The 57,671-nt window shown below is 70.1% G+C and carries 50 protein-coding genes (2 of these 50 running past the window's edge); 17 read left to right on the top strand and 33 right to left on the bottom strand.

What is annotated here, in order from left to right:
* The 10 genes from AAEP80_RS05950 to dnaK all read right to left on the bottom strand — a co-directional run.
* On the bottom strand, window positions 1-287 hold the beginning of the coding sequence (locus AAEP80_RS05950) for a lipopolysaccharide biosynthesis protein (RefSeq protein WP_420366329.1). It extends 952 nt beyond the left edge of the window; only the first 287 of its 1,239 coding nucleotides appear in the window; the start codon lies at window positions 285-287; its stop codon lies beyond the left edge, outside the window.
* 39 nt (window positions 288-326) lie between these two features.
* Window positions 327-1,544 carry a glycosyltransferase family protein gene (locus tag AAEP80_RS05945; protein ID WP_420366328.1) on the bottom strand — a complete coding sequence of 406 codons (1,218 nt, stop codon included), beginning with the start codon at window positions 1,542-1,544 and terminating at the stop codon, window positions 327-329.
* 58 nt (window positions 1,545-1,602) lie between these two features.
* Window positions 1,603-2,916 carry a nucleotide sugar dehydrogenase gene (locus AAEP80_RS05940; RefSeq protein ID WP_420366327.1) on the bottom strand — a complete coding sequence of 438 codons (1,314 nt, stop codon included), beginning with the start codon at window positions 2,914-2,916 and terminating at the stop codon, window positions 1,603-1,605.
* Window positions 2,913-3,908: a Gfo/Idh/MocA family protein gene (locus AAEP80_RS05935; RefSeq protein WP_420366326.1), complete on the bottom strand. Its 996-nt coding sequence runs from the start codon at window positions 3,906-3,908 to the stop codon at window positions 2,913-2,915. Before AAEP80_RS05935 ends, AAEP80_RS05940 begins: the two co-directional genes overlap by 4 nt.
* Window positions 3,905-5,023 carry a DegT/DnrJ/EryC1/StrS family aminotransferase gene (locus AAEP80_RS05930; protein WP_420366325.1) on the bottom strand — a complete coding sequence of 373 codons (1,119 nt, stop codon included), beginning with the start codon at window positions 5,021-5,023 and terminating at the stop codon, window positions 3,905-3,907. The genes AAEP80_RS05935 and AAEP80_RS05930 overlap by 4 nt, the downstream gene beginning before the upstream one ends.
* Window positions 5,020-5,631, bottom strand: a complete 612-nt coding sequence (locus AAEP80_RS05925; protein WP_420366324.1) for an acyltransferase — start codon at window positions 5,629-5,631, stop codon at window positions 5,020-5,022. The genes AAEP80_RS05930 and AAEP80_RS05925 overlap by 4 nt, the downstream gene beginning before the upstream one ends.
* A gap of 153 nt (window positions 5,632-5,784) precedes the next feature.
* Window positions 5,785-6,195: a heat shock protein transcriptional repressor HspR gene (locus AAEP80_RS05920; RefSeq protein WP_420366850.1), complete on the bottom strand. Its 411-nt coding sequence runs from the start codon at window positions 6,193-6,195 to the stop codon at window positions 5,785-5,787.
* A gap of 183 nt (window positions 6,196-6,378) precedes the next feature.
* Window positions 6,379-7,383, bottom strand: a complete 1,005-nt coding sequence (locus AAEP80_RS05915) for a DnaJ C-terminal domain-containing protein (RefSeq protein WP_420366323.1) — start codon at window positions 7,381-7,383, stop codon at window positions 6,379-6,381.
* A 23-nt stretch (window positions 7,384-7,406) separates the two neighbouring features.
* Window positions 7,407-8,042: a nucleotide exchange factor GrpE gene (locus AAEP80_RS05910; RefSeq protein ID WP_420366322.1), complete on the bottom strand. Its 636-nt coding sequence runs from the start codon at window positions 8,040-8,042 to the stop codon at window positions 7,407-7,409.
* A gap of 3 nt (window positions 8,043-8,045) precedes the next feature.
* The gene (dnaK, locus tag AAEP80_RS05905; protein ID WP_281266771.1) at window positions 8,046-9,905 is read right to left on the bottom strand and encodes a molecular chaperone DnaK; all 1,860 of its coding nucleotides are present in this window, start codon (window positions 9,903-9,905) and stop codon (window positions 8,046-8,048) included.
* Window positions 9,906-10,098: 193 nt separating this feature from the next.
* On the opposite strand from dnaK, the gene AAEP80_RS05900 reads away from it, so the two are divergent.
* The 3 genes from AAEP80_RS05900 to AAEP80_RS05890 all read left to right on the top strand — a co-directional run bounded on the left by AAEP80_RS05900 (window position 10,099) and on the right by AAEP80_RS05890 (window position 13,114).
* Window positions 10,099-10,521 (top strand): DUF3060 domain-containing protein, encoded by a 423-nt coding sequence (locus tag AAEP80_RS05900; protein ID WP_420366321.1) that lies wholly within the window; start codon window positions 10,099-10,101, stop codon window positions 10,519-10,521.
* Window positions 10,522-10,895: 374 nt separating this feature from the next.
* The gene (locus AAEP80_RS05895; RefSeq protein WP_420366320.1) at window positions 10,896-12,068 is read left to right on the top strand and encodes an ankyrin repeat domain-containing protein; all 1,173 of its coding nucleotides are present in this window, start codon (window positions 10,896-10,898) and stop codon (window positions 12,066-12,068) included.
* A gap of 71 nt (window positions 12,069-12,139) precedes the next feature.
* Window positions 12,140-13,114, top strand: a complete 975-nt coding sequence (locus tag AAEP80_RS05890) for a hypothetical protein (protein ID WP_420366319.1) — start codon at window positions 12,140-12,142, stop codon at window positions 13,112-13,114.
* A 15-nt stretch (window positions 13,115-13,129) separates the two neighbouring features.
* Here the strand turns inward: AAEP80_RS05890 and AAEP80_RS05885 are convergent, their stop codons facing one another.
* The 7 genes from AAEP80_RS05885 to AAEP80_RS05855 form a co-directional block, all read right to left on the bottom strand.
* Window positions 13,130-14,317, bottom strand: a complete 1,188-nt coding sequence (locus AAEP80_RS05885) for a glycoside hydrolase family 1 protein (RefSeq protein WP_420366849.1) — start codon at window positions 14,315-14,317, stop codon at window positions 13,130-13,132.
* A gap of 9 nt (window positions 14,318-14,326) precedes the next feature.
* Window positions 14,327-15,196, bottom strand: coding sequence for an alpha/beta fold hydrolase (locus tag AAEP80_RS05880; protein ID WP_420366318.1), 870 nt, complete (start codon window positions 15,194-15,196; stop codon window positions 14,327-14,329).
* Window positions 15,193-16,941, bottom strand: a complete 1,749-nt coding sequence (locus tag AAEP80_RS05875; RefSeq protein WP_420366317.1) for an ABC transporter ATP-binding protein — start codon at window positions 16,939-16,941, stop codon at window positions 15,193-15,195. Before AAEP80_RS05875 ends, AAEP80_RS05880 begins: the two co-directional genes overlap by 4 nt.
* Complete coding sequence (locus AAEP80_RS05870; protein ID WP_420366316.1) at window positions 16,938-17,864, bottom strand: ABC transporter permease; 927 nt, start codon at window positions 17,862-17,864, stop codon at window positions 16,938-16,940. Before AAEP80_RS05870 ends, AAEP80_RS05875 begins: the two co-directional genes overlap by 4 nt.
* Window positions 17,861-18,841 (bottom strand): ABC transporter permease, encoded by a 981-nt coding sequence (locus tag AAEP80_RS05865; RefSeq protein WP_413602975.1) that lies wholly within the window; start codon window positions 18,839-18,841, stop codon window positions 17,861-17,863. Before AAEP80_RS05865 ends, AAEP80_RS05870 begins: the two co-directional genes overlap by 4 nt.
* Entirely contained in the window at window positions 18,838-20,547 is a 1,710-nt protein-coding gene (locus tag AAEP80_RS05860) for an ABC transporter substrate-binding protein (protein ID WP_420366315.1), read from the bottom strand. Before AAEP80_RS05860 ends, AAEP80_RS05865 begins: the two co-directional genes overlap by 4 nt.
* A 482-nt stretch (window positions 20,548-21,029) precedes the next feature.
* Complete coding sequence (locus tag AAEP80_RS05855) at window positions 21,030-22,130, bottom strand: LacI family DNA-binding transcriptional regulator (protein ID WP_413602977.1); 1,101 nt, start codon at window positions 22,128-22,130, stop codon at window positions 21,030-21,032.
* Window positions 22,131-22,364: 234 nt separating this feature from the next.
* Here AAEP80_RS05855 and AAEP80_RS05850 point away from each other — a divergent pair, with 234 nt between their 5' ends.
* Window positions 22,365-22,505, top strand: coding sequence for a hypothetical protein (locus AAEP80_RS05850; protein WP_413602978.1), 141 nt, complete (start codon window positions 22,365-22,367; stop codon window positions 22,503-22,505).
* Window positions 22,506-22,650: 145 nt separating this feature from the next.
* On the opposite strand, the gene AAEP80_RS05845 is transcribed toward AAEP80_RS05850, so the two are convergent.
* The gene (locus tag AAEP80_RS05845; RefSeq protein ID WP_413602979.1) at window positions 22,651-23,352 is read right to left on the bottom strand and encodes a GntR family transcriptional regulator; all 702 of its coding nucleotides are present in this window, start codon (window positions 23,350-23,352) and stop codon (window positions 22,651-22,653) included.
* Between the two features lie 84 nt (window positions 23,353-23,436).
* Between AAEP80_RS05845 and AAEP80_RS05840 the strand changes: the two genes are divergently transcribed.
* Window positions 23,437-24,642, top strand: a complete 1,206-nt coding sequence (locus AAEP80_RS05840; RefSeq protein WP_420366314.1) for an MFS transporter — start codon at window positions 23,437-23,439, stop codon at window positions 24,640-24,642.
* 140 nt (window positions 24,643-24,782) lie between these two features.
* On the opposite strand, the gene AAEP80_RS05835 is transcribed toward AAEP80_RS05840, so the two are convergent.
* Complete coding sequence (locus AAEP80_RS05835; protein ID WP_420366313.1) at window positions 24,783-25,931, bottom strand: Vms1/Ankzf1 family peptidyl-tRNA hydrolase; 1,149 nt, start codon at window positions 25,929-25,931, stop codon at window positions 24,783-24,785.
* A 214-nt stretch (window positions 25,932-26,145) separates the two neighbouring features.
* Here AAEP80_RS05835 and AAEP80_RS05830 point away from each other — a divergent pair, with 214 nt between their 5' ends.
* From AAEP80_RS05830 to AAEP80_RS05815, 4 genes are read left to right on the top strand one after another with little or no spacing between them, the layout of a single operon-like run.
* Window positions 26,146-27,507, top strand: a complete 1,362-nt coding sequence (locus AAEP80_RS05830; protein WP_420366312.1) for an ABC transporter substrate-binding protein — start codon at window positions 26,146-26,148, stop codon at window positions 27,505-27,507.
* Window positions 27,504-28,583, top strand: coding sequence for a carbohydrate ABC transporter permease (locus AAEP80_RS05825; RefSeq protein ID WP_420366311.1), 1,080 nt, complete (start codon window positions 27,504-27,506; stop codon window positions 28,581-28,583). Before AAEP80_RS05830 ends, AAEP80_RS05825 begins: the two co-directional genes overlap by 4 nt.
* Window positions 28,580-29,515, top strand: coding sequence for a carbohydrate ABC transporter permease (locus AAEP80_RS05820; RefSeq protein WP_420366310.1), 936 nt, complete (start codon window positions 28,580-28,582; stop codon window positions 29,513-29,515). Before AAEP80_RS05825 ends, AAEP80_RS05820 begins: the two co-directional genes overlap by 4 nt.
* Complete coding sequence (locus AAEP80_RS05815; RefSeq protein WP_420366309.1) at window positions 29,512-32,532, top strand: glycoside hydrolase family 2 TIM barrel-domain containing protein; 3,021 nt, start codon at window positions 29,512-29,514, stop codon at window positions 32,530-32,532. The genes AAEP80_RS05820 and AAEP80_RS05815 overlap by 4 nt, the downstream gene beginning before the upstream one ends.
* Window positions 32,533-32,664: 132 nt before the next feature.
* On the opposite strand, the gene AAEP80_RS05810 is transcribed toward AAEP80_RS05815, so the two are convergent.
* A complete protein-coding gene (locus tag AAEP80_RS05810) occupies window positions 32,665-33,084 on the bottom strand; it encodes a DUF3151 domain-containing protein (protein ID WP_402727977.1) in 420 nt (139 codons plus the stop codon).
* Between the two features lie 284 nt (window positions 33,085-33,368).
* Here AAEP80_RS05810 and AAEP80_RS05805 point away from each other — a divergent pair, with 284 nt between their 5' ends.
* Window positions 33,369-34,940 (top strand): ABC-F family ATP-binding cassette domain-containing protein, encoded by a 1,572-nt coding sequence (locus AAEP80_RS05805; protein ID WP_420366308.1) that lies wholly within the window; start codon window positions 33,369-33,371, stop codon window positions 34,938-34,940.
* 37 nt (window positions 34,941-34,977) lie between these two features.
* Here AAEP80_RS05805 and AAEP80_RS05800 read toward each other — a convergent pair whose 3' ends face one another.
* The 12 genes from AAEP80_RS05800 to AAEP80_RS05745 form a co-directional block, all read right to left on the bottom strand.
* Entirely contained in the window at window positions 34,978-39,189 is a 4,212-nt protein-coding gene (locus AAEP80_RS05800) for a DUF7507 domain-containing protein (RefSeq protein ID WP_420366307.1), read from the bottom strand.
* Between the two features lie 59 nt (window positions 39,190-39,248).
* A complete protein-coding gene (locus AAEP80_RS05795; protein WP_420366306.1) occupies window positions 39,249-39,944 on the bottom strand; it encodes an SDR family oxidoreductase in 696 nt (231 codons plus the stop codon).
* Between the two features lie 10 nt (window positions 39,945-39,954).
* Window positions 39,955-40,446, bottom strand: a complete 492-nt coding sequence (locus AAEP80_RS05790) for a DedA family protein (protein ID WP_420366305.1) — start codon at window positions 40,444-40,446, stop codon at window positions 39,955-39,957.
* A 30-nt stretch (window positions 40,447-40,476) separates the two neighbouring features.
* Window positions 40,477-41,502: a YihY/virulence factor BrkB family protein gene (locus AAEP80_RS05785; RefSeq protein ID WP_420366304.1), complete on the bottom strand. Its 1,026-nt coding sequence runs from the start codon at window positions 41,500-41,502 to the stop codon at window positions 40,477-40,479.
* 2 nt (window positions 41,503-41,504) lie between these two features.
* On the bottom strand, window positions 41,505-41,969 hold the full coding sequence (locus AAEP80_RS05780) for a hypothetical protein (protein WP_420366303.1): 465 nt from the start codon (window positions 41,967-41,969) through the stop codon (window positions 41,505-41,507).
* A gap of 128 nt (window positions 41,970-42,097) precedes the next feature.
* Window positions 42,098-43,162, bottom strand: a complete 1,065-nt coding sequence (locus AAEP80_RS05775) for a Gfo/Idh/MocA family protein (protein WP_420366302.1) — start codon at window positions 43,160-43,162, stop codon at window positions 42,098-42,100.
* Between the two features lie 182 nt (window positions 43,163-43,344).
* Entirely contained in the window at window positions 43,345-44,238 is an 894-nt protein-coding gene (locus tag AAEP80_RS05770) for a prenyltransferase (protein WP_420366301.1), read from the bottom strand.
* Entirely contained in the window at window positions 44,235-44,633 is a 399-nt protein-coding gene (locus AAEP80_RS05765) for a lycopene cyclase domain-containing protein (protein ID WP_420366300.1), read from the bottom strand. The genes AAEP80_RS05770 and AAEP80_RS05765 overlap by 4 nt, the downstream gene beginning before the upstream one ends.
* Window positions 44,630-44,965, bottom strand: a complete 336-nt coding sequence (locus AAEP80_RS05760; RefSeq protein WP_281266744.1) for a lycopene cyclase domain-containing protein — start codon at window positions 44,963-44,965, stop codon at window positions 44,630-44,632. The genes AAEP80_RS05765 and AAEP80_RS05760 overlap by 4 nt, the downstream gene beginning before the upstream one ends.
* Entirely contained in the window at window positions 44,965-46,671 is a 1,707-nt protein-coding gene (gene crtI, locus AAEP80_RS05755; protein WP_420366299.1) for a phytoene desaturase family protein, read from the bottom strand. Before crtI ends, AAEP80_RS05760 begins: the two co-directional genes overlap by 1 nt.
* Complete coding sequence (locus AAEP80_RS05750) at window positions 46,668-47,603, bottom strand: phytoene/squalene synthase family protein (protein ID WP_420366298.1); 936 nt, start codon at window positions 47,601-47,603, stop codon at window positions 46,668-46,670. Before AAEP80_RS05750 ends, crtI begins: the two co-directional genes overlap by 4 nt.
* The gene (locus AAEP80_RS05745) at window positions 47,600-48,658 is read right to left on the bottom strand and encodes a polyprenyl synthetase family protein (protein ID WP_413602997.1); all 1,059 of its coding nucleotides are present in this window, start codon (window positions 48,656-48,658) and stop codon (window positions 47,600-47,602) included. Before AAEP80_RS05745 ends, AAEP80_RS05750 begins: the two co-directional genes overlap by 4 nt.
* A 21-nt stretch (window positions 48,659-48,679) precedes the next feature.
* Between AAEP80_RS05745 and idi the strand changes: the two genes are divergently transcribed.
* Window positions 48,680-49,213 (top strand): isopentenyl-diphosphate Delta-isomerase, encoded by a 534-nt coding sequence (gene idi, locus AAEP80_RS05740; RefSeq protein ID WP_420366297.1) that lies wholly within the window; start codon window positions 48,680-48,682, stop codon window positions 49,211-49,213.
* 68 nt (window positions 49,214-49,281) lie between these two features.
* Here idi and AAEP80_RS05735 read toward each other — a convergent pair whose 3' ends face one another.
* Complete coding sequence (locus AAEP80_RS05735) at window positions 49,282-50,142, bottom strand: hypothetical protein (protein WP_420366296.1); 861 nt, start codon at window positions 50,140-50,142, stop codon at window positions 49,282-49,284.
* On the opposite strand from AAEP80_RS05735, the gene AAEP80_RS05730 reads away from it, so the two are divergent.
* The 6 genes from AAEP80_RS05730 to AAEP80_RS05705 all read left to right on the top strand — a co-directional run.
* Window positions 50,120-50,809 carry a glycerol-3-phosphate responsive antiterminator gene (locus AAEP80_RS05730; RefSeq protein ID WP_420366295.1) on the top strand — a complete coding sequence of 230 codons (690 nt, stop codon included), beginning with the start codon at window positions 50,120-50,122 and terminating at the stop codon, window positions 50,807-50,809. The genes AAEP80_RS05735 and AAEP80_RS05730 overlap by 23 nt on opposite strands.
* 124 nt (window positions 50,810-50,933) lie before the next feature.
* The gene (locus AAEP80_RS05725) at window positions 50,934-51,989 is read left to right on the top strand and encodes a magnesium and cobalt transport protein CorA (RefSeq protein ID WP_420366294.1); all 1,056 of its coding nucleotides are present in this window, start codon (window positions 50,934-50,936) and stop codon (window positions 51,987-51,989) included.
* A 148-nt stretch (window positions 51,990-52,137) separates the two neighbouring features.
* Window positions 52,138-53,160, top strand: coding sequence for a LacI family DNA-binding transcriptional regulator (locus AAEP80_RS05720; protein WP_281266737.1), 1,023 nt, complete (start codon window positions 52,138-52,140; stop codon window positions 53,158-53,160).
* Window positions 53,161-53,715: 555 nt separating this feature from the next.
* A complete protein-coding gene (gene mmsA, locus AAEP80_RS05715) occupies window positions 53,716-55,239 on the top strand; it encodes a multiple monosaccharide ABC transporter ATP-binding protein (protein ID WP_413603046.1) in 1,524 nt (507 codons plus the stop codon).
* Window positions 55,236-56,528 carry a multiple monosaccharide ABC transporter permease gene (mmsB, locus tag AAEP80_RS05710; RefSeq protein ID WP_413603000.1) on the top strand — a complete coding sequence of 431 codons (1,293 nt, stop codon included), beginning with the start codon at window positions 55,236-55,238 and terminating at the stop codon, window positions 56,526-56,528. The genes mmsA and mmsB overlap by 4 nt, the downstream gene beginning before the upstream one ends.
* A gap of 63 nt (window positions 56,529-56,591) precedes the next feature.
* Window positions 56,592-57,671 carry the 5' portion of a substrate-binding domain-containing protein gene (locus tag AAEP80_RS05705; RefSeq protein WP_420366293.1) on the top strand. The gene runs 27 nt beyond the window's last position, so the window shows 1,080 of its 1,107 coding nt (coding positions 1-1,080); the start codon lies at window positions 56,592-56,594; its stop codon lies off the right edge, out of view.

Genomic DNA, 57,671 nt, shown 5'->3' with positions numbered 1-57,671 from the left:
GCCACTGCCGTCGCACCACTGACGAACGCCGTCGAGACGATGCCGATCAGCACGAGCGCGCGCATCGTGGCGTCCTGCGCCACGGGGAGCGCGCGATCGGTCCCCATGGTCGCTCCCGCGCCGAGCACGGAAGCGATCGCGGTGACGACGGCGAGCACGCCGAAGTCCGCCGGGGCGTACAGCCGGGTCAACAGCGGCGAGACGGCGACGACCAGGCCCTGGCCGAGCAGCGTCCCGAACAGGATCGTGAGGATCGCACGCGTGGGTCGAGGTCGGGGTCGGCGCACGGTACCCGCCGTTCGTGAGGTGCGAGGGGCAGTGGGGGTTCACCTGGATACTACATTCCAGTCGGCGTCCGACGAACGGGGAAGGTACCCGTCGAACGGCGCAGCACCGCAGAGCCGTCGGTAGACCCGGAGCAGCTCGGGCGCTTCGTGGTCCCACCGGAAGCGCGCGTCGACCAGCGCACGGCCGGCGCGCCCGTGTGCGTCGAGCAGATCGGGATCGGCGGCGTACCGCTGCAGCGCCCGGACCACGGCGTCCGGATCTCCCGCGGGCACCCAGGTCACGCACTCGATGTCGTCCAGGAGTTCCCGCCAGTACGGGACGTCCGTTGCGATCACCGCGAGGCCGGCAGCCAGGTACTCGAAGAGCTTGGTGGGGATGGACGACGCGTAGGCGACGGTCGGCAGCAGGGGCAGCAGTCCGACCCGCGCGGTCTGCAGCAGGTCCCGTGCCCGTTCCGGCGGGAGCACACCGCGGTGGTCGATCCGACCGGTGCCGCAGAGGGCATCGAACGCGCGGCGATCCACCGCCCCGTCGATGGGCCCAGCCGTGCGCACTCGCCACCCCGACGGCAGCGCCGGCGACCCGGCGACACCGCTGACGACGCCGATGCCGCGGTCATGACTCAGTGCCCCGAGGTACACCGCGATCGGCGGACGTCCGGACGCATCAGCCAGGGTGGCGTCCGACGCCCGGAGCACCGGCAGGTTCTGCACGACCGTCGTGCGGGCAGCCGGGAACCGCAACGCGATGGTCGGGGTCGCGGCGACGACGGCGTCCGCTTGGGCGGCCAACCCGACGACGCCACGGGCGATCGGGACGGCGACCCTGCGGATCCGCCCGAGGTACTCCTTGCCGGCGACCTGCGCCGGCAGGTCCTCGTGCGCGTCGTACACGACGCGGCGCCGCGCGAGGCGGAGGAGCGGGACGGCCCACGCCAGCTCCGGATCGTGCAGGTGGACGACGTGTGCCCGGGACGACAACGCGACGAGCACCGCCTGGACGGTCGAGACGACCAGGCGTCTGAGCCGCCCGCGCCGCGGAATGCGTCGGACCCACACGCCGCTCCGCTCGTCTGGGCGATCCCAGTCGGCCGGAGCCCGCTCGGCGCTTCCTCCGCCGGTGTCGACCGCCACGAGCGCGGTCCGGTACCCGGCGTGTGCCGCGGTCGTGGCCGCCCGGGTGTGGATCCGGTTGTCGGTCCAGGGGTGTGCGCTCGAGACGTGGACGATGTCGAACGGGCGAGGGCGGGAGTACATGCTGCGACGCTAGGTGCCTCCGCGCGCAGATCACCAGTTCTTCACATGTCGCATTCCATCATGGGCGGTGCGCGGGCCGAACCGGAGGAGCGCCGATCGACCCGACCGTCGTCGACGGCCAGCGCGCCGTGTCGATGACCCGCCGCCCGTCCAGCAGCGTGCGCACGCCGGGGAACGAGTCCTCGCCGAGCGTCGCGTACTCCGCGTGGTCCGCCTGCACGATCGCCGCCTCAACCGGCGCGCCCGCGCGGTGCGGGACCAGCCCGAGGCCGACCAGCTCGGCGTCCGTGTACAGCGGGTCGGACACGGACGCGAGGGCACCCCGCGCGCGCAGGGCCGCGACCGTGCCGAACACCCCCGAGAAGGCCGTCTCCTGCACACCCCCGCGGTACGACGCCCCCAGCACGACCACCCGTTCACCGGCGAGGTCACCGTGCAACCGTTCCAGCACCGCGACGGCGTGCTCGGGCATCGCCGCGTTGCGCCGACGAGCGGTCGACACCACCGAGGCATCCGGGTCGTTCCAGAGGTAGAGCTGCGGGTACACCGGGATGCAGTGCCCACCGACCGCGATGCCGGGTCGGTGCAGATGGCTGTACGGCTGCGAGTTGCACGCGTCGATCACGACGTCGACGTCGATGCCGTTCCGTCCCGCGAACACCGCGAACTCGTTCGCCAGGGCGATGTTGACGTCGCGGTACGTGGTCTCCGCGAGCTTGGCGAGCTCGGCCGCCTCTGCGGTCCCGAGGTCCCAGACGCCGTTCGGACGCCCGAGGTCCGGCCGGTCGTCGAACTGCAGCACGCGCTCGTAGAACGCCCGAGCCCGGTCCGCGCCGCGCGCCGACAGCCCGCCGACGAGTTTCGGGTACCGGCGGAGGTCTGCGAACACCCGGCCGGTCAGGACCCGTTCCGGCGAGAAGACGACGTCGAAGTCGTCCCCCTGCACCAGCCCGGACGCGGCCTCGAGGCGAGGCACCCACCGCTGACGCGTCGTGCCGACCGGCAGTGTGGTCTCGTAGGCGACGAGGGCCCCCGGCGCGAGTGCGCGGCCGACCGACTCGGTCGCCGCGTCCATCGCCCGGAAGTCCGGCTCGCCGTCCCCCGTGACGACGAGCGGGACGACCACCACCACGACCTCGGCGTCCTCGACCGCGAACGCCGGGTCACACGTCGCACGCAACGCCCCCGCCTCGACCACGGCCGTCAGGGCTTCGCCGAGACCGTGCTCGCCCGGGAACGGCTCGCGCCCCGCGTTCACGGCACCGACGACCCGCTGGTCGACGTCCAGGCCGGTCACCCGCACTCCTGAGGACGCGTACTGCACCGCCAGCGGCAGGCCGATCTTGCCGAGCCCGACCACGGCGACCCTCATGCCGCCACCTCGACGGTCGTGCGGGTCCGGGCGGACTCGAGCACCGCTTCGGCGATCCGGACGATCCCGAGCCCCTCGCGGAGCGACACGATGTCCGTCGGCTTCCCGAGCACGGCGTCACGGAACGCCTCGTGCTCGACGACGAGCGGCTCGCGCTTCTGGATCGCGAACCGCGTGCTCGGCCCCTCAGCGACACCGCGGAAGGCAGCAACCTGGTCCCACCCGGTCGTGACGGTGCCGTTCTCGTGGAAGGTCAGGTCAGCACTCACCGTGTCCGCGACGAACGTGCCGTGCTCACCGGTGACCACGACGACGCGCTCCTTGAACGGCGTCAGCCAGTTCACCAGGTGGGTCGTCAGCGTGCCGTCCTCCAGCTCGCCCGTCACCGTGACCAGGTCCTCGTGGGGACGCCCGCTCCTGCGGCACGCCAACGCGGCGAGCCGGGCGAAGGCCGACCGCGCGAGCCACGTCGTGACGTCGATGTCGTGCGTCGCGAGGTCCTTGACCACGCCCACGTCCGCGATGCGTGCCGGGAACGGGCCCTGCCGTCGCGTCGCGATCTGGTAGACCTCGCCGAGCTGCCCGTCGTCGAGCCGCCTCCGCAGCTCCTGCAGTGCGGGGTTGTAGCGCTCGACGTGACCGACAGCGCCGACGAGTCCCGCGCTCGCGAACGCGGCGACCAGTCGGGCCGCGCCGGCGGCGGACGAGGCGACCGGCTTCTCGATCAGCGCGTGCACGCCCGCTTCCGCGAGCCGGATGGCAACGGGTTCGTGGGCGGCGGTCGGCACCGCGACGACCGCGGCATCCAGCCCGAGGTCGAGCAACTGCGCCACGGAGGCGACGACCGGCGCCCCGCCAGCGGCTCCGTGCACGTCACCGAGCGCGTCGGCCGCGCCCACGAGCTCGACACCGTCGAGGTCGCGCAGGACCCTGGCGTGGTGCCGACCCATCATGCCGAGGCCGACGACGCCGACGCGCAGCGACCGCGTCACCGGGAGCCCCCGGCCGCGGCGAGCGCGTTCACGGCGGCCACGATCCGGTCGAGCTCACGGAGGGTGAGCGTCGGGTAGACCGGCAGGGCGATCACCTCTGCGGCGGCACGTTCGGTCTCGTGCAGGTCGGATCCGCACACCGCGGCGTCGGCGAACGACGGCAGACGGTGCACCGGTGTCGGGTAGTAGACCCCCGCACCGATCCCGTACTCGTCGCGGAGCGCGTCCACGAAGCCGTCGCGGTCGTCCGGCACCCGGACGACGTACTGGTGGAACACGTGCTCCGCCTCGGCGTGCACGATCGGCGTGACGACGCCGCGGAGTTCTCCGTCGAGGTACGCCGCGTTCGCCTGCCGCTGCGCGGTCCAGGCGCGCACCTTGCGCGCCTGCACCCTGCCGATCGCTGCGTGTAGGTCGGACATCCGTGCGTTGAACCCGACGATCTCGTTCGCGTACCGCTCGGCCATCCCCTGGTTGCGGAGCAGCCGGAGCACGCGCTCCGACGACGGTGACGCGGTCGCGACCATGCCGCCTTCCGCCGCCGTCATGTTCTTGGTCGGGTAGAGGCTGAACGCCCCGGTATCCCCGAAAGTCCCGACACGCCGGCCGACCCACCGTGCGCCGTGCGCCTGCGCGGCGTCCTCGACCACCAGCAGGTCGTGCTCCCTGGCGACGGCGACGATCGCCGTCATGTCAGCGGGGTGGCCGTAGAGGTGGACGGGGACGATCGCCCGCGTCCGCGCGGTCACCGCACGCTGCATCGCCGTCGGCGCGATGCAGAACGAGTCCGGATCGACGTCCACGAAGACGGGTGTCGCGCCGACGAGCCGGACCGCGTTGGCCGTGGCCGCGAACGTGAACGACGGCACGAGGACCTCGTCCCCCCGTCCGACGCCGAGCGCGATGAGGCCCAGGTGCAGTGCAGCAGTGCCGCTGTTCACCGCGACCACCGGCCGACCGTCGAGGAGCGTGGCGCTGAACTCCCGCTCGAACGCCGCGACCTCGGGGCCCTGGGTCAGATGACCGCTCGCGAGGACGGCGTCGACGGCACGGCGCTCCTCGACGCCGATGAGCGGACGTGCGGCCGGGATCACGTCGACCGTCTCGACGCTCATCGCAGCAGTCCGACCACGTCACCGTCGACCGTGTACCGCTCGCCGGTTCGCGGGCACACCAGGGCGTCTGTGCCCTCGACCAACCGGACGCCGCTGCGGCCGACCCAACCGATCCGACGCGCGGGCACCCCTGCGACCAGTGCGTGGTCCGGGACGTCCCTCGTGACCACGGCGCCGGCTGCGACCATCGCCCATCGCCCGATCCGGACCGGGGCGACGCACACCGCCCCCGCGCCGATCGACGCACCGTCGTCGATCACGACCGCGGACGCCTGCCAGTCCTCTCCCGACTTGACCGAGCCGTCGGGGAGGACCGCTCGCGGCACCGTGTCGTTCGTCAACACCACGCCGGGTCCGACGAACACCCCGTCGCCGAGGGCCGCAGGACCGTAGACCAGTGCTGCGTTCTGGATCTTGCACCTGCTGCCGACGCGGACGCCGCGGCCGATCGTGACTCCCCGACCGACGATGGTATCCGCGCCGACGACCGCCTTGGCCTCGACGTGGCTGCCGTCCCAGACCCGGACGTCCGGGCCGAGCGACGCGGTCGGCGCGATCTCTGCGGCTCGCGCCACCGTCGCACGCTGTCCCGGTTCGTGTTCGCCCATGTGTGTACCCCGCTCCCCGACGACACCGTGCCGTCGAGGGAAGCGTATCGAGATTGGGTACTGCAGTACCAGATATGTGTATTTTACATACAGCCTGCCTCGGACAGCGCAGCAGCCCGGGGCGTTCGTCGAGGTCAGACGCGCGGATCCCCGTCAGCGCGGACCGCGGTAGAGCACGATTTGGGTGTTGCGCTGCGGCCGTGCACCGGCGCGCAGGGAGACCGCGGCTCCCGTCGTGGTGGCCGCGAACACCCGGGCGCCCGGCCTGTTGATGAGCTGGTCGGCCAGGGCCGTCTCGAGCTCACGCACCCGGTCACGCAGTTCCTTGTTCTCGTTCTCGAGCTCGAGCACCCGCCGGATCCCCTCCAGCGACACCCCCTCGGAACCGAGTCGCGCGATCTCGCGCAGCTGCGCGATGTCGCGCATCGAGTACCGGCGGGACCCGCCTCGGGTCCGCCCCGGCACGACCAGGCCGAGTCGGTCGTACTGCCGCAGCGTCTGCGGGTGCATCTCCGCCAGTTCCGCCGCGACCGCGATCGCGAAGACGGGCGAGTCCTCGTCCATGTCGGTCATCGAGTGCTCCTTCCGTCGTCCGCGTGGTCTGGAGACAGCCTGAAGGCTCGGCGAGCGTCCGTCAGGAAGCCGCGCCGAGCCTCTCCCCACCGGCACGGCCGGCCCGCCGCTTCGCGACGGGCCGGTACCGGCGGCGTGGGCCCAGGCTGGGTCTCGTGCATTTCCGGCGGGCAGCTAGCTGCGCGCCTTGGCGAGGAGGTCCTCGCGGGGGTCCTCGTCCGGCAGGGCAGCCGCGAGTGCCTCGACGGCTTCCTTCGCCTTGTCCGACAGGTGCGACGGCACCGCCACCTGGACGGTGGCGAGCAGGTCACCCGTCCCGTTCTTGGTCGCGACGCCTCGCCCCTTGACGCGCAGGACACGACCGGAGGGTGTGCCTGGTGCGACCCGGAGCTTGACGGGGTCGCCGCCGAGGGTGGGCACCTGGATGGTCGCGCCGAGCGCTGCCTCCACGAACGTCACGGGGACGTCCAGGCGCAGGTTCTGCCCGTCGCGCTCGAACACCGGGTGCTTGCGGACGTGCACGGTCACCACCAGGTCACCGGACTCGCCGCCGTCGGGCGAGGGTTCACCGCGGCCGCGGAGCCGGATCTTCTGGCCGTCCGCGACCCCAGCTGGGATCCGGACGTTGACCGGACGGCCGTTGCCCTGCGACAGCTTGACGGTGTCGCCGGCGATGGCCGTCGTGAAGTCGAGGGTCGTCGTCGCGGTGACGTCGCGCCCCTTCGTCGGACCACCGAAGCCGCGGTAGCCGCCGGAGGGCTGGCCGAAGCCACCCCCGGCACCGCCGCCGAACATGCCGCCGAGGATGTCCTCGAAGCCGCCACCGCCGCCCTGGCCGAAGCGGACACGCTGTCCGCCACCGCCCTGCTGTCCGAACATGCCTCCGAAGACGTCCTCGAAGCCGCCACTCTGGCCTCCGCCGCCCGCCGTGAAGCGAGCGCCGGAGCCCATGGCGCGGACCTGGTCGTACTCGGCACGCTGCTCCTTGTCGGAGAGCACCGAGTACGCCTCGCTGATCTCCTTGAAGCGGTTCTCGGCCGCGGTGTCACCCGGGTTGGAGTCCGGGTGGAACTGCCGCGCGAGCTTCCGGTAGGTCTTCTTCAATTCGGCTTCGGACGCGTCCTTGGACACGCCGAGGACCTTGTAGAAGTCCTTGTCGAACCAGTCCTGACTGGCCACGGATACCTACCTTCCTGCCCGGATCAGGCCGGGACCGCCACCGCGACCTTGGCCGCACGGAGGACCCGCTCACCGAGCTTGTAGCCCGGCTCGACGACGTCCGCCACGGTCTGGCCGGTGGCGCCCGGTGTCGGGAGCTGCACGATCGCCTCGTGGATGTTCGGGTCGAAGGCTTCGCCCTTCTCACCGATCTGCTCCAGCTTGAACTTGCCGAAGCCGCCACGGATCTTCTGTGCGATGACCAGCATCGGACCGTCGGCGAGGTCGCCGTGCGCCTCGGCGCGGGTCAGGTCGTCGAGCGCCGGCAGGAGTGCGCGCACCACCTCGGCGATCGCGACCTCTCGGTTGGCCTCTCGGTCGCGCTCGACGCGCTTCCGGAAGTTCACGAGCTCGGCCTGCGCACGGAGCATGTCCGCCCGCATCTCGGCGACGAGGTCGCGGTCGGCCGTGGACAGCTTGTCCTCGGCCATGCCGCGGGCCGCGTCGGCGAGCAGCGCCTCGTCCTCGGGGCTGAGGTCGTTGGCCGCGTCGGTCGACACCTCGACATCGGGGCCTTCGGCCTCGATCAGGTCCTCTGGTTCCGCCGCGTTCGTGGCGTCGCCCTCGACCTGGGGCTCCTCGTTGTTCTCGACGTTGTCGTCGTTCGTGGAGTCCGTCATCGGCTACTTCTTGTCGTTCTCGTCGTCGTCCACGACCTCGGCGTCGACGATGTCCTCGTCGTCGGCCGGCTGCTCGTCCGTGGGCTGGTCGCCACCGGCGGCCGCGCCCGCGTCCTGCTGCGCGTAGATCGCCTGGCCGAGCTTGCCCTGCGACTCGTTGAGCTTGTCGAAGGCGGTCTTGACGGCGTCGTCGTCCTCACCAGCAAGGGCGGACTTCAGGGCGTCGACGTCGGCCTGCACCTCGGACTTGACGTCGGCGGGCAGCTTCTCGTCGTTCTCCTTGATGAGCTTCTCGATCGAGTAGACGAGCTGCTCGGCCTGGTTGCGACGCTCGTTGGCCTCGCGACGGGCCTTGTCCTCGGCCGCGTGCTCCTCGGCTTCGCGGACCATGCGCTCGATGTCCTCCTTCGGCAGCGAGGAGCCGCCGGAGATGACCATCGACTGCTCCTTGCCGGTGCCCTTGTCCTTCGCGGACACGTGCACGATGCCGTTGGCGTCGATGTCGAAGGTGACCTCAACCTGCGGGACGCCACGGGGAGCCGGCGCGATGCCGGTGAGCTCGAACGTGCCGAGCGGCTTGTTGTCGCGGGTGAACTCGCGCTCGCCCTGGAAGACCTGGATCGCGACCGACGGCTGGTTGTCGTCAGCGGTCGTGAAGGTCTCGCTCCGCTTGGTCGGGATCGCGGTGTTGCGGTCGATGAGCTTCGTCATCAGGCCGCCCTTGGTCTCGATGCCGAGCGACAGCGGGGTGACGTCGATGAGCAGGACGTCCTTGCGCTCGCCCTTCAGCACGCCGGCCTGCAGTGCGGCGCCGACGGCGACGACCTCGTCCGGGTTGACGCCCTGGTTCGGCGACTTCCCACCGGTCAGCGACTTGACGACCTCGGCCACGGCGGGCATGCGGGTCGAGCCGCCGACGAGGACCACGTGCGCGATGTCGTTGACCGACACGCCCGCTTCCTTGATGACGTCGTTGAACGGCTTCTTGGTGCGGTCGAGCAGGTCGGAGGTCATCTGCTCGAACTGGGCGCGCGAGATGGTCTCGTCCAGGTTCAGCGGGCCGTCGGCCGTCAGCGTGAGGTACGGCAGCTGGATGCTGGCGCTCAGCTGACTCGAGAGCTCCTTCTTGGCCTGCTCTGCGGCTTCCTTGAGACGCTGCTTGGCGATCTTGTCCGTGGACAGGTCCACGCCGTGCTCGTCCTTGAACTTCTTGATCAGGTAGTCGACGATGCGCTGGTCCCAGTCGTCACCACCGAGGCGGTTGTCACCGGAGGTCGCACGGACCTGGATCGTGGAGAAGTCGTCGTCCTTGCCCACCTCGAGCAGGGAGACGTCGAACGTCCCGCCACCGAGGTCGAAGACCAGGATGAGCTCGTCTTCCTTGCCCTTGTCGAGGCCGTACGCCAGCGCGGCCGCGGTCGGCTCGTTGATGATGCGGAGGACGTTGAGCCCGGCGATCTCACCGGCGTCCTTGGTGGCCTGGCGCTCGGCGTCATTGAAGTACGCGGGCACGGTGATGACCGCGTCGGTGACGTCCTCGCCGAGGTACTGCTCGGCGTCGCGCTTGAGCTTGCCGAGGATGCGCGCCGAGATCTCCTGCGGCGTGTACTTCTTGCCGTCGATGTCCGTCGTCCAGTCGGTGCCGATGTGGCGCTTGACGCTGGCGATGGTGCGGTCGACGTTCGTGACGGCCTGGCGCTTGGCGGTCTCGCCGACCAGGACCTCGCCGTCCTTCGTGAACGCGACGATCGACGGCGTGGTGCGCATGCCCTCGGCGTTCGCGATGACCGTGGGCTCGCCGCCTTCGAGAACGGAGACGACGGAGTTGGTGGTTCCGAGGTCGATGCCTACTGCACGTCCCATGTGTTGGTGCTCCTTCTGTTGGTGCGGATGCTGCTGAAGTCTGCGGACTTGCGTCCGATGGACTCAACTCTACTCCGGACTGGATCCGAGTCAACCCAGCGAGCTGAAAGTTGCGTCCGAACGACGCAAGTTCTCCGCGATATCACCATTGCGATATTTGACATTCAACTGATATTCTGAATACATACTTGGCTTGAACCCGACATCCCGTGTCGCCACCGGTTGCATCGCCATCGCCGGCGCGGCGCTCCTGCTCTCCGGTTGCGCACAGCAGCAGCCGACGGACGACTCCGCCTCGAAGCCGTCGGCATCGGCGACCGCTTCCACGGCAACCGAGCGCGCACCGTACGACAACACCTGCGACGGTGCGCAGGTGGTCATCAGCGGGGACGGCGACGCGCACGAACTCGGGGACTGCGCCACGGTCCCCATCGTCAGTGCCGGTGCGACGGTCACCCTCGGGAAGACGAAGGCACTCGTGGTCGAGGGCAGCGGGAACCACATCACCGTCACCGGAACGGAACACGTCACGCTCCTCGGTTCCGGGAACACCGTCACGGTCACGGGGTCCACACCGGAGGTCGACGACCAGGGTCACGGCAACACCGTCCACTGAGCCGACCCCGCCCGCAGCCCCCCCCTCGCCCGAAGGAACGACATGGACCTCCCCGACCTCCTCAGCGCCCTTCATCGGGACGCGATGGACCGTCACGCCGTCCCGTCGCTCGACGTGGCCGAACCGCTGCTTCCAGCCCGGGAACACCCGGCCGCCCGGGTGGTTGGGGAACGCCGTGAGGACGGTGACGTCGTGCCCGCGGGCGTGCAGACCGATCGCGACCGAGTGGACGATCATGCCGACGTTCTCCGGCGGGTAGTACGGCGAGACGATGAGGGTCCGGAGTCGGCGATCGGCATGCACGTTGCAATATTAACATTTGAAATACATTCACACGAGGAGTCCACCGGTCGATTCCGGCTAGTCTCGACCCCGTGCGATGGAGTCGAGTGAACTGGCCGTCAGTGGGCTACGTGTCGCTCGAGGACTTCGAGGGCAAGACCGACCACCTCGCCCGGCTGGTGCAGGACGCACCTCCGCCGGTCGCCGCCCTCGCCACGGTCCGGTGGACCGACTCCCGCATCGCCAGGTGGACGGTCGAGGACGGCCACCGGCACCAGGCGCCCGCGGACGACGACACCGCATCCCTGCCCGATCACGGCGAACCGGACCCCGTGGTCCTGCACGCGGACGTGCTGGTCCGCAACGACGAGGTGCTGGACACGCCAGAGGGACTCTGGCGCCGCTGGAACCACGCCCGCGTCCGCGTCCGCTTCGACGACGCCGTGATCGAGCCGCCGCTCCTCGACGCAGCGACCCTCCTCGCCGGTGACGCGCACGTCATCCGCGGTGAGATCGAGCACGCGGGTCGGGACGCCTGGGAGCTCCGGCTCCTCGTCTCCCCCATCGGCGAGGTCGCGATCCGCTTCACGGACGCCACGATCGAGGTGCGCAGCGTCAACGAAGCGGACTTCACCGTCCTCGATTCGCGTCCGGCACGCGGCTGGCACGGTCCGGTGCCGGACGGCTGGGTGGAGTGGGCGGACGAGGTGGTCCGCGCCGCAGCGTACGGCGACCTGGGCGGCCTGCACCTCGCCGACGACGCCAGCGACGTCGACGACCTGGACCCGCGGTGGGGCTTCGCCCCGCTGCACGCCGCGGCCTGGTTCGACCGGCCGGAGATGCTCGAGGAGCTCATCGGTCGCGGGGCCTCCCTCGAACTGCACGACGTCGAGGGCCGCACGCCGCTGACGCTGGCCATCGACCGCGACGCGCGCCGTGCCGTCGCGGTCCTCGTCACTGCCGGCGCCGACCTGGAGGCCCGGGACACCGACGGCAACACGCCGATCGTCCGCGCGGCTTGGGGTGGCCACGCGGCGATCGTGCGCGCCCTCGCCGAGGCGGGTGCGGACGCTGGTGTCCGCGGGTCGCGCGGTGCGACGCCACTCATCGCCGCGGTCGACTCCGGGGACGTCGACACGGTGCGTGCCGCGCTCGACCTCGACGTGGACCGGGACGCCAGGGACGACGAGGGCTCGACCGCCGCGGCCCGCGCGGACCTGCTCCGTGATCCGACCGTGGCCCAGGTCCTCGCGGGCGACGCCTGATCACACCGGCTTGTCGATATTCCTGTTCTGGATGCAGAACATCGGCTACTGTCCAGCACATGGGTTCCTCGATGACGCGACCACGCCTCCTGACCGTCCTCGCCACCACGCTCGTCGTGGCAGCCGCCGGCGGACTCACCGCCGCGACCCCGGCATCTGCGGCGGCGGGCATCCCGAACGTCGCCGGCGGCTCGGTCCTGGCCGGCCCGTTCGCCTACCCGCCGTTCGACAAGAAGCTGACCGCCACCGCGACGACCCTCACCGCCACCGCCACGCCCGACTGCCAAGAGGCGGTCCGATGCGAAGTCTCCGCTGCCGGCGCGACGGTGAGCAGCGGAGGACTCCGCCCGCTCTCGGTCGGCACCCAGCCCTGGCCGTCGTGGGTGCAGCCCGGCGAGGTCGTCACGGTGGTCTTCACCACGATCGCGCACGGCCGGAACGGCGGCCGGGACGAGGCGCGCGGCGGCGGCGACCCCTGGGTGGCACGGCCCGGCCCGACCCGGACGAAGCTGATCGCCGAGATCCGATCGGTCGACCCCGTCGCGAGGTCCGCGGTGATCGCCGGCACGGCGACGAAGGGTGCCCGCGTGTCGATCGGCGGTCAGGGCACGGTCGTCGACACGAACACCGGCACGTGGTCGATCACGGTCACCGGACTATCCTTCGGCACGAATCCGCTCGTCGCGATCCAGGAGATCAACGGCGCCGAGTACGACCGGGTGCCCCTGTCCGTCGTCATCGACCCGCCGGCGCTCGACCCGGTGACGGTGACCGGTCCGGCGACCGTGCAGCCGGGTGTCGAGAACCGGTTCACCGGCACCGCGACGCCCCGAGCCACGTTCCGCGTCCTGGACGCCTCCGGCAACCCGCTCACCCCCGGGGAGCACGCCGTGTCCGGTGACGGCACGTGGGCGTTCGCCCTGACCGTCCCGGCAGGGGTGACGGAGTTCCGGTTCGCCATCGAGCAGACCGCGAACGGGCGGACCGAGACGAGCCGGCTGTTCACGATCCCGGCGGACACCAGGAGCGCGTCGGCTGCCCGGTGACGGGCAGCCGACGGGTCAGGACTGGAGCGCGTTCGCCTTCGCGACTCCGCCGTACCAGTGCGCGGACGGCTTCGGGGTGCGCTCGAACGTCACCGGGTCCCAGGACACCAGCCCGAACGTCGGCCGGAAGCCGGACGCCCACTCGTAGTTGTCCAGGAGCGACCAGTGCTGGTACCCGAGGACCTCGATGCCGTCCTCGATGCAGCGGTGGATCCCCTCCAGGGCGCCCTGCGTGTACGCCTGGCGACGGGTGTCGTCCGCGGTCGCGATGCCGTTCTCGGTGATCATCAGCGGGACGTGGCCGGAGAGCTCCCACGCGCTGCGGAGTCCGTCGGCGGAGGCCTCCGGGTAGAACTCCCAGCCGGTCAGGGTGGTCTCTTTCGTCTCGTCGACGGGGAGCGGACCCTTCGGCCCGACGAACGTGCGGGTGTACGCCTGCACGCCGAGGAAGTCGTCGCCGGCGGCGTTCTCCAGGTACCAGTCGTCGCGCGGGTACCCGTACTCGCGGAGCATCTCGTCCGCGCCGGGCTCGCCGTTCGAGCGGAACGCCTGGGTCGCGACGGTCCACCCGGACTGGAGGCCCGACACCTGTCCCAGCACCTCGCGCGACCGCTTGTGGCTGGCCAGCAGGGCGTCGGCGACTCCCAGGTCCGGGTTCGGCAGCCCGTAGGCCACCAGGTTCCTGGCGTCCTCGCCTCCGGCGAGCATCGCCGCGATGTTCGGCTCGTTGATCGTGCAGACGTAGCGGACGCCGTCCGAGACGACGGGCAGCGCGGCCTCGGTGTACCGGGCGAACAGGTCGGCGGCGTCCGGGGCACGCCAGAAGCCGTCGCGCTCGAACCACCGGGGCACGGTGAAGTGCATGAGGGTGACGATCGGCTCGATGCCGAACTCGTGGCAGGCCTCGACCATACGGCGGTAGTGGTCGATCTCGGCACGGCTGACGAACCCGCGCTCCGGTTCGATGCGCGCCCACTCGATGCTGAACCGGTAGGAGTTCAGCCCGAGGTCGGCCGCGATGCGGATGTCCTCGCGGTACCGGTGGTAGCTGTCCGCGGCGTCCCCGGAGGGCTCCACGATTGAGGTGTCCGGCTCGTGCTCGTGCACCCACCAGTTGCTGTTGACGTTGTTGCCCTCGATCTGGTGTGCAGCGGTGGCCGCGCCCCAGAGGAAGCCGTCCGGGAATGTCAGCGTGGTGATGATGGGGTCCTTTCAGTGCTCGGACAAGAACGCATCGAAGACGGCGACCGTCCCGAGCGGGTTCTCGACCTGGGGGCCGTGGTAGCTCTCCGGGATGACCGCGTAGTCGGCGCCGAGCCGCTCGGCCATGTCGTGCTGCCACGGGATCGGCCATGCCGCGTCCCAGACGCCGTGCGCCACGAGGGTCGGGAGACCGGTCTCGCGGAGCGCGTCGGTGGTGTCGGACGGGTCCTCGAGGATGCCTGCGCCGGCGAGCACGCTGAGCACGCTCGTGTGGTCGAAGCGCTCGCGGACCATCCGGACGTCGTCGGGGAGTTCCTCGTCGGGACGACCGGCCCAGAGCGGGTTCGTCGCGTCGAAGAGCGCGCGGTTGCTGCACGACTCCGAGACGATCGCGCGCTCAGCGGCCTTGCGGTTCGTCCAGCCGTGCGGGCCGGAGCAGAACATCGTGACGTCGCGGAAGGCGCTCGGGTCCTGGATCGCGGCCGCGCGGACGATGACCCCGCCGAGCGAGTGCCCGATGAGGTGCACGGGCGCGCCGTCGTCGAGGAGCCTCGCGACCCGGACGACGTCGGCGGCTTCCTGCTCGAGCGTGTACTCGCTCCGGTCCGTCGGCGCCACCGAGTCGGCCTGGCCGCGCCGGCTGATCGCCACGGCGGACCAGCCGGCGTCGCGGAGGACCGGCAGGAAGGTCCGCCAGTCCTCCTTCGAGCCGGTGTACCCGGGGACGATCAGGACGGTGCCCTTGGACTCGCCCTCCGGCACGATCCGGTACGCCGTCAGTCGTCCGATCGGCAGGTCGACGCCGACGACGTCGACAGCGTCCGGGGTGGGCAGGTGTCCGAAGGCGGTGACCGCCTCGAAGTCGTGCAGGGTGCTCACAGTGCTCCTTCCGCCAGCCGTCGGCGCGGGTTCGGCACCGCGTCGAGCAGGTCGATCGTGTAACTGTCCTGCGGGTTCTGCAGCACGTCGGCCGTCCGCCCGCGCTCGACGACGGCGCCGTCGTGCAGCACCATGATGTCGTCGGTGATGAGCCGGGCGCTCAGCAGGTCGTGCGTGATGTAGAGGAGCGAGACGCCCCACTGCTCGCGCAGGTCTTCCAGCAGCGCCAGCACGCCGGCACGGAGCGTGACGTCGAGCATCGAGACCGGCTCATCGGCGATGATCACCTGCGGGTCGCTCGCGAGCGCCCGGGCGATGACCACGCGCTGCCGCTGCCCGCCGGAGAGCTGGTGCGGGAGCTTCTGCGCGAACTGCTCCACGGGCGTGAGCCCCACGGTCTCGAGGAGCTCGAGCACGCGGTGCCGCGCTTCCTTGCCGCGGAGGCCGGTGTAGTTCACGACCGGACGGGTCAGCGTGTACTCGACCGTGTGCAGCGGGTTGAGCGCCGCGTACGGGTCCTGGAACACCATCTGCACCTCGGAGCGCAGGTCCCGCAGGCCCCGGCGCCCGAGCTTCGCGACGTCGAGGTCTCCGAAGCGGACGGTGCCGCTCGTCGGCTTCTCGACGCCCGTGAGCATCTTCGCGATGGTCGACTTGCCGGAGCCCGATTGGCCGACGAGCGCGAGCGACTGTCCCGGCTCGAGCGTGAACGACACGTCGCGGACGGCGCGCACGGGCTCCTCGCCACGACGCGGCGGGGCGTAGGTCTTCACGAGGCCGTCGATGACGATCGGGTTCTTCGCGGCCGTGCGCTCGCGGGTGCCGACGGTGGCGTGCGAGGTCGTCGCCTCCTGTCGCTTCTCCCCCGACTCCGCGCGGAGCGAGCGGTCCGGGAAGCCGGGCAGCGAGACGACCTCGGCCCGGGGATCCGCGTAGTGCGAGAGCAGCATCTGCGTGTACTCGTCCTGCGGGTCGCGCAGGATGTCGCGGGAACCGCCGTCCTCGACGATCCGTCCCTCGTGCATCACGAGGACGCGCTCGGTGGCCTCGAGCACGATGCCGAGGTCGTGGGAGATGAGCACGGCTGTGAAGCCCTCTGATCGCTGCAGCTCGATGATGGTGTCCATCACCGCGTGCTGCACCAGGACGTCGAGCGCCGTGGTCGGCTCGTCGAACACCATGAGCTGCGGCTCGAGCGAGAGCGCCAGTGCGATCGAGACGCGCTGCCGCATGCCGCCGGAGAGCTCGCCCGGGTACCGGGCGAGCATCGAGTCGGGCAGCTTGACCTTGCCGACGAGCTCCCGCATCCGGCTGTCCCAGCGCTCGCGCGGGACGTGACCGTGTGCCTTGAAGATGTCGATGAAGTGGTTCCGGATGGTCCGCACCGGGTTGAGCGCGTTCATGCCGGACTGCAGCACCATCGCGAAGCCGCCCTGCCGCTGCTGGCGGAGTGCTTCCTCGTCGAGGTCACGGATGTCCTTGCCGGCGAAGACGATGCTGCCGCCGTTCGTCCGCGCCGGCGGCTTCTGCAGCCGGGTCAGCGCGTACCCGAGCGTCGACTTGCCGGAGCCGGACTCGCCGACCAGGCCGACGAACTCGCCCTTCTTCAGGGAGAACGACACGTGGTCGACCGCTTGGACCGCGGTCTGGCCGGCCGACTCGTAGACGACCGACAGGTCGCGGACGTCGAGCAGGACGTCCGCAGCCCGCGGGGCGGAAGTGATGGGAGCCTCCAGGCTGGTCATGCGGCCTTCTCCTTCTTGACCCGCGCGCCCTCGCGCAGTCGCGGGTTCGACACGGCGTCGACGCCGAAGTTGATCAGGGTCAGGCTCATCGCGAGGAGCGCGATGCACAGACCCGGTGCGAACAGCAGGATCCACTGGCCGGTGAGGAGCGCGTTCGAGTTCTGCGCCCAGTAGAGGATCGTGCCCCAGCTGACGATCGAGGAGTCACCGAGGCCGAGGAACTCCAGGCCGGCCTCCGCCAGGATGGCGCTGGTCGCGGCGCCGAAGAACGACCCGACGATCAGGGACGTCATGTTCGGCAGGATCTCGCGGAAGACGATGCGGGTGGCACCCTCGCCGGAGAACTGCGCGGCGGTCACGAAGTCACGGCCGCGCAGCGACTGCGTCTGCGAGCGGAGGACGCGAGCGCCCCATGCCCAGCCGGTCACCACGATGACCGCGATGATGACGGCGATGCCGCCGTTCTGCAGGTAGGCCGCGATGACGATCATCAGGGGCAGGCCCGGGATGACGAGGAAGAGGTTCACGACGAACCCGATGACCTCGGCGATCCAGCCGCGGACGTAGCCCCAGCTGAGGCCGATCGCGACGGCGACGAGCGTGGACAGGATGCCCGCGACCGCGCCGACCAGGACCGAGATCCTGGCGCCGTAGATGATCTGGGAGAGGACGTCCTCACCGGCGGCGGTCGTCCCCATCCAGTGGGCGACTGTTGCGTCCTGGCTTCGCGGGAATCCGTTCTGACTGGCTCCGTACGGCGCGAGGAGCGGGGCGGCGATCGCGACGATCACGAAGACGGCGAGGATGATGATGCCGATCCTGGCCTTGGTGTTCCCCCAGACGACCCCGAACTGGCGGGCGGCTGATCTCCATCGGGATGGCGCTTGGGATTCTTCTTGGGTGCGTACTGCGACAGTGGTCATCGGCGCGTCCTCGGGTCCAGGACGCCGTAGAGGACGTCCACGATGAAGTTGGCGATGAGCACCGACACGGTGATCATCAGGAAGAGTGCCTGCATGAGCGGGTAGTCCTGGCCGATGACGGCGTTGAACAGCAGGTAGCCGATGCCCGGGTAGCCGAACACCTGCTCGACCAGGACCGAGCCGCCGACGACACCACCGAGCGCCAGACCGAAGCCGGTCAGGTTCGGCAGGATCGCGTTGCGTGCGGCGTACCGGATGGCGACCGTGCGACCGCGGAGGCCGTTCGCCTCGGCGAAGGTCACGTAGTCGTCACCGAGCGTGTTGATCATCGCGTTGCGCATGCCGATGATCCAGCCGCCGAGGCTCGTCACCAGGATCGTGACCGCCGGCAGGATCGCGTGCTGGATCGCGTCGGCGGTGAACGCCAGGTTCAGACCGGGCGTCGACGTCGCCGAGTACGCGCCGGTGGTCGGGAACCAGTGCAGGACGTAGCCGAGGAAGAACAGCAGCAGGAGCGCCGTCCAGAAGTACGGGAACGTCGACATGAAGCTGCCGGACAGGGTCGGCAGCGAGTCGAGCCACGTGCCGCGCTTCCACGCGGCGCCGACGCCGATCAGGGTGCCGAGCACGAAGGCGATGATCGTGACCAGGCCGACGAGGATGAGCGTGTACGGCAGCGCGCGGGCGACCAGGTCACCGACGTTCTGCGGGTAGAACGTGTAGCTCACGCCGAAGTCGAGCGTGACGACCTGGTGCAGGTAGCTGACGTACTGGTCCCAGAGGTTGCCGGTCGGGACGCCGAGCTGGGCCTCGATGGCCTTCTTGGTGGCGTCGGTGACCGGGCCGTTCTGGCTGAGCTTCGCCAGTGCCGCATCGGTCGGGCTGCCGGGCATGAGGCGCGGGAGCACGAAGTTCAGCGTGACCGCTGCCCAGAGGGTCAGGACGAAGAGGACGAGTTTCTGGAGGATGTACTTCACTGCTGCTCCTGGAGGATCTTGCGTCCTTCAGCGCTGTCGCGCAGACGGAGCTTGGAGAAGATGAGCAACGGGGCCGAGTCGTAGTTCTGCGGCGCCATGTACGGGTCCTTCGCGCTCGGCCAGCCGACGAACTTGCTGGTGTTGAAGAGCCCCCAGAGGCCGCCGTAGTACATCCCGATGACGGGCAGGTCGTTGTAGACGACCTCCTGCAGCTGGTCGAGGATCTCCTGCTGCTTCGCGGTGTCCGTCGTCGCCTTGTACTCGTCGAGGAGCTTCTGCGTGTCGGCGTTCTTGTAGCGCTCGTAGTTGTTCACCGTCGACTTGCCGACCGGCTGGTAGAAGTCGGAGCTCAGCAGCGAGTTGAACGCTTGGTACACGTCGCCGTTGCCCATGCCACCCATCGCCATGTCGAACGTGCCGTTGTTGATGTTCTGCTGGTACCCGGCGGGCTGCGGGGCCTGGATCGTCACCTTGATGCCGATGGCCGTCAGGTTGCGGCGGACCTCCTGCGCGGCGCGGAGCCAGTCGGAGTACCCGTTCGCGGTCATGATCGTGATCTCGAGCTGCTTGCCGTCCTTGACGATCTTGCCGCCCTGTTCCACGTAGCCGGACTTCGCGAAGGAGGCCTTCGCGGCGTCGACGTCCTGCGTGATGACGCCCTTGTCGGGGATGGCGTCGTTCACGTACTGCTCCTGGTTCGGCAGGATCAGGCCGGTCTGCGCCGCCGCCGTGAGGTTGCCCTCGGTCGCGGTCTCGGCGATGTCGTCACGGTTCAGCGCGAGCGAGATGCCCCGGCGGACGTTGACGTCGTTGTAGGGCGCCTTCGTCAGGTTCGGGATCAGGCCGATCACACCGCCCGGCGGGAACCAGTACGTGTTCGTCTTCGATGCGGCACCCCACGTGCCCTTCACGTCGGAGATGAACGAGTACGCCCAGTCGTAGCCACGGGTCACGGTGTCGAGCTGCGTGTTCGTCGCCGGCAGGATCAGGTGCTTGATGGCGATCTTGTCGGCCTGCCAGTACGACGTGTTCTTGTCCATCGAGTACTGCTGGTCGCTGTAGTTCCCGAGGACGAACGGGCCGGTGCCGACGGGGTTCGGGTCACGGAAGGTCGTCGGGTCCTTGACGTCCTTCCAGTGCTGCTCACCGAGGATGTACGTCTGCCCGATGATCGTCAGGCTGGGCACGTCCTCCGACTTCAGGTGGAAGACCACGTGCTGGCCCTGCTGGTCGATGCTGGCGATGTGCTGCCATGCACCCTTGACGTCCATCGCGGGGAACTTCTTCAGCAGGTCGAACGTGAAGACCACGTCCTTCGCGCTGAACGCGTCGCCGTTTGACCACTTCACGCCGCTGCGGATCGTCATGTCGATCGTCTTGGCGCCCGGCTGCGTCCACGAGCTCGCGAGCCACGGGTTGCGCTTACCGTCGAGGGGGTTCACCTCGATGAGGGGCTCGTACATCCACTTCGACGCCGTTCGGGCGTTCGCGATGTACGGGTTGAAGTTGCGGTCGAACAGCGGGTTGCCGTGGTCCGCGTTGATGAGCATGGTGTCCTTGCCGATGCTCGGGTCCGGCTGGGAGCGGACCTGGATGCTGCAGCCGGTGGCGGTGAGGGCCACGACTGCGAGCCCGGCGAGGGCCGCCATCAGGCGTCCGCGCCGTCGTGCGCGCTGGCCGCGCGTGCGCTGTGGGGGAAGCGTCATTGCTCGGTCGACCTCCGTGTCGAGTGGGTACCGAGACAATGTATGCGCTTACATCGCGCGGCGCAACCGGCGGATTCCGGTGTCCCCCGTCACGGTTCGCTCGGGCACCGGCGCGGGGCAGCGGCCGGCCGACGCGCGGCGCGCAGCGTGCGGCGTGCGGCGTGCGCGTGCGTGCGCGTGCGCGTGCGCGTGCGCGTGCGGCGTGCGACCGGTCACAACACCCCGCTCGGGTTCACCCAGCGGTCACGAACCGTCGCCAGAACGCGCGGGGACCGACGAGATGTGACCAGCCGGCGAGCAATCAGCGGGGCGTCGTGACCACTCCGGACTGCGGCGGGCGGGCACCGAGGCGCGAGCTTGGGCGCGAGGAGGAGTACGAGCACGAGCGCGGGCACCGCCACGCGGGCACGGGCACCGACGGGCGGGCGCGGGCCCGCCACGCGGGCACGGGCACCGCCGCGCCGGCGCGGGCCCGCCGCGCGTCAGAGCGCCGGGGGGCAGCTCTCGCGCAGGAGGACCTCGACGGGCAGGCGCATCGAGCGCGGGGGCCCGGCGGGGCTGTCCAGCCGGTCGACGATCGCCGCGACGGCAGCGCGCCCGAGCGCCCCCATCGGCTGGTGCACCGTGGTCAGTCGCGGCGACGAGAACCGCCCGGCGTCGATGCCGTCGAACCCCGTCACGACGACGTCCTCGGGCACGCGGACCCCAGCGGCGAGCAGCCCGTCGAGCACACCGAGCGCCGACTGGTCGTTCGAGCACACGATCGCCCGCGGCACACCGTCGGCCAGCAGGGGCCCGACGAGCTCCCGCGCCCGGACCCGCCCGAAGTCGCCGTGCACCGTGCGGACGGACGACGCGTCGACCCCGTGGTCCGCCAGCGCAGCGGCGAACCCGGCGGCACGCTCCATGTCGTCCGGCGAGTCGATCGGCCCGGCGACGTACGCGATCGACCGGATACCGAGCCGTCCGATGACGTGCGATGCCAGCGTGCGCATCCCGGCGGCGTTGTCGACGCTGACGGAGTCGAACCCGTGCGAGCGCCGGTCGTCGGCGAGCATCACCACGGGGATCCGGCGGGCGACGTGCTCGAGCAGGTCGTCCGGCACGGTCTGCGCCAGCACCGCGAGCCCGTCGACCCGGCCGGCGACGTCGTTCACGATGACGTCCCGCGACGGACCACGGCCGGCCGCGACCATGAGCGCGAGGCCACGCTGCCACGCCTCGGTCTCGGCACCGCGGAGGACCTCGTCGAAGTACAGGTTCGAGGCGAACGGTTGCGTCACGTGCCGACGGTCGTCGACCACGCGGACGCCGCCGTCCGTGACGAGTCCTGGACGCTCGTCCGCGACGACGTCGAAGCCGGGGAGCAGCAACCCGATCACGCCCGTGCGGCGTCCGGCAAGCGCACGAGCATTGCCCGACGGGACGTACCCGAGCGCTCGGATCGCCGCTTGCACGCGGTCGCGGGTGCCCTCGCGGACGGCGTCCGGCGTGCGCAGCACGCGGGACACGGTGGCGATGGAGACGCCGGCCGCGGAGGCGACGTCGTAGACCGTGGGAGGCGCCGTGCGCTGGTCGGTCAACCCGTGCCTCCCGTCCGTCTGGTGATCCGTACCGGGGCGAGCCGCCCCGACAGCGGACCATCCTAGGCACCGGTCGCCGACACACTTCTCCACAACCACCGTGGGACCCTTGCGCGATCCGAAGCGATCCGACGACACTGGAGCGACCTCAGTACGTCCCGTGGGGAAGCGCAATCAGCGGACGGTGTCCGCATCATCGCGGGCATGCGCCCGCACTCGGGAAGGACGATCGAGATGTCACAGTCGACACATTCCGGGCGCCGCGACGCGCACCGCCTGAACCGCGACGAGGCAGAGGTGCGTGACGCGCTCCTCGAACACTCCGAAGACTCCGTGAACGCCTGGATCGCCGAGGAACGGGCGCGTATCGAGTGAGCCGCTGACGCGGCCCCGGACAGGAGGCCCGGTGCAGCTGGTCTGCGCCGTCGCCTCCTCGAGCGGGTCGCGTTCCGTGCTCGCCGTGGGTCGCGCAGGTCGGGTGGCGCCTGGTCGCGTCGCGGTGGGTCGAGTGCCGGCGCGCTCAGCGCTCCGTCGCACCCACGATCGCCATGCCGGCACCGCGGAGACGGCGGCGCTCCTGCGCGATGAAGGCGAGCAGACGGTCGTTCGTCCCGGCGACGTGTGCGGCGAGCAGTTCGGCCGCGCGGTCGGCATCCCCGGCCTGCACGGCGTCGAGGATCGCGCTGTGCTCGTCCCACGCGGCGTCGCGGGCCTCGGGCGTCCGGACCTCGATCCAACGCGTCCGCTCCAGTCGGGTCAGCGCATCGGCGATCGCGTCGGTGACGAACCGGTTGCCGCCGAGGGCCGCCAGGTCGAGGTGGAACGTCGAGCCCATACGGATGCCTGCCTGCTGGTCCGGCGTCGGCCGCAGGGCGTCGAGGTGCGACCGGACCTCGGCGAGCTGCTCGCGGGACGCACGCGCGACGGCGAGCCGTGCGGCGGCGGGCTCGAGCACGCCGCGGAGCTCGGCGAGTGACGCGATCTCGTCGAGGTCGATCGGGGTGACGGTCCACGAGCGCCCCTCGTGGAGGATCAGCCCCTCGCGCTCCAGTCGTGACAGCGCCGCGCGGACGGGCGTGCGCGAGGCGTGGAAACGCGCCTCGAGCCCGCGCTCGGAGATGCGCTCGCCCGGCGCGATGTCGAGGGTGAGGATCGCGCCACGGAGGTTGTCGTAGAGCTGGGCCGTCTGCGACACCGGGGCTGCGTCGGTCGGTTCGGTCACGGCACATCAGCCTAGTGGCGCGGCGCCTCGGATGGTATACCGTTTTGGTATACCAATCAGTTCCGAGACGAAACGACTGCTTCCATGACGACGACGGCTCCCCGTTCGGCCGCGACACCCCCGATCACCGCCCGCGCCTGGACGATGCTCGCGCTCGGCGTCGCCGCACAGGCCGCCGGCACGCTCGTGGTCTCGGCACCGGCGTTGCTCATCCCGTACCTGCACGCCCAGGGCACGTCGCTGACCCTTGCGGGGCTCCTGGCCGCCGCTCCGACCTTCGGCATGGTGCTGACGCTCATCGCCTGGGGAGCGATCACCGACCGCTTCGGCGAGCGCATCGTGATCGCGGGCGGCCTGGTCCTGACGACGCTCGCGGTGGTCGGCGCGTGGGCGGCTGCAGGGAACCCGGTGTTGCTCGGACTGGCATTCCTGGCGGGCGGCATGACGAGCGCGTCGACGAACGCCGCGAGCGGACGCGTGGTCGTCGGCTGGTTCCCGAAGGAGCGTCGAGGGCTCGCGATGGGGATCCGGCAGATGTCCCAGCCGCTCGGGGTGACGCTCGCGGCGGTCACGGTGCCGCAGCTCGCCGAGGCGCAGGGCATCCGGGCGTCACTCGTCCTGCCGATCCTCCTCTGCGCGGTGCTCGCCGTGTCGTGCGCGATCGGCATCGCAAACCCGCCGCGGCCGGTCCGCTCGGAGGCGGCGACGACCGTCACGGCGAACCCCTACCGGACGAACGGCTTCCTGTGGCGGATCCACGCGGTGTCGATCCTGCTCGTGGTGCCGCAGTTCACGCTGTCGACCTACGGGCTGGTGTGGCTCGTCGGGCTCGGGTGGTCGACGCCCGCGGCGGGGCTGCTCGTCGGGGCGTCGCAGTTCGTCGGCGCGATCGGGCGGATCCTCGTCGGCGTGTGGAGCGACCGGGCGGGATCCCGGGTCGGACCGCTGCGCATCGTCGCGGTCAGCGCCGCGGTGGTCATGGCCGTGCTGGCACTCGTCGACGCGACGCACCTGGCCGGCGCGGCGGTGTTCCTCGTCATCGCGACGAGCGTCACCGTGGCGGACAACGGCCTCGCGTACACGTCGGTGGCCGAGGCCGCTGGGCCCTTCTGGTCCGGGAGAGCACTCGGGACGCAGAACACCGGGCAGTTCATCGCGGCGAGCGCCGTCGGCCCGGGGATCGGTGCGCTCGTGGGGGCGCTCGGGTTCGCGGCGTCGTTCGGCATCGTGGCGGTCCTGCCGCTCCTGGCGCTCCCCCTGGTCCCGCGCGCCGACCGCTCCCACGACTGACCCGCGCGGCAACCACGCGCGATTCGTCCCACAACGCCCGCGGTGGGATGCGGAATCGCGCGTAGGGGGTCGGAACTTCCGACCGACTACGCGCGATTCGAGCTCCTACGCGCGAAAGGGCACGGTGTAGCGCAGGCCGCTCAGGCCGGGACGGTGGGGCCCACCGGCCAGCGCAACAGCGCCGCGGCGGCCACGCCCCCGGGCAACGACGCGGCGTTCACGAGCACGAGTTCCGCGTCCGTGAGCACCGCAGCACGCACGAGCGCGCAGACCGCGGGCACGGGGCCGATCACCGGCACGCCAGCAGCCTGCTCCGGTGCGGTCGCGATCCACGGCGCTGCCCCGAGTGCGAGCAACGTCCGCTCACCCACGGCCACGGCGTCCAGCGCGATCGTCGCACCCTGGGCCTGCTGCAACGCCTCGACCACGGGGCCGAGCCCGGTCACCGCCTGGTTGTCCCCGCGACCGACGTGGGACCGGAGCGCGTCCTCGAGGTCGTGCCGGTGCTTCGCGATCACCCGGGCGAGGGCGACGCGCACGTGATCGCCGAGGACCTCCTCGTCGAACCCGCCCCCTGGCACCTCGCTGACGAGCCGGCGTGCATCCGACGACAGCCGCTCGATGAGCATCGGACGCGCCTGCAGGTCCCCGGCGACGACGATGAGCGCGGGCGAGAGTCGCGCGACGGCCTTGTCGATCGCGCTCGCGACCTCGCTCGTGTTCTGCCGCCAGACCTCTTCTGTGCGACTCTGCCAGCGCGGCTGCTTCCAGTCACCGAACCCGCCCTTCACCTTGTGCTGGTCGAAGGTCTCCCCGGAGATGCGCTCCTCGTCGTCGGCGGTCGCCGGGTGCCCGAGCTTGAAGGCGCGGTACCCGCCGCCGTCCTTGCCGACCTGGACGACCAGGAACGGCAGGTCGATCGGCCGGTGCGCGACGAGCGGCACGAGGTCGGGGACGGCGCCGACGCCGATCGACTCGGCGGCGTGCATCGGACCGGGCAGGACTTCGCTCAGCACGAGGGTGCCGTCGTGCACGAGCACGTACCGCGCAACCGGTGAGGGGACACCGGGGCTGTTCTCGAGCTCACCGGCGATGACGTCGACCGCGTCGAGGTCCGAGCCCTGCGCTCGGAGTGCCTCCTCGACCCCGCGGAGCTTCAGCGCCGCCTGGCGACGCGGATCCTCGACGTTGCCCGAGGCGTCCACGTAGGCCCACGCCCACGTGCCTCCGCCCTCCAGTCGCTGGCCCAGGATCCGGTGCAGTTCGTTCGTGACGTTGGTCGACGTCATGGCAGCTCCTTCGGTTGGACGGAGCAGGAACTCGAGGAGCCCCTGCGCTCTCACGTTCCGACCACACTCCACCCGTCGGCGCTCCGACGTCACACATCGGAGGGAACACCCACCACATCGGAGGGAACACCCAGCGCCGAAATCGCACTGTCGCTCGGTTTTGTGGTTGGCTGAACCGCAACCCCGATCGACGACGAACCGGAGTGCGACGGCAATGACGCCCCCATCACCACGACCCATCTCCAGACGACAGCTGTTTGGCTTCGGCATCGGAGCAGCCGCGACCGGCCTGCTCGCCGGATGCGCGGTCCCCGGATCCACGAACGTCAACAAGGCCGGGGTCATCCCAGCGGCCGCGAGCGGCGAGACGGTCCAGATCACCTACTGGGCCTGGCTCAAGGACCTGCAGAAGGTCTGTGACGTCTGGAACGCGAAGAACCCGCACATCCAGGTCACCGCGAACTGGATCCCCGGCGGCAACTCCGGCGGGTACCAGAAGATGTACTCCGCGCTCGCGGCCGGCGGCGGCCCCGACATCGGCCAGGTCGAGCTCCGGCAGATCCCCGAGTTCATGCTCGCGAACGGCCTGGTCGACCTCGCCCGCTACGGCGCGAAGGACTACGAGTCGAAGTACGACGAGGCGGCGTGGGCCCAGGTCTCGTTCGTCGACGGCGTCTACGGCATCCCCCAGGACACCGGCCCCATGGGCTTCTACTACCAGACCGCGCTGCTCGAGAAAGCCGGCGGCGAACCACCGGCGACGTGGGACGAGTGGCGCGAGTTGGCCGACAAGGTCAGGAAGACCGGGCCGCAGAACTACCTCGAGGTCTTCCCCGTGGCCGACGCCTCGCCGTTCGCCGCGTACGCGCAGCAGGCCGGTGCCCGGTGGTTCAAGGTCGACGGCGACGAGTGGGTCGTCGACATGACCGACGACAAGACCCTGATGGTCGCCGACTTCTTCGACGGGTGCATCGACGACAAGCTCGTCGACACGAGCGCCGGCGCCTACACCCCCGGCTGGTACGCCTCGGCGGCGAGCGGCAAGATCGCGGCCGTCACGAGCGCGAGCTGGGGCGACGCCCTCATCGAGTCCGTGCAGGGCGGCGAGGGCAAGTGGAAGGTCGCGAAGATGCAGACCTGGGGCGACACGGGCTACGGCTCGAGCGCGATCGGCGGCTCCACGGCCGCGGTCCTCGCGAACGCGAAGCACCCCGAGGAGGCGCTCCAGTTCATCACGTGGATGACCACCTCGAAGGAGGGCATCGACGCGATGATCAAGTACTGCGGCATCGGGTGGTCGCCCGCGGTGGACTACATCGGGAAGCAGCGCGAGCAGCCGAGCAAGTGGTTCTCCGGCCAGAACTACAACGAAGAGGTCTTCGTGCCGGCGTCGAAGGAGCAGAACATCGACTGGTCCTGGTCCCCGGTCACGCAGTCGGCGTTCACCAGCTTGCAGAACCAGTTCCGCCGGAAGCTCACCTCCGGTCTGAAGCTGCGCGACGCCGTCGAGCTCGCGCAGAAGGAGATCGTCCAGTCCTTCAAGGACAAGGGCCTCAGCGTCAGGACGGCACGATGAGCACACAGCCGAACACCGCCTTCCGCACGTCGACGAAGGCCACCCGCGCACAGAAGCGCGCGCCGTGGGTCCTCCTCGCGCCGTTCCTCGCCCTGTTCGTGCTGACGTTCATCATCCCGATCATCAGTGCGCTGTTCCAGAGCTTCACGACCGTCGACCGGAAGGGCCTGTTCGGCGAGGACGGCGTCACGGGCCGCTTCGCCGGGTTCGACAACTACGTCACGGCCCTGAACGATTCCGGCTTCGTCGCCTCGATCGGCCGCATGCTGCTGTTCGGCATCGTGCAGGTCCCGGTGATGATCATCGCCTGCACGATCCTCGCGCTGCTGCTGGAGTCGGCGAGCGCCCGCTGGCCCGGGTTCTTCCGCGCGATCTACTTCATGCCGTACGGCGTCCCCGGCGTCATCGCGACGATCCTCTGGTCGTTCCTGTACGTGCCCGGCCTGTCGCCGATCGTCGCCCTGCTGCAGCCGATCGGGCTGCAGCCGGACTTCCTCGGCGCCAACAGCGTGCTGTGGTCGATCGCGAACATCGTCACGTGGACGTACACCGGCTACAACATGCTCATCATCGTGGCGCAGCTGAAGTCCATCCCCGGCGAGGTCTACGAGGCCGCCAAGATGGACGGCGCCGGTCCGGTCCAGGTCGCCTGGCGCATCCAGATCCCGCTCATCGCGCCGGCTCTGGTGCTGACGACGGTGTTCTCCATCATCGGCACACTGCAGCTCTTCGCGGAGCCGCAGATCCTGTCGACGGTCGCGCCGGCCATCGACACCGAGTACACGCCGAACTACGCCGCCTACACGAACGCGTTCGCGTTCAACGAGTACGGCGTCGCGAGTGCGCAGGCGGTCATCATCGCCCTGGCCGCGTTCATCCTGTCGTTCGCGTTCCTCGCGTTGACGAACCGGCCACCGAAGGAGGAGCGCGACCAGCGCAAGCGGGCCAAGAAGGACGGCCTGGAGGCGCGGCGCGCGCTCCAGACGCGCGCATCCGCCGTCCGTCCGGTCACCTCCCAAGCCGACCCGAGCCTCCAGTCCGGTCGCGTCGCGACCATCGAAGGGACCGAACGATGAGCGGCGAGACCATCCAGGCGCCGGTGACCAAGCAGGCCGCCGAACCGGTGGACACCACGTCCATCTCGGCGCACCAGCGTCGCAAGCTCGACCGGTCCGGCAAGAGCCAGATCGTCGTCACGGGCATCCTCGTGATCGTCGCGATCTACTTCCTCGTGCCGCTGTACTGGGTCGTGATCGCGGCGACGAAGACCACCGGCGCGCTGTTCTCCACGAACGGGTTCTGGTTCGGCGGCGAGTTCGCGCTGTTCAGCAACATCCAGCAGGTGTTCACGTACGACGGCGGGATCTTCGTCCGCTGGATCGCGAACAGCATCCTGTACTCGGGCGTCGGTGCCGTGCTCGCGACGTACCTCGCCGCAGCCGGCGGGTACGCGCTCGCGAAGTACGAGTTCCGCGGGCGGCAGCTCGTGTTCGGGACGATCCTCGGCGGTGTGCTCGTGCCGGGGACCGCGACGGCGCTGCCGCTGTTCCTGCTGTTCTCGACGCTCGGCCTGACCGACACGTACTGGAGCGTGCTCATCCCGAGCCTCGTCTCCCCGTTCGGCCTGTTCCTCTGCCGGGTGTACGCCGCGGCGTCGATCGACACGGCGCTCATGGAGTCCGCACGACTCGACGGCGCCAGCGAACTGCGGATCTTCCACACGATCGCGCTCCGGCAGATGACGCCGGCGCTCGTGACGGTGTTCCTGTTCCAGGTCGTCGGCATCTGGAACAACTTCTTCCTGCCGCTGATCATGCTGGCCGACCAGAAGCTGTACCCGATCACCCTCGGGCTCAACAACTGGCGCGCACAGGTCGACCGGCTGCCGGAGTTCTACCAGCTCACCACCGGCGGGGTGCTCGTCTCGGTCATCCCGCTCGTCATCGCCATCATCGTCCTGCAGCGCTTCTGGCGCGGGGGCCTCACGGAAGGATCGGTCAAGGGTTGACCACTCCCGACCTCGCGTCCACCGCACCCGGATCGGCGTCCCGGCTGACGCCCAGAGCATGGCTGCACACCGACGCTCCGTCGCTGTCGCTCGACGGGGAGTGGGACTTCCGCTGGTCGCCCGTCGCCGATGCGGCGCCGTTCGAGGACCCGGACGGATGGGGCACGCTGCCGGTCCCCGCGCACTGGGTCCTGCACGGGCACGGGGCGCCGAGCTACACGAACCTGCAGTACCCGTTCCCGATCGACCCGCCGAACCCGCCGGAGGAGAACCCGACGGGCGACTACCGACGGACGTTCGACGTGCCGACGACCTTCGACGCGGCGGCGCGGGTGCTGCTCCGCTTCGACGGGGTGGAGTCGCACTTCCGGGTGTGGCTGAACGGCGACCTCGTCGGGTGGTCGACCGGGTCGCGCCTGGCGACGGAGTTCGACGTGACATCGCTGCTCCGCCCGGGGCCGAACGAGCTGCGCGTCCGCGTGCACCAGTGGTCGGCCGCCTCGTACCTCGAGGACCAGGACCAGTGGTGGCTGCCGGGCATCTTCCGCGACGTCACACTGCTCGCGCGACCGACGGCACCGATCGACGACGTCTTCGTCAGGGCGTCGTGGACGGCGGCGCTGGGTTCGGCTGCGACCGCGGGGACCGCGGCGTCCGGGCGTCCCGCGACGGGCTCCGGCACGATCACGGTGCCGACGCTCGACGCGGTGTTCCCGGTCCGCTTCGCGGTGCCCGACCTCGGGGTGTCCGTCGTCTGGCAGCACGCCGACGACGTCGCCCCGATCGAGGTCGAGGGCGTCGAGCCGTGGAGCGCCGAGCTCCCGAAGCTCTACGACGCCACGCTGTCCACGGGCACGACGGCCGGCGGGGCCGAGGGTGGGGAGACCGTGTCGCTCCGGCTCGGGTTCCGCACGGTGTCGATCGAGGGCGACCGGTTCCTGGTCAACGGCGAGCGGGTCGTCTTCCACGGGGTGAACCGACACGAGACACATCCCGAGCGAGGGAGGGTGTTCGACGAGGACCACGCCCGCGCCGACATGGCGCTCATGAAGCGCCACAACGTGAACGCCATCCGGACCTCGCACTACCCGCCGCACCCCCGCGTGCTGGACCTGGCCGACGAGCTCGGGTTCTGGGTGATCCTGGAGTGCGACCTCGAGACGCACGGCTTCGTGTTCCTCGACTGGCAGGGCAACCCGTCCGACGACCCCGCGTGGGAGGACGCCTACCTCGACCGCATCGAACGGACCGTCGAGCGCGACAAGAACCACCCGTCGATCGTGATGTGGTCGCTCGGCAACGAGTCCGGCACCGGGCGGAACCTCGCTGCGATGTCGACCTGGGTGCACGCCCGAGACCCGGAGCGCCCGGTGCACTACGAGGGCGACTACACGGGCGAGTACACCGACGTCTACTCGCGGATGTACCCGACGCTGCAGGAGACCGAGTCGATCGGCGGTGGGACCCCGACGCCCCTGCTCGGCTGCGGCCCCGCCGAGGCCGCACGGCAGCGGTCGAAGCCGTTCATCCACTGCGAGTACGTCCACGCGATGGGGAACGGCCCCGGGCAGATACAGGAGTACGAGGACCTGGTCGACCGGTACCCCCGGCTGCACGGCGGGTTCGTGTGGGAGTGGCGCGATCACGGGCTGCTCGCACACACACCCGACGGCACTCCGTACTACGCCTACGGCGGTGACTTCCACGAGGTCGTGCACGACGGCAACTTCGTGATGGACGGCCTCGTGCTGCCCGACGACATCCCGACGCCGGGGCTCGCGGAGTACGCAGCTGTCGTGGCACCGATCCGGATCTCGGTCGGGAACGGCACGGTCCTCGTCGAGAACCGGTACCACTCCGCCTCGACCGCGGGCTTGCGGTTCCGCTGGACCCTGGCGCGGAACGGCGTCGTCGAGTCCTCGGGCCGGATCGCCCCTGGTGTGATCGCCGCTCGCGAGTCAGCAACGGTGCCCGTCCCGGACGACGTGCTCGGCGCGGCTGCCGGCGACATCGCCCCCGGCGAGGAACTGTGGTTCGACGTCGTCGCGGAGCTCGCCGGACCGACGGCCTGGGCGGACACCGGCCACGTCGTGGCACGCGCCCAGACGCTCGTCGCGAGCCGTCCGGCGGAGGCGCCACGAGCCTCCAGGACGGGGTGGGACGGCGACCGACTCGGGGAGGCGACCTTCACCGAACGCGGCGACCTGTCGAGCTGGAAGGGACTGCCCGTCGCCGGGCCGCGACTGGAGCTCTGGCGCGCGCCGACCGACAACGATCGACTGGCGTCGCAGGGCGGCTACGAGACCGCTGACCCGGTGCTGACGCACGGCGTCGGCGATCCCGACGCGCCGGCGTCGGCGGAGAAGTGGGTGCGTGCCGGGCTCGACCGGCTGACGCACCGGCTGATCGACGTCGAGCGGACCGGGCACGGTCTCGTGCAGCGGGTCCGGGTCGCGGCGGCGAACAGCGGCGCCGGTGTCGAGGTCACGCACCGATGGACCCGGACGGACGAGGGGCTGCTGCTCGACACGACGGCGATCCCCTTCGGCGCCTGGGACGTGACGTGGCCGAGGATCGGCGTGCGGATCGACCTGCCGGTGTCCCTCGTGTCCGAGGACGCCGCCGTGGAGTGGTTCGGGACGGGGCCGCTCGAGTCCTACGCGGACTCGTCGCACGCGGCGCACGTCGGTCGGTTCGGCTCCCCGGTGTCGCTGCTGAACGCGAACTACTCCAGGCCGCAGGAGACCGGGCACCGTCCGGGCCTCCGTTCGCTGACCGTGGGGCCGTTCACGGTGTCGACGGTCGGGGCGCACCGGGCGGGGTTCACCCTGACGCCGTGGACCGCGCAGCAGGTGAGCCGTGCGGCGCACCCGTACGAGCTGCCGACGCCCGACGCGCTGTACCTGTACCTCGATGCCGCGCAGCACGGGCTCGGGAGTCGTGCGTGCGGGCTGGACGTGCTCCCGGAGCACCAGCTCTGGCCGTCCACCCGCGCGTGGAGCGTGCTGCTGGCGTAGCGGCGGCAGGCGGCGGGCGCGCGACTGGCCGCGTTCCGCACAACCGAAAGCACTCCGCGCCACGGAATCTCGTGGCGCGGGGTGCTTTCGGTTGTGCGGGAGCGATCCGCGCCGGCAGGCGGGCGCGCCGCCCTACGCGGTCAGCGCGGGGATCGCTGCGGGGTCGGCGCCGTCGAGGAACTCGGTGAGGCGCTCGGGCTCGCCGGGCTCCTCGATCGCCTGGGCCGCGCGACGCAGGGCGAACAGCGCCCGGAGGACGCCGCGGTTCGGCTCGTGCGACCACGGCACCGGCCCGGCACCCCGCCACCCGGCCTTGCGGAGCGAGTCGAGCCCGCGGTGGTAGCCGACACGGGCGTACGCGTAGGACTCGAGCGTCGCGCCACGCTCCCACGCCTCGTCGGCGAGGAGCGCCCACGCCAGGCTCGACGACGGGTGCGACACCACCACGCTGGCGACGGGTGCGTCAGCGGCGAGCGCCGCGGTCACCTCGGGTTCGGCGGGGAGCAGGGTCTCGGGGTTGCTCGACGGGGTCGGCAGCAGGTTCTCGGGCATGCCTCCACCCTGTCATCCCTTGCGGCCGTCCGGGAACGGGCTTACCGTGGAGGATACTCCGTCGTGACCACGGAGCAGCGGGGCGGGAGACCGACCGCCGGCTCGGGTCACGGAAACGGGGGTGAACCGACGGAAGAAGTCGCCTTGCGCGTGATCACCGGTACTGCGTCCTCGCAGCAGCAGCCCCTGCGCTGACACCGTGATCACGCCCGCCTGAGTCGGGTCCCTGCCGCATCCGCGGCTCCGGTGTCGTGCGCCCGCATCGACACACGGGAGGCACCACCATGCCCGCGAACCCATCGGTCGTCCTGCACGACCTCACCTTCACCTGGCCAGACGGCACCGTCGCGATCGACCACCTCACCACCGCCTTCAGCTCCGGCCGGACCGGTCTGGTCGGGAGGAACGGGGCCGGGAAGACCACGCTGGTCCGGCTGGTCACCGGTCGGCTCCACCCCACGTCTGGCACCGTCACGACGTCGGGTCCCGTCGACCACCTCCCCCAGCGGCTGTCCGTGCGCACCGAGGACACGGTCGCCGACCTGCTCGGGATCGGCGCCACGGTCCGGGCGCTCCGAGCCGTGCTCGGCGGTGACGCATCGCCCGCGCACTTCGACGTCATCGGCGACGACTGGGACGTCGAGGAGCGCGCCGCAGCCGCGCTCGACCCGCTCGGCATCGACCTCGACCGGCCCGTCACGACGCTGTCCGGCGGCCAGGCGGTCCTCGCAGCGGTCGCCGGGATCCGCCTGCGCGGGCTCACGATCGCGTTCCTCGACGAGCCGACGAACAACCTCGACCGACGAGCGCGGACGATGCTGCTCGACATGGTCGACGCCTGGCACGGCACGCTCGTCGTCGTCAGCCACGACCGGGAGCTCCTGGAGCACGTCGACGAGGTCGCCGAACTCCGCGCCGGGTCGATGACCGTGTTCGGCGGGACGTTCAGCGCGTTCGAGGAGCACCTCGCGGTCCAGCAGGCCGCCGTCGAGCGCGAGGTCCGGGTCGCCGAGCAGCGGCACCGCACCGAGAAGCGGCAGCGGATCGAGGCGGAGACGAAGATCGCGCGGCGGGCCCGCTCCGGCGTCAAGTCCGCGCAGGGCATGCCGAAGATCTTCGCGAACGAGATGCGGAAGAAGGGAGAGGAGACGGCGGGGAGGCTCCGCACCGGGTACGCGGACGACGAGGCAGCGGCCCTGCAGACGAAGCGGGATGCGGAGACGCGGCTCCGGGCCGACGAGTCCATCCACGTCGAGCTGCCGGATCCGGACGTCCCCGCGTCCCGACGCATCGCGACGATCACGGTCCGCGGACGGGACACGATCGTGCAGGGACCCGAGCGCATCGCCGTCGGCGGGGACAACGGCGTCGGCAAGACGACCCTGCTCGAGCAGCTCGTCGGGTGGCCCTCCGCGCGGGAGCACCCGCTCCCGGGCACGCACGCCGAACCGCACGTGGAGCACATCGCCTACCTGCCGCAGCGGAAGGACTCGCTCGACGACGACTTGACCGTGCTCGAGAACGTCCGTCGCGGCGCGCCCCACGTCGGGGACGCCGTGCTCAGGAACCGGCTCGCCCGCTTCCTGGTGCGCGGGGACACGGTGGACCGTCCCGCGGGTGCGCTCTCCGGTGGTGAGCGCTTCCGGGTGGCGCTGGCCGGCCTCGTGCTCGCGGACCCGCCCCCGCAGCTGCTGGTGCTCGACGAGCCGACGAACGACCTCGACATGACGAGCGTCGACCAGCTCGTCGACGCGCTCGGGGCCTACCGCGGGGCCGTCGTGGTGGTCAGCCACGACGAGACGTTCCTCGACCGGCTGGACCTCGACGCGCGGCTCGACCTGTCGCCGTCGCAGTGACGAACGGCAGGCCGAGCCGGGCCCAGGGCGGCACCGGTCAGTCCGATTCGGACTCCGCGCGGGCCCGGCGCGCCATGAGGGCCATCGAGGCCGCGCCGACGGCCAACAACGCCAGGGCGGCCGCGGAGGTGAGCCTGATCCCCTGCACGCCGGTGAACGCCAACTCGGCCGGAGCCGTCGCCGGGATCTTCACCGAGGCATCCGGCAGGTCGACCCCGTGGCCCTGCGGATCCGTCGCGGTCACCGTGACAGCGGCTTCGAGGGCGCCGTGCTCCACGTCGGCCGCGGTCACCGTTCGCTCACCGGAACAGGTCGTCTCAGCGCCGGGGGCGAGATCCGTCGCGACGCAGACCTGCTCGCCGGCATCGTGCTGACGAACGACGAGGTCGCTGAGCGTGACGGACCCGGTGTTCCGGACCGTGGTCGTCAGTGTCACCCTGGTGCCCTCGGACACCGGACCGTCGGTGTTCGCAGTCAACTCGGTCGAGCCCTCGATCGCCCGGGGCACCGTGACCGTCACCGACGCCGGAGCGACTGCGAGGTCGTCGCCTGCGGGGACCCCGGCGGACGCGGTCACGGTTTCGCGTAGCGAACCACTGTCGAGGTCGGACTGCGTGATCGTCCGCTCGAAGGTGCACGCCACCGAACCACCCACGGGGACGGTCTCGTCCGAGCACGCCGGCACACCGGCATCGTGGGCTTCCCCGGCGTCGCCGTGCTTCGCCGCGAACGCGACGAGTCGGCTCACGGCCAGTCGGCTGAGCGTGACGTTCCCGGTGTTCGCCACGGTCGCGCGGAACCCGATGGTGCTGCCGACGGACAGGTCGCCACCGGGCACCACCGCCAGGGTCAGCGTCGCACCGGGCTCGGCGTCGATCGGAACGGTCAGGTCCGCGGTCGGGACGGCCGTGCGCGCCCCAGACGGGACCGCGGCGGTGCCGTCGACGTGGAACTCGATCCCACCTGCGTCGACGTGCTCCTGCGTCACCGTCACCGTGATCGTGCAGGTGACGGACGCACCCGGCGCGATCGCACCGTCCGGGCAGGCCACCTGCTGATCGGCGGAAGCGTCGAGTTCGATGTCGGACAGGGTCACGTTGCCGGTGTTCGTCACCGTCGCCTCGACCTGCAGCTCCGCGCCCGGGTCGAGCCGCTCCCGCACCGCGGCGGCGAGCGCGAGGGTGGCAGCAGGCTGAGCAGGAACGTCCGCCCGGACCGAGGTCTCGGCCAGTCCGACGCCGTCCTCGGCCGGCGTGGACCCGAGGACCGTCGTGCCGACGTCGAACCCGCCGGCGTCCACGTCCGCCTGCGTGACGGTCGTGGTCACGGTGCACTCGATCCGGGCTCCGGGTGCGAGCGGCGCCGACGCGCAGTCCGCGACCTCACCGCGGCTCGGGCGGAGCGCGAGGTCGCGCAGGGTCACGTTGCCGGTGTTCTCCATGGCGACGACGACCGTGACGACGTCACCGACGGACGGCTGCGCTTCGGCGTCCGACGAGCTCGTCGCCGTGAGCGCCGGGTGCTGTGCGACGGGAGCTTCCGCTGCGGCACGAGCGAGGACCGCCGTGGCCCCGGCCGGCGTGGTCGCCGAGATCGCTTCGTCCAGCCGGACGACGCCGGCGTCGACGTCGACCTGGGTGAGCTCCCGGCTCACGACACAGCGGGTCTCGGCTCCGGGCGCGAGCACCGCGGTGTCGCAGGTGCCGGCACCGATCCGGAGCGCGGACAGCGTGACGTTCCCGGTGTTCGTGACCGTGGTCGTCCACGTCACCTGGTCACCGACGCCGGTGTGCTCGGTGACGTCCGACGTCGTGGACGCCCCGAGCGCGGGGACCGGCGCGATGCGGTCCGAGCTCTCGGCACGGGCGAGTTCGGCCGGGGCGGCTCCGGGAGCTGCAGCGCTGACGATGGCCTCGCGGTCGAGGGTGCCGCTGTCGACGTCAGCCTGGGTGACCTCGGCGGTCGACGTGCACGTCGCGCGCTGTCCGGGGGCGAGGGCGTCGACGTCGCACACGGCGGCACCGTCGACCGTGTCGACCACGACCGCGCTCAGGGTCACGTTGCCGGTGTTCGTCACCGTGGTGGTCCACGTGACGGTCTGCCCGACCTTCGCCGAGCCGGCGTTCGAGGTCATCGTGGCAGCGGCCGACGGGGTCGCCGGGACCGGATCGGTCACGCGGACGCCGCCGAGCACGGATCGCGCACCGGCCGGCGTGGTCGCGAGGACGTCGCCGGAGAACGCGATCGCGCCGCTGTCGATGTCGGCCTGGGTCAGCGGGGCGCGGGTCACCACGCAGGTCGTCGTCGCTCCGGGAGCCAGGGTGGCGGCGACGCAGGTCACCGGGTCGCCGGTGGCGGGATCGACGGTCACGTCGGAGAGCGTCACGTTCCCGGTGTTCGTCACGGTGACGGTCGCCGTGACGACGTCGCCCACGGCGGGGACGTCTGCCGCGTCGGTCTCGACGGATGCGTCGACGTCGGGCGCGGGCACGGCGACGTCACGGACGTCCGCGGACCCGAGTCGGACCGGATCCGCACCGGGAGCCGCACCGACGACGGTCACGGTCTGCTCCACCGCTCCTGCGTCCACGTCGGCCTGCGTCGCGCTGTACGTCACGACGCAGGTCGTCGATGCGCCGGGAGCGAGGGACGTCCGCTCGCACGCCGCGGCATCGCCGATCGCCGGCCGAGCAGCGAGGTCGGAGAGCGTCACGGTCCCGGTGTTGGTGACGGTCGTCGTGTACCGGATCGTCTGCCCTGCCTGCACGGACACGCCGGCGTCGGACGTCGTCGCGACGGATGCCGTCGCGGACGAGGCGATGTCCTGGTCGAGGCGGAGATCTGCGAGCGTACCGGCCTCACCACGCGCAGGAGTGCCCCGGACCACACCGGTGAACACCAGGTGTCCGGCATCGACGTCCGCCTGGGTCAGTTGACGCTCGAGTCTGCACACTGCGGTCCCGCCAGGCGCGATCGTGGTGGGCGTGCACTCCACGAGCCGAGCCGACTCCGTACTGACCGACAGGTCCGCGACGGTGAGCGAACCGGTGTTCTCGACGTCCACCTGGTAGGTGACCGTGTCACCCGCAACGGGTGCGGCACCGAGGTTGCTCGTGACCGATGCGGAGACCGCAGCGGCGCCGGAGAGTTCGACCGTCGCGGACTCGGGACCGGCAGCGGCCGGCTTCCCCTTCGGTGACGTGGCCGAGACGGAGAGGGTGTTCGTCAGGGAGCCGGCGTCGATCGCGGACTGACCCACCGGTGCGCTCCCGGTGCACGTGACGGTCGCACCGACGGCGATGGGGCCGGCGGGACAGGTCACCGATGCTCCGAGGGTGTTCGTCACCGCGGCCGAGGAGAGCGGGACGTTGCCGGTGTTCTCGAGCAGGGCCGTCCACGTGACGGTGTCCGCCGCGTCGGTCCGGCCGTTCTCGTTGGTGTCCTCGAGCGCGCCGGAGGCCGCGAGCTGAACTTCCGGGTCCTCACCCGTGAGGAAGTGGTTCTGCCATTCGAAGGACTTCGAGCCGTTCGCCGGAACGGTCGCGTCCCAGCTGATCCCCATGCCGTTGTCGACCAGGTTGGTGGTGAGGAGCCGGTCCGGGAAGGGCTTCCGGTCCGACAAGTACTTGTAGACCGCGGAGTAGCCCCCGTACGCCCAGTTCGAACCGGGCGTCTTCGGGATGAACGACTCCACCTGGCCCTGCTCGGCGCTCCCTGGTGGGTTCTTGAGGCAGGAAGGAGCGCCGGTCGCGCTGTCGTACTCGCCGTACCCGGTGTCACCGCCGCGAAGGTAGCAGTCGGCAGCACGGTAGACGGTCACGGCACGGTCCCGCCCGGTGGTGTCGACGACGTCGACCCGGGTGTCGAAGTCGCCCTTGCCGATCACGTAGCTGTCCTGCTGCGTGAGCCGCAGGCCGCCGCCGGTGACCGTCGTCGTGATGACCCGGGGGTCGGCCTTCGTCCCTGCCCCACTCACGGTCTGACTCTCCGGAGTCCACGCGGCACCGTAGCCCCGGATGACGTTGTCCACTGCCACCGCGGTGTAGCACGAACCGGAGCCGTAGAACTGCTGCGTGCCCTGATACCAGACCTGACATCGCAGCGCGTTGGTCGTCTCGATCTTGGTCAGGGGACCGGGTGTGATGATCTCGACGGCTGCGGCGGGGAGCACCGGCAGGATCACGGCTGCGGCCAGGGTCGCCGCAGACAAGGCGAAGGCGGCGAGGCGGGCAGGACGGTGGAAACGCATGACGAAGACTCCTCGGACGGGGAGCTTTCATCATTTCATATTTCACACTCCGTATATAACTAGCGTCTGCGAGTAGGACGGATCGAGAGCGTCTCGATCATGCCGCGTGCCGGCAGGTCCACCACCGTGCGAACCGCGTCGGCGACGTCCTCCGGCGCGAGGAAGTACTCCGTGTCGTACGACTCCCCGAGCTTCTCCGTCAGCGCCCGCTGCATGTCCGAGTCCGTCCGACCGGGGTGCACGCTCGACACCCGCACGCCGTTGGGACGTTCCTCTTCGCGCAGGGCGTCGGTGAAGGCCCGGAGCGCGAACTTCGACGCGCCGTAGACACCGCCTCCCGGGCCGCTCACGAAGCCAGACCCGGAGTTGATCGTCACGACGATGCCACGGGACGCCCGGAGTGCCGGCAGCGCGAGGCGCGTGAGCTCCGCGACGGCGAAGACGTTCGTGGCGAAGACCGCCTCCCACGTGGACCGCGGGGTGTCCGCGATGCGGTTGCCCTGCTCGACACCGGCGGAGTGCACGAGCACGTCGAGTCGAGCAGGCAGCTCGGGGACGTCGCCGGCGCCGAGGTCCCCGACGAACGGCGACGCGCTCGGGAGCTCCGCCACGACGGCGTCCACCGCATCGGCCGTCCGGCCGCCGACGAGCACGTGGTGGGTGCGGCCGAGGTCGGCCGCGATCGCGCGGCCGATGCCGCGGGTGGCTCCGGTCACCAGGGCGACCGGACGGACTGGAGGCTGTGCGTGCGTCACGCAGGCCAGCCTACGGAAGGCGGGACGAGCCTCCCGTCCGGCTGCCGCGGTGCCGCACGACCGTCACCGCGACGACGGTGGCGACCACCAGGAGGGCCACCGCTGCGATCCCCCACGGTGAGCCAGCGAGCGCCGCGACGACGGCCCAGAACACCGCGAGCCCGACGGTGGCGTAGAGGAACGCCCACGCGACGCACCCGGGCACCATCGCGAGCAGGTACCGCCACCACGGGACACGGGCGAGCCCGGCTGCCGCGTTCATCACCGTCTGCAGCCCGACCGTTACGAAACTCACCGTCACGACGGGGAGCCCCCACCGGTCCAGGAGCGCCGAGCCGCGACGGACCGCAGCGGAGTCGAGCCAGCGGCCCCAGCGGGAGCGCGATGCGCCGGCGACTGCTCCGCGCGCGATCCAGTACGTGGCCTGCGCGCGGCAGAACACGATCACGAAGAGCGCGAGGACGAGCCACCAGAACGGGAGCCCCTCGAGGAAGGACGGCACGCTCGGAACCGTAACGGACGCATCCGGGAGCTATCCCCGGCCCTCGCGGATCTTGATCCCGTCGAGGACGTCCTGCGCACGCTTCTCGTCCTGCTTCTCGATCTGCCGGGTGTCGCGTTCCGGGAGCTGGATGTCCTCCTCGGCACGGATGCCGGCCTGCAGCTGTCGCCCGCGCTCGAGCTCCGCGTCGAACTCCGCGCCGAACAGCAGCGCGTTGTTCGTGATCCAGACCCACAGAAGGAACACGATGACACCACCGAGGGACCCGTACGTGGCGTTGTAGTTCGAGAAGTTCGCGACGTAGAACCCGAATCCGACACTCGCGACGACGAGGATCAGGATCGCGAGGATCGACCCGCCGCTCACCCACCGGAACTTCGGCTGCTTGACGTTCGGCGACCAGTAGTAGAGCACCGCGACGACGATGATCGCGACGACGAGCAGGATCGGCCACTGCACGATCGACAGCACCGTGACGGCCACGTCGCCCAGCCCGATCGTGTCGCCGAAGCTCCGCGCGATGGGCCCGCTCACGAGCGCCAGCAGTCCGATCACGAGCAGGAGGACCGTGAACAGCGTGACACCGAGCATCGTGGGGCGGAGCTTCCAGATCGGCCGGCCCTCGCGGACGTTGTAGATGCGGTTCATCGCGCGGCCGAACGCGCCGACGTACCCGGAGGCCGACCAGAGCGCGCCGACGACACCGACGATGAAGGTGATGGGTGCTGCGGGTGACCGGACGAGGCTGTTGATCGGGTCCTCGAGCAGTGCTGCGACCTGCGTCGATCCGACGTTCTTGACGATGTCGAGCAGGGTGTCGACGACGGACTGCGCCTGCCCCACGAGGCCGAGGATCGACACGATCGCCAGCAGCCCGGGGAAGAGCGCCAGGACCGTGTAGTACGTCAGGCTCGCGGCGAGGTCGGTGCACTGGTCCGCGGAGAACTCCCGGAGCGTCTTCTTCAGCGTGTAGACGAGCGTGGGCTTCGTCAGCTCCGTGGGGCTGTCCGCCTTCCGGGGGTCGTCCGGGTCCGGCTTGTGGTGCTCTCGCGCCATGGTCAGATCCTCTTCGCTCGCTTGGCGGCGCGCTTGCCGGCCTTCTTCGCCTGCTTCTGCACCGTCTTGCGGCGCTTCTCGGAGGCCTTCTGGTCCTGCAGCACCGGGTTGTGCTTGTCGTCCTTGCGGGCGAACACGGGCACGCCCTTCGCGGTCCCGTCCTTGCTCACCTTGACGGGCTTGAACACCGGGACGGGAGCCGGGGTGCGGAGTGCGTCGAGGCGCGCGGCCGGGGAGTTCCGGATCCGGACACCCACCACGATCGCCGCGATGCCGGCCGCGGCGGTCGCGGCGAGCGCGACGAGCGGGGTGGGGTCGCGGTGCCAGCGCTGCTTCGTCTTCGCGATCGCGAGGCGGGTGCGCGCGGGGACGTCCACCTTGTGCCGGATGCGTTCGACGGTGTCGGTGATGCGTTCACGCGTGCGGACGTTCGCGAGTTCGAGCTCGGGGAGACTGTCGTTCGCCATACATCGTTCGTACACGTCGCGAGCCGGACGCGGCCTTGGCTGCGTCCGGCTCGCGCGTGGCGGATGATCGGTGTCGGCCCGGTCTCGGCCCGGTGTCCGCTCGGTCTCGGCCCGGTGTCCGCTCGGTCTCAGCTCGGGACGACGACGTCCTCTGGCAGGCCGGACGCCGCTGAACGGGTGGCCGCCTCCATGAGCGCGAGGCTCCTGAGGTTGTCGCGCCCGCTCGTCTCCGGGACGTCGCCGCCGGACACCGAACGAGCGAAGGCCTGGAGCCCGCCCTGCCGGTCGTGGTGCTCCGCCGTGGGGAGCTCGACGGACGTCCGAGCGGCCTCCCCGGACGCCCGACCGGACCCCTCGGGCTTCCGGACGGTCACGCGGTCCCAGCTGACGTCGCCGGGCTCCCCGCCCCGGCTGGTGAACTGGAGTTCGCCGTCCTCGCCCTGGATGCTCCACTCGCCGGCCCACGGGGTGTGCTCCCCGCGGCTGAGCCAGCTGCCGCGGTAGCTGACGACGATGCCGTCCTCCATCTCGATGAGCATCGACGCGACCGCCTCGTCCTGGTACTTGCTGAAGGACGGGTAGGTGGCCCTGGCGTAGACCCGCACGGCCTCCTTGCCGGTGACCATGCGGAGCAGATCGAAGTGGTGGATCGCCATGTCGTTGATCATCGCGTGCGGGAACCGGTAGTGCGGGTGGTCCTCGAACGCGCGGTCGTTGTCCCACTGGCGGAAGTCGATGTTGATCGCCGAGAGCTCACCGACGGCACCGGCCGCGAGGAGGTCCTTCGTGACGCGGGGCGCCGGGTAGTAGCGGTAGTTCTGGCTGACCTGCAGCACGAGACCGAGCTCTTCCGCGAGGTGCACGGCCTCGGCGGCTTCGGCGGCACTGTTGGCGAAGGGCTTCTCGACCAGGACGTGCTTGCCGGCGGCGAGGGCCTCGAGGGCGAGCGGCACGTGCGTGACGGCCGGGGCGGTGATGACCACGGCGTCGGCGTCGACGGTCTGGAGCGCGTCGGTCAGGGAGCCGAACGCGGCGGATTCCGGCAGCCCGAGGTCCTTCCGGACGGCCTCGAGCGTCGGCGCACTCGGGTCGGCGATCCCGACCACCTCGACCTCCGACACCGCGGGAAGTGCGGTGCGGGCCCAGCTGCCGCCCCACCCTCCGAGACCGACGTGGATGATGCGGACCGTCATGCGTGCACTCCTTCGTGTTCGACTGCGCTGTCGTCGCGCGCGTCCAGTCTGTCAGGCGCGCGGTTCCTTCCCACAACGCATGCCACGGGAGGTCGTTTCGCGCGTGGGTGGTCTGGAATCCAGGACACCTACGCGCGATTCGACTTCCTCCGCGCGAAGCGACCCGCGCCGCGCGCCACAGCTCAGCGCGTGAACGCGTAGGCGATGAGCGCCATCGTCACCAGGAAGCCGGCGAGGTAGTTGATCCACAGGAACCGCTTCCACCCCGCGTTCGCCGACTCGGCGCCGTCGTCCGTGACGTTCCACCACGGCAGCACGTTCAGCGCGTACGGGATCACGACCACGGCGGCGATCGGCCCCGGGAACGCCGAGAACAACAGCGCGACCCCGGCCACCACGTACGCCACGAACGCCAGGCGCACGGTCGCCCGCGCACCGATCACGGTCGCGACCGAGCCGATCCCGCCTGCCCGGTCGGCGAGCACGTCCTGCACGGCGCCGAACGCGTGCGAGGCGACGCCCCACAGGAAGAACGCCACGCACACGGCGACGAGCTGCCCGGTCCAGTGCGTCCCGGCGAGCGCGAGCCCGTAGACCGCCGGCGACACGAAGTGCGTCGACGACGTCAGTGAGTCGAGGAACGGCTTCTCCTTGAACCGCAGCCCCGGTGCCGAGTAGGCGATCACCGCGAAGACGCTGATCGCGAGGACGAGCCACGACCACGGGCCGCCCAGCAGCACGAGCGCGACGAGGAAGGGCACGTTCGTGATGACGACCGCCCAGAGTGTCGTCCGGTGGACGCTCTTGTCGAGCAGCGCCCCCTCGACGCCGCCCTTCCGCGGGTTCCGCAGGTCGGACTCGTAGTCGAAGACGTCGTTGATGCCGTACATCGCGAGGTTGTACGGCACCAGGAAGTACACGACGCCGATCAGGAACGCGAGGATCGAGAAGTGCTCCCCGCTGCCGAGCAGGTAGGCGGCGCCGAACGGGTACGCGGTGTTCACCCAGCTGATCGGGCGCGACGAGGTGAACAGCGCGCGCATCGTGGACTGCCGGGAGGCCGGGGTCGCCGTCATCGGTCGTGCTCCTGTCCGGTGGGTGGCTGGGTCTCGTGGTCCGCCCCGTGGCTGCGGTCGAACAGCACCCAGAGGCTCGGCAGCAGGACGACGGCCGCGATCGAGTACGCCAGGTCCTCGATCGGGATCGCCCCGATCTTCACGCCGCTGATGAGCGCCGGGTCGTAGGCGACGACGCGGAGCGTGACGATGACGTTGTCGAACACGATCGTCATCACGAGCAGCACGACACCGGCGACGAGCCCGGTGACCACGCCCGTGCGGCGTCGGCGGTGGACGTCTCGCCCGAGCCGGCGCTGGCGACGTGCCGCGACCACCGCTGCCACGATCCCGACCACGGCGACGACCCCGAAGAACGGCAGGCTGAGGAGCGCGTACGCGCCGGAGCCGGTCACCGGTCCCCCGCCCGATCGAGCGCCCTGGCCACGCGGGGCCGGATGAACCCGATCAGGTTCATCGTCGTGTAGCCGAGCAGCAGCAGGAAGAAGACCTCTTCGAGCGGGACGTCCGGCGCCAGCAGGACGCCGGTCAGCAGGCGCTGCTGCCCGATGAAGAAGATGCCGAGCCCCACACCAGCGGCGTCCCAGACCAGGAAGAACGCGACGCCGACCGCCATCACCGCCGCGGCCCGCCACGGCGCCCGCCAGAAGAACAGTCGGAATCGCGCGTCGAGCACGGTCATCCCGGTGAGCGCCACGAGGAGCCCGAGGAGGTACAGCCCTGGCATCAGGTCGTCGCGGCCGGGGTCGTGGTCGGAGGCGGCGGCGTGGTCGGCGTCCGCCGCGGCGCTCGCTTCTGCGGGCGGGGCGGGACACCGTCCGCACGCTCGAGCGGCGTCGGCAGCGGCTCGGTCGAGGTGTCCCCGTGGATGCGCTTCAGCAGCACCTCGGCGCTGATCAAGCACATCGGCAGCCCGATGCCCGGGATCGTCGAGGACCCCGCGTAGTAGAGCCCCTCGACCTTCTCGGAGGCGTTGCCCTCACGGAAGAACGCACTCTGCTTGAGCGTGTGCGCCGGCCCCAGCATCGAGCCGCTCCACGCGTTGAAGTCGTCCGCGAAGTCCCGGGGACCGATCGTCTTGCGCACCCGGATGCGGTCGCGGAGGTCCGGAACGCCCGACCGTTCGGCGACGACGTCGATGGCGCGGTCCGCGATCTGCTCGACCTCGTAGTCACCGGCGCCGTCGACCCCGCCCTTGCCGATGCCGACGTCGGCGGGGAGCGGCACCAGGATGAACAGGTTGCTCGATCCCCGCGGTGCGACGGTCGGGTCGGTCTCGGACGGGGCGCAGACGTAGATCGACGCGGGGTCGGGCACGTGCCGGTCGTCACCGAACACCGCGCCGAAGTTCGCCTTCCAGTCCGCGGTGAACACCAGCGTGTGGTGCAGGAGCCCAGGAACCGGCCCGTCGACGCCGAGGTAGACGAGCACGGCGGAGGGCCCGGGGTCGCGCTTCTTCCAGTGCGACTCGTCGTGCGTCCGGTGCTCGCGGTCGAGCAACTGCATCTCGGTGTGCCGCAGGTCGGCGGCGCTCACGACGACATCAGCCGGTGCGACGTGCTGCGCTCCGCGACGGTCGCGGTGGACGACGCCGGTGACGTGGCCACCCTCGACCTGGATCCGCTCGACCTTGGCGCCGGCGATGATCTGCGCGCCCTCGGCCCGGGCGACGCGTTCCACGGCCGCGATGACCTCGGTGATGCCGCCCTTCGGGTAGAGCACCCCGTCGGCGAGGTCCAGGTGGCTCATCAGGTGGTACATGCTCGGCGCGGCATACGGGCTCGTGCCGAGGAACACGGCCGGGTAGCCGAGGATCTGCCACAGTCGACGATCCCGCACGGCGGACTCGGCGAACGTCGACAGCGGCTCGATGAGCAGGCGCGCGAGCTTGCCCATCCGGAGCAGCACGTCGGGAGCCGCGAGCTTCCGGAAGTCCTGGAACGTGCCGTACAGGAAGCGCCGGACGGCCATCTCGTACGTCTCGGCAGCGGAGTCGAGGTACTTCGCCATCCGGGCGCCGGCCCCCGGCTCGATCGACTCGAACAGTGCGAGGTTGTCCTCGCGGGAAGCCCGCAGGTCGATCGGGTCGTCGTACCCCTCGCTGTAGACGCGGTACCCGGGGTCGAGCTTCACGAGGTCGAGTTGCTCGTCGGCGCTGGTGCCGAGCAGCTGGAAGAAGTGGTCGAACACCTCGGGCATGAGGTACCACGACGGCCCGGTGTCGAACCGGAAGCCGTCCTGCTCCCACGACCCAGCGCGGCCGCCGAGCTGGGTGCGCTGCTCGAGCACGGTGACGGCGAAGCCGTCCCGCGCCAGCAGTGCGGCGGACGCGAGTCCGCTGATGCCGCCGCCGATCACGACGGCGCGACGGACGGGGACCTTGCGGGCAGTGGACGGCTGGTTCTTCGGACTGGAGGCTCGTGGCGGGGTCATGAGGGGCCTCCAGTGTGTCCTGTGGTCACCGTGCGCGACCGCAGCGGCGCGCGACCGGCGAGCACCTGCGCGGCGAGCCGCGCCTTGACGGGGTTCGGGACGCGCACGCGCGTCGTGATCAGCCGGTCCGCCGGGGTGACGGCGATGCGGTCGTTCAGCTCCTGGAACAGCGCGTGTGCGAGACCGACCGCCTTGCGGGCGTCCCGCGGCAGCAGCGGGACGGTCCTGGCGGCGGTGTCGAGGTCGGCCTGGACGTCCGCGACGAGTCGGTCCTTCGTGGCCTCGTCGAACGTCCGCACGTCGACGCCGGGGAAGTACGACCGGCCGAGCACCTCGAAGTCGGCGTGCAGGTCGCGGAGGAAGTTCACCTTCTGGAAGGCGGCGCCGAGCGCCCTGGCACCCTCGACCAGCACGGACTCGTCGAAGGTCGGCCGTCCGGCGCGGTACACGAACGCGCGGAGGCACATCAGCCCGACGACCTCCGCCGAGCCGTAGACGTAGGCGTCGAACGAGGCCTGGTCGTGCTCGGTCTGCTCGAGGTCCATCCGCATCGAGGCGAAGAACGGGGCCGTCAGCTCCGCGCCGAACCCGATCGTCCTGGCGGTCCTGGCGAACGCGTGCACGACCGGGTTCACCGAGAACCCCAGGCGCATCGCGCGTTCGGTGTCCGACTCGAGCTCGTCGAGCACGGTGCGGGCGAGGTCCGGCGCGAGCCCGGCCTCGGTCGCGGGGCCGTCCACGACCTCGTCCGCGACGCGGACCAGCGCGTAGACGTTCCTGATGTGCTCCCTGGTGTCCTTCGTGAGCAGGCGCGATGCCAGGCCGAACGACGTCGAGTAGCGCTCGATGACGACGGAGGACGCCGCCTCTGCCGTGGCGTCGTAGAGCGGGAGCCGCGCGGTGTGCGTGCTCCCGGCGTTGCTGGAGGTCACCGGACGCGCTCCACCAGCTCGGACACGAGCGTCTCCAGCCGGTCCGCGAGGTCGTACGGCAGCGCTGCGAGTTCGGCGCGGGCCAGGGCCGTGTGCTCCTCGACCCGGACGAGCGCAGCATCCCTGGCCCCGCAGGACGTCAGGAGCGCGCGCATCGCACTCGCACGTTCCTCGGTCAGGTGCGGGTCCCCGAGGTACGGCGCGAGCTCGGACCAGCAGTCGGTCGTGGCGGCGTAGGCGATGAGCATGGTGCGCTTGCCCTCGCGCAGGTCCCCGATGGCGGTCTTGCCCGTCGCGGCTTCGTCACCGAACACCCCGAGCAGGTCGTCGACGATCTGGTAGGCGATGCCGATCTCACGGCCGAAGGCACCGAGCGCGGCCACGATCGACTCGTCCGCGCCGGCGAGCACCGCACCGGACTGCAGCGGCGCCTCGAACGAGTACACGCTCGTCTTCGCCCGCTCCATCTGGAGGACCTCGTCCACCGTCGGCATCACGCCGTGGCTCAGGTCGACGTCGGCCATCTCGCCCGCGGCGCTGGCGAACACGGCGTCGTCGAACAGGTCGAGCAGTCGGGTGCGACGGTCGCCCGTGACACCGCTCGACTCGATGAATCGCGGGGCTCCGGCGAGCGCCAGGTCCCCGGCGATCACGGCGGCGCTCATCCCCCGGTGTTCGGCGATCGGCAGCGGGAGCCCACCCGTCGTGCCCGTGTCGCGGAAGGCTCCTGCGACGTTCGGCTGCCCACGGCGGGACCAGTCCCGGTCGATGACGTCGTCGTGCACGACGAGCGCGGTGTGCAGCAGTTCGTACGCAGCCGCGATGTGCGACGCGGCGTGCACGTCGTCACCGCCGAGCCCGGCGTACGCGGTGAGCACCATGCGCGGGCGGAAACGCTTGCCGCCCATGCTCGCCTTGCGGAGCACCCGCCAGAGTTCCTCGGACGGACGCCCGAACGCCTGTGCCCTGCCCGAGGACACCGTGAAGAAACGCTCGAGGCACGCGTCGACCAGAGCGAGGTCGATGTGCGCCACGGTGGCCGCTTCGTCCGTCATTCAACTAATCTATCGAGACAGATGAGCCAATTCCCGGAAACCGTGGTGCTTCTCGCCGACGACCGTACCCCGATCGGCGTGGCGGACAAGTTCACGGTGCACACAGACCACACGCCCCTCCACCTGGCGTTCAGCTGCCACGTGACCAACGAGGCGGGCGACATCCTCGTGACCCGTCGTGCGCTGGCGAAGAAGACCTGGCCGGGGGTGTGGACGAACTCGTTCTGCGGACACCCCGGTCCCGACGAGTCGTTCGAGGACGCCATCGCCCGCCGGGCCGCACGCGAGCTGGGCATGACCCTGCACGGCATCGAGGAGGTCCTGCCGGACTTCCGCTACCGCGCGGTCGACGCGTCCGGCATCGTCGAGAACGAGGTCTGCCCGGTGTTCCGCGCGGTCGCCGACCACGACCCGGAGCCCGCCGACGACGAGGTGTCCGAGTGGGTGTGGCTCTCGGAGGAGAAGCTGCGCGCCGCGGTCTCGGCAGCGCCGTTCGCGTTCAGCCCGTGGCTCGGCTGGCAGCTCGCCGAACTGCCGGTCCGCGCGCTCGACTGACCTCGTCCCAGAACGAGTCGTGGCGCGCGAGTCTTCCTCGCGCGCCAAGACTCGTCAGCTCGCGACCGTCACGACCAAGCGTTCGAGACGCACTTCGCAATCGTCCCGGTGGTGAACCCTGCCGCCGCGGCGAGGCATGGCGCACAGAGCACCGCCGTCGCGCATGCAGCACCGCACGCCACACCCAGAATCGCGATCACGGCCCAGCTGATCCCGATGCTGTTCAGGCAGTTGTTGAGCCGGTTCCAGTCAAGGCCGTGAGTCCCGATGGACGACTGCTGAGCTTCGGCGCTCCCTTCCGTGAGCTGGACGTTCTTCGTGAGTGTGCCGTCCTGCCACATCGCAAAGTGCGCTTCTGTGGCCGACACCATCCCCGACGCCATCTCCGTCACGGACGTCGCCCCTCCCGACGTCAGGAAGGAGACCTTGGTCATCGCTGGAATGTCGGTCCCGCTCAACGGAACAGACACCACCGTCGAGCTTTCGTAGTCGTAAGCCGTCGCAGCAGCCCAATCCATCGTCAGGCCCGACCTCGGCTCGTATCGAATGCGCTGCGCATCACCGATCGCCATCTCAGCCGATGCCGGCGCCAATTCGCTGAGTTCCGACGCCAGTCGGCCGATGTGGCCCGCGCCGGAGTACCCGCCGAGTTCGTCGACTTCTGCCGCCCGAGCGGATGTCGGAGCTATCGCCCCAACGAGCGCAATCGCTGCGGCATCAGCAGCAACGAACGCCGTCGCCGAGATCACAGCGGTCCTCGCCTTCCCGCGATGCGGCTTCTTCCTGACGACGAGAGCGACGATCAGCCCCGCCAGACCGAGCAGCCACCACGCAACCGCCACCTCGCGAAGCACCGGCACGAAGGCGAGCGCCATCACACCCACTGAAGCGATCACGAGTCCCACCGTGATCGAGTTCCCCTTTTTCATGACACCCCTATGTGTAATATTCAGAGTACTGAACGTCAGCAGGTTAGTACTCCCGAACAGGGGTGGGCAAGCCACGCAGGCGCCGCTCCACGCCCGGGCGCGTGGGTTGTCCGACGAGCGCCACCGCGCGCCCACCCCGGGCATCGTCGATGGTGCGCATGACGATGGCGCATCGCGACACGGGTTCGCCGCGCGGGATGTCGTCGTGACGTGGATCACCCGGCACTCCGTGGCCGACGCGGTCCTCTCCGCGAAGTCGAACCTCGTCCGCGCCGCCAAGCGCGCCGGACTGGTCGCCGTGCAGCGGTTCTTCCTCGTCGACTCGTTCTCGTACCACCAGCTCCCCCGGGTCGTCGAGCAGGCGAGGCCCGACGCGATCGAGATCCTCCCTGGCTGCATGCCGTGGGTGATCACCTGGCTTCGGGACGACACCGACGTGCCGGCCATCGCGGGCGGACTCGTCTGCGACAAGGCGGAGGTGATGCTGCCCTCGGCGCCGGTGCCGTGGCGGTCGCGTCGTCGAAGGCGACGTCTGGGGCATGTGGCCCGTCGGCGCTCGTGTTCGTTTGGGAATCGCGGACGACAGGCGTACGCTCGGCGGTTGGCTGCGGGACACTCCGCGGCGCAGGACGAACCAGAAGGGCAGGTGAGGCGCGATGTCGGGTGACCATCCTCGCGCGGGCCGGCTGACCCTTCCGGTCGCCCCCGTGCCCGTGTCCTAGATCCACCGCCCCGCAGCGGTTCTCCCGCGCGGACTCGCGCCTGCCTGCTCCCGACCGAAGGAGCACAGCATGGCAATGATCGACAACGCGATCTACGTCGACGGACGTCGCGTCGAGTCGTCATCGACCCTGTCGCTCGATGCACGACGGGACTGCGACCTCGCGTGGATCGGGCTGCTGCGCCCGGACCCACGTGAGCTGGAGTCCGTCGCGACGGAGTTCGACCTGCACGAGAACGCCGTCGAGGACGCGATGAAGGGCCACCAGCGCGCCAAGCTCGAGCGCTACGGCGACACCCTGTTCGTGGTGCTGCGTCCGGCCTGGTACGACGCCGACCAGGGCACGGTCGAGTTCGGCGAGGTGCACCTGTTCGTCGGGGGCCGCTTCGTGGTGAGTGTCCGGCACGCCGATCGCCCGGACCTGGCCGCCCTGCGCGCACGTGTCGAGCAGGACCCCGAGTTCCTCGCGAAGGGATCGGAGGCGGTGACCGCCGCGGTGCTCGACGAGGTCGTGGACGGCTACGCCCCGGTCGTCGAGGTGCTGCAGGACGAGATCGACGAGATCGAGGACCAGCTCTTCGCCGGCCACGTCGCCGCCGACGTCTCGAAGCGGATCTACCAGCTCCTCAGCGAGGTCCTGGCGTTCCAGCGTGCGACGAAGCCGGTCCCCGCGATGGTGAAGGGGCTGCTCCGGGGCGCCGACAAGTACGCGGTCGACGAGGACGTCCAGCACCGGCTGCGCGACGTGATGGACCACGCGCTGCGGGTGACCGAACGCATCGACTCGTTCCGCGCCCTGCTCGAGAACGCCCTGACCCTGCACTCGACCCTGGTGTCGCAGGAGCAGAACGAGGCCATGCGGCGGATGACCAGCGCGAGCCTCGCGCAGGGCGAGGAGAGCCGGCAGCTCGCCCGTGCCGCGCACCAGCAGGGCGAAGAGGTGAAGAAGATCTCATCGTGGGCGGCGATCCTGTTCGCGCCGGGGCTCATCGCCGGCGTCTACGGGATGAACTTCGACCACATGCCCGAGCTGCACTGGCGGTACGGCTACCCGGCCGCGATCGTCGCGATGCTCGCCCTGGCCGGCGTGCTGTGGGTGGTGTTCCGCAAGCGCAACTGGCTCTGACAGCGCGTCCGGGCAGCGCGACACACCGCCGCGCTGCCCGGACGTACACGCTCAGGTGGCGCCGAGCATCCGGACGTGCATAATGATCTGGCTCGGAATGTGAACGTGCACATGGGCGTGCCAGCAGACCGAGCGGGAACGAGTAGCAATGGCGTCGACGCGGGCACAGCAACCGCGATCGCCCAGCATCCGCGATGTCGCGCGGGTCGCCGGGGTGTCGCACCAGACCGTGTCGCGGGTGCTCAACAACTCGGACGCGATCCGCGCCGAGACACGGGAGCGCGTGGTCGCTGCCATGGAGCAGCTGCAGTACCGGCCGAACCGCGCAGCACGCGCGCTGGTGACGAGCCGGACCCGGACGATCGGGGTGCTGACGGCACAGCGCTCGCACTACGGCCCCGCGGTCACGATGCAGGCGATCGAGGACTCGGCCGTCGCGCGCGGGTACTCGGTCACGACGGCGAACATCGCCGAGCCGACCGACGCCGCCGTACGCGACGGGCTCGGGCACCTGCTGGACCAGGACGTCGAGGGCATGATCGTCATCGCGCCGCAGCAGCGGGTGTTCGACCTCATCGAGGAGCTGGGCGTCCGGACGCCGTACATCACCCTGCGCTCGAGCATCGGCGAGGACCCGACGGCGCTCTGGGTCGACCAGATGGAGGGCGCGCGCCTGGCCACGGCGCACCTGCTCGACCTCGGCCACGAGTACATCAGGCACATCGCGGGACCGCAGGACTGGATCGAGGCCGACGCCCGCATGCAGGGCTTCCTCCGCGAGATGTCCGACCGCGACAAGCCCGTGCAACCGCCGATCCTGGGCGACTGGACCGCGGACTTCGGGTACCACGCCGGCCGCGAGCTCCTTCGATGGCGGGACTGCACGGCGGTGTTCTGCTCGAACGACGCCATGGCGCTCGGGGTGATGCACGCGGCGCGGTCGTACGGGCTCGACGTGCCGGGAGACCTGTCCGTGGTGGGGTACGACGACATCCCGGAGGCGAAGCACTTCTGGCCGCCGCTGACCACCGTGCAGGTCGACTTCGCGGAGCTCGGGCGACGCTGCGTGGACCTGCTCCTCCCCCACGAGGGCGATGTGCTCCGCCCGATCGAGATCGTCCCCCAGCTGGTGGTCCGCGCCTCCACCAGCGCGCCGCGGCACCGCGGGTAGCGGACCGTTCCGCGCGGAGGAGGCTGTTCCGCGCGGGCGGTCGTTCCGCGCGGAAGAGGCCGTTCCGCGCGTAGGAGGTCGGAATTTTCGACCTCCTACGCGCGATTCGGCTCCCCACGCGCGATTCGGCCCACCGCCGAGACCGGCCAGAACGGCGGACGGGAGGCTCGTGGCCAGGCCGCCCCGAGCCTCCCGTCCGATGCCCGCCACGCCGGGGAAGCGACCCCACATCGAGGGTCACCGTGCGGCCCGACGGCGCGGAACTGCGGGCCGTTACCGAAACGCGACCAATCCGAATTGACACCCGCGCCGACGCCGTGCGTAGTATTACCTCCGTTCCAGCCGATGTGACCGTTCACATGGACCGTCACACAGACTGGGACACCGGACGCGACAACGAAGTCCACACAGACTCCCTGTGCCTTCGCTGCCGCTCGCAGAACCACCGAAGGACTGCCGCACCGAAGCGGCAGAAGGAGATGCACAGTGGCGTCAAACCCGATCGACACCGGACTCGAGACCCGGTCGATCACCGCACCCGAGACCATCCTCGAGATGCGGTCGATCACCAAGGAGTTCCCTGGTGTCAAGGCCCTCGCGGACGTCTCGCTCACGGTCCGCGCCGGTGAGATCCACGCGATCTGCGGCGAGAACGGTGCGGGCAAGTCGACCCTCATGAAGGTCCTGTCCGGCGTCTACCCGTACGGCACCTACACGGGCGAGATCGTCTACGAAGGCGAAGAGGTCCGCTTCAAGGACATCAAGCAGTCCGAGCAGGCCGGCATCGTCATCATCCACCAGGAGCTCGCGCTCATCCCGGAGCTCTCGATCACCGAGAACCTGTTCCTCGGCAACGAGCCGAGCCGCTTCGGGGCGATCGACTGGACCACGGCCCAGCTCCGCGCCCAAGACCTGCTCGCCCGCGTCGGCCTCGCCGACGACCCGGACACGCAGATCAAGAACATCGGTGTCGGCAAGCAGCAGCTGGTCGAGATCGCCAAGGCCCTGCACAAGGACGTCAAGCTCCTCATCCTCGACGAGCCCACCGCGGCGCTCAACGAGAACGACTCGCAGCACCTGCTCGACCTGATCGTCGGTCTGAAGGCCAAGGGCATCTCGAGCATCATCATCAGCCACAAGCTCAACGAGATCGAGCAGATCGCCGACAGCATCACGATCATCCGTGACGGCAAGGCCATCGAGACGCTCAACGTCAAGGCGGACGGCGTCAACGAGGACCGCATCATCCGCGGGATGGTCGGCCGCTCGCTCGAGTCCCGCTTCCCCGACCGCACCCCGAAGATCGGCGAGACCTTCTTCGAGGTCCGCGACTGGACCGTGCAGCACCCCCTCGACTCGTCCCGCCTGGTCTGCAAGGGCTCGAACTTCCACGTGAAGCGCGGCGAGATCGTCGGGTTCGCCGGGCTCATGGGCGCCGGCCGCACCGAGCTCGCGATGAGCATCTTCGGCCACTCCTACGGCACGTTCCTCGGCGGCCAGGTCTTCAAGGACGGCCAGGAGATCAAGCTCAACAACGTCCAGCAGGCGATCGACGCCGGGCTCGGCTACGTGTCCGAGGACCGCAAGGCCCTCGGCCTGAACCTGCTCGACACCGTGAAGCGCTCGACGGTGTCCGCCGACCTGCACAAGATCTCGAAGGCCGGCGTCGTGGACTCCCTCGAGGAGTACGACGTCGCCGAGAAGTACCGGAAACTGCTCCGCACCAAGGTGCCGACCGTCGAGGAGAACGTCGGGAAGCTCTCCGGCGGGAACCAGCAGAAGGTCGTCCTGTCGAAGTGGATGTTCACCGATCCGGACCTGCTCATCCTCGACGAACCGACCCGCGGCATCGACGTGGGCGCCAAGTTCGAGATCTACGGCATCATCCAGCAGCTCGCGGCCGAGGGGAAGGGCATCATCCTCATCTCGTCCGAGCTTCCCGAACTCCTGGGCCTCTCCGACCGGATCTACACGATCTTCGAGGGCCAGATCACCAACGACGTACCGGCCGACCAGGCCGATCCGGAAACGCTCATGCGCAGCATGACCTCCGCGCGGAAGGGCGCACTCGCGAAATGAAGAACTTGAGACTGCTCTTCGGTAAGGGCAACAGCATCGGCCAGTACGGCATGATCATCGCGTTGATCGCGATCCTCGCCATCTTCTCGGTCACGACGAACGGGCTCATCCTGGAGCCCACGAACGTCATCAACCTGTTCCTGCAGTACTCCTACATCCTCATCCTGGCGCTCGGCATGGTGATGGTGATCATCGCCGGCCACATCGACCTGTCGGTCGGATCGGTCGCGGCGGTCGTCGGCATCGTCGTCGCCCAGTCGATGGCCGTGTGGCACTTCCCGGTGTGGGCCGCGATCGTCCTCGGCCTGGTGTGCGGCGCCCTGATCGGCGCGTGGCAGGGCTTCTGGGTCGCGTTCGTCCGGGTCCCCGCGTTCATCGTGACGCTGGCCGGTCAGCTGATCTTCCGCGGTGCGAACCAGATCATCGGCAACTCGACCTCCGTCCCCGTGCCGGACAGCTACACGACGATCGGCGCCGGGTTCATCCCGGACTTCGGTCCGGGTACCCCGTTCTCGAACGGCACCGTCCTGATCGGTCTCGTCACCGTCGCCGCGCTCATCATCATCGAGGCGCGCGGGCGGTCCCGTCGCCGGAAGATGCAGGCAGAGGTCCCGCCGCTGTGGGTCTCGGTCGTCCGCACCGGTGTGCTCGTCGCCGTGACGCTCGTCGCGACGTACCTGTTCGCAGCCGGCCCCGTCGGCACCTCGGTCCCGATCGTCGCGATCATCCTCGGCGTCCTGACGATCATCTACGGCTTCGTTACGAAGAACACGATCTTCGGCCGCCAGGTCTACGCCGTCGGCGGCAACGCCAACGCCGCGATCCTCTCCGGCGTCAGCGCGCGGAAGGTCAACTTCTTCGTCATGATGAACATGTCCGTCCTCGCCGCGATCGCCGGCATGGTGTTCGTCGGCTACTCCGGCGCGTCCGGTCCTGCTGACGGCACCGGCTGGGAGCTCGACGCGATCGCCGCCGTGTTCGTCGGTGGTGCGGCCGTCGCCGGTGGTGTCGGCACGATCTCCGGGTCGATCATCGGTGGTCTCGTCATGGCGCTGCTGTCGAACGGCCTGCAGCTCATGGGCATCGAGTCGAACAAGGTGCAGATCATCCGTGGTCTCGTCCTGCTCGTCGCCGTCGCCTTCGACGTCTACTCGAAGTCGCAGGGGCGTCCGTCCCTGATCGGCGGCATGATGCGGCAGTTCCAGCGCAAGGAGACCCAGCAGGACGCTGTGGCCGCGCAGCAGCCGAAGTCCATCGAGGACCAGCCCGAGAAGATCACCCTCCCCTAGCTCACCCATTCCCCACAGCGGGGCTCCGGCCCCATTCCTCCTCAACGAAGAGAAAGCAATCACATGCGCAAGAAGATCGTCGCCGGCCTCAGCCTGGCGCTCATCGCGGGTCTCGCCCTCAGCGGCTGCTCCGCACGTGGCTCGGACTCCGGCAGCGGTTCCGACGCGGCCATCAAGAAGGGCGACCTCATCGGCGTGGCGCTCCCGGCGAAGACCTCGCAGAACTGGGTCCTCGCGGGTGCCGCGTTCAAGAAGTCGATCGAGGACGCCGGCTTCAAGGCCGACATCCAGTACGCCAACGCCGGCAACCCCGTCCCGGACCAGCAGTCGCAGATCTCGGGCATGATCACCAAGGGTGCGAAGGCCGTCATCATCGGTGCGGCCGACGGCTCGCAGCTCACCTCGCAGGTGAAGTCGGCGAAGTCCTCTGGCGCCGTCGTCATCGCCTGGGACCGCAACATCCTGAACACCAAGAACGTCGACTACTACGTCGCGTTCAACAACTACAAGGTCGGCCAGCTGCAGGCCAACGCGCTCCTCAAGGGCCTCAAGGAGAAGAAGGGCAACGGACCGTACAACGTCGAGCTCTTCGCCGGTTCGCCCGACGACGCCAACGCGACCGTGTTCTTCAACGGTGCGATGAGCGTCCTGCAGCCGAAGATCGACGACGGCACGCTCAAGGTCGTCTCGGGTCAGACCACCTTCGGCAAGGTCAACACGCAGGGCTGGCTCGCGCAGAAGGCCCAGTCCCGCATGACGGACCTCCTGTCGCAGTACTACACGGGTGACACCAAGCTCGACGGCGTCCTGTCGCCGAACGACACCCTCGCCCGTGCGATCCTGACCGCGACCAAGGCCGCCGGCAAGGACAACCCCGTCGTCACCGGGCAGGACTCGGAGACCGCGTCGATCCCGCTCATCATGAGCGGCGAGCAGTACTCGACGATCTACAAGAACACCACGGAAGAAGCCCAGGCGGCCGTGGACCTGGTCTCGACGCTGGCCAAGGGCGACAAGCCCGACACCAAGATCGACAAGACGAACAACTACAACGGCGTGAAGACGGTCCCCGCGATCGAGCTCACCCCGATCCTCGTCACCAAGGACAACGCCGTCGAGGCCTACAAGGGCAACGACACCCTC

Source organism: Curtobacterium sp. L3-7, assembly GCF_048756585.1.
Classification (GTDB): Bacteria; Actinomycetota; Actinomycetes; order Actinomycetales; family Microbacteriaceae; genus Curtobacterium.
This window is presented reverse-complemented; position numbering and strand designations above follow the sequence as displayed.

What these genes read in the sequence shown, in the direction of transcription:
- AAEP80_RS05770 (WP_420366301.1), bottom strand. Translation starts at nt 44,238, where the DNA reads ATGACGGCGACCCCGGCCTCCCGGCAGTCCACGATGCGCGCGCTGTTC.
- AAEP80_RS05810 (WP_402727977.1), bottom strand. Translation starts at nt 33,084, where the DNA reads ATGCCCGAGAACCTGCTGCCGACCCCGTCGAGCAACCCCGAGACCCTG.
- AAEP80_RS05725 (WP_420366294.1), top strand. Translation starts at nt 50,934, where the DNA reads ATGGCAATGATCGACAACGCGATCTACGTCGACGGACGTCGCGTCGAG.
- AAEP80_RS05890 (WP_420366319.1), top strand. Translation starts at nt 12,140, where the DNA reads ATGACGCGACCACGCCTCCTGACCGTCCTCGCCACCACGCTCGTCGTG.
- idi (WP_420366297.1), top strand. Translation starts at nt 48,680, where the DNA reads ATGAGCCAATTCCCGGAAACCGTGGTGCTTCTCGCCGACGACCGTACC.
- AAEP80_RS05745 (WP_413602997.1), bottom strand. Translation starts at nt 48,658, where the DNA reads ATGACGGACGAAGCGGCCACCGTGGCGCACATCGACCTCGCTCTGGTC.
- dnaK (WP_281266771.1), bottom strand. Translation starts at nt 9,905, where the DNA reads ATGGGACGTGCAGTAGGCATCGACCTCGGAACCACCAACTCCGTCGTC.
- AAEP80_RS05780 (WP_420366303.1), bottom strand. Translation starts at nt 41,969, where the DNA reads ATGGCGAACGACAGTCTCCCCGAGCTCGAACTCGCGAACGTCCGCACG.
- AAEP80_RS05835 (WP_420366313.1), bottom strand. Translation starts at nt 25,931, where the DNA reads ATGACGTCGACCAACGTCACGAACGAACTGCACCGGATCCTGGGCCAG.
- AAEP80_RS05945 (WP_420366328.1), bottom strand. Translation starts at nt 1,544, where the DNA reads ATGTACTCCCGCCCTCGCCCGTTCGACATCGTCCACGTCTCGAGCGCA.
- AAEP80_RS05760 (WP_281266744.1), bottom strand. Translation starts at nt 44,965, where the DNA reads ATGCCAGGGCTGTACCTCCTCGGGCTCCTCGTGGCGCTCACCGGGATG.
- AAEP80_RS05870 (WP_420366316.1), bottom strand. Translation starts at nt 17,864, where the DNA reads ATGACCACTGTCGCAGTACGCACCCAAGAAGAATCCCAAGCGCCATCC.
- AAEP80_RS05805 (WP_420366308.1), top strand. Translation starts at nt 33,369, where the DNA reads ATGCCCGCGAACCCATCGGTCGTCCTGCACGACCTCACCTTCACCTGG.
- AAEP80_RS05930 (WP_420366325.1), bottom strand. Translation starts at nt 5,023, where the DNA reads ATGAGCGTCGAGACGGTCGACGTGATCCCGGCCGCACGTCCGCTCATC.
- AAEP80_RS05875 (WP_420366317.1), bottom strand. Translation starts at nt 16,941, where the DNA reads ATGACCAGCCTGGAGGCTCCCATCACTTCCGCCCCGCGGGCTGCGGAC.
- AAEP80_RS05820 (WP_420366310.1), top strand. Translation starts at nt 28,580, where the DNA reads ATGAGCGGCGAGACCATCCAGGCGCCGGTGACCAAGCAGGCCGCCGAA.
- crtI (WP_420366299.1), bottom strand. Translation starts at nt 46,671, where the DNA reads ATGACCCCGCCACGAGCCTCCAGTCCGAAGAACCAGCCGTCCACTGCC.
- AAEP80_RS05940 (WP_420366327.1), bottom strand. Translation starts at nt 2,916, where the DNA reads ATGAGGGTCGCCGTGGTCGGGCTCGGCAAGATCGGCCTGCCGCTGGCG.
- AAEP80_RS05840 (WP_420366314.1), top strand. Translation starts at nt 23,437, where the DNA reads ATGACGACGACGGCTCCCCGTTCGGCCGCGACACCCCCGATCACCGCC.
- AAEP80_RS05775 (WP_420366302.1), bottom strand. Translation starts at nt 43,162, where the DNA reads ATGACGGTCCGCATCATCCACGTCGGTCTCGGAGGGTGGGGCGGCAGC.
- AAEP80_RS05735 (WP_420366296.1), bottom strand. Translation starts at nt 50,142, where the DNA reads ATGAAAAAGGGGAACTCGATCACGGTGGGACTCGTGATCGCTTCAGTG.
- mmsA (WP_413603046.1), top strand. Translation starts at nt 53,716, where the DNA reads ATGCGGTCGATCACCAAGGAGTTCCCTGGTGTCAAGGCCCTCGCGGAC.
- AAEP80_RS05925 (WP_420366324.1), bottom strand. Translation starts at nt 5,631, where the DNA reads ATGGGCGAACACGAACCGGGACAGCGTGCGACGGTGGCGCGAGCCGCA.
- AAEP80_RS05830 (WP_420366312.1), top strand. Translation starts at nt 26,146, where the DNA reads ATGACGCCCCCATCACCACGACCCATCTCCAGACGACAGCTGTTTGGC.
- AAEP80_RS05720 (WP_281266737.1), top strand. Translation starts at nt 52,138, where the DNA reads ATGGCGTCGACGCGGGCACAGCAACCGCGATCGCCCAGCATCCGCGAT.
- AAEP80_RS05800 (WP_420366307.1), bottom strand. Translation starts at nt 39,189, where the DNA reads ATGCGTTTCCACCGTCCTGCCCGCCTCGCCGCCTTCGCCTTGTCTGCG.
- AAEP80_RS05860 (WP_420366315.1), bottom strand. Translation starts at nt 20,547, where the DNA reads ATGACGCTTCCCCCACAGCGCACGCGCGGCCAGCGCGCACGACGGCGC.
- AAEP80_RS05920 (WP_420366850.1), bottom strand. Translation starts at nt 6,195, where the DNA reads ATGGACGAGGACTCGCCCGTCTTCGCGATCGCGGTCGCGGCGGAACTG.
- AAEP80_RS05825 (WP_420366311.1), top strand. Translation starts at nt 27,504, where the DNA reads ATGAGCACACAGCCGAACACCGCCTTCCGCACGTCGACGAAGGCCACC.
- AAEP80_RS05785 (WP_420366304.1), bottom strand. Translation starts at nt 41,502, where the DNA reads ATGGCGCGAGAGCACCACAAGCCGGACCCGGACGACCCCCGGAAGGCG.
- AAEP80_RS05850 (WP_413602978.1), top strand. Translation starts at nt 22,365, where the DNA reads ATGTCACAGTCGACACATTCCGGGCGCCGCGACGCGCACCGCCTGAAC.
- AAEP80_RS05910 (WP_420366322.1), bottom strand. Translation starts at nt 8,042, where the DNA reads ATGACGGACTCCACGAACGACGACAACGTCGAGAACAACGAGGAGCCC.
- mmsB (WP_413603000.1), top strand. Translation starts at nt 55,236, where the DNA reads ATGAAGAACTTGAGACTGCTCTTCGGTAAGGGCAACAGCATCGGCCAG.